The sequence below is a fragment of the Acinetobacter sp. 'aerobic (ED)' genome, from assembly GCF_904886855.1.
GTDB classification, from domain to species: Bacteria; Pseudomonadota; Gammaproteobacteria; order Pseudomonadales; family Moraxellaceae; genus Acinetobacter; species Acinetobacter courvalinii.
In genome coordinates this window covers 344,584-402,254 of record NZ_CAJHGI010000002.1, presented here as the reverse complement: position 1 = coordinate 402,254, position 57,671 = coordinate 344,584, and the positions used below count along the sequence as shown (strand labels likewise).

Sequence of the window (57,671 nt, the reverse complement as noted above, 5' to 3'; positions counted from 1 at the left end):
CGGTCGGGATTGGTACCACATTGGTGGCATTGATTACCGATAAAGTGTTTGAAAATCCATTGATGGTCGGCACGTCCTTATCGATTGTCGGGACGATCTCTTGTGTATTGGCCTTTATTTTATTGAAAAAAGGCTGTCAGGCATTTAGCGATAGTATGCAGCAGGAACATGCTTCTTGATCTGACCTGAGTGCAAGTACAAAGCCCATTCTTTTGTAATGGGCTTTGTACTTTGCTCGAGAAATCCATAACAAGGGAGTGAAGTGATGCACGCGACATTTAAACTGGATCATTTGCATTATCTGGATGAGTTTTTATTATTTCAGTCCAGTGATTACCAGACCATTAAAGATCAAATCAGTCATTATCTCTGCCCGCATCGTTTTGATGTTGAGACCCAACAGCCGCTGAACACGCGCCTGAATGGTTTTAGCTTTGGCAATGCGGCGCTGTACGATCTGAAATATAGTGCACCGGTCATCATCTGTATTGATGACAGTTCGAGTTTTTACCTGTTCAGGATCACCCTGGAAGGGCAATGTCAGGTCGGGGGCACAAATCAGCAACTGCTACAATCTGCAGGCATTATGTCGGTGACTCATCCGCATACCCGACAGCAGATTGTGACCAATCAGCATTGCCGCAATATTATTTTAAAATTACCCCAACAGGAGATCGAAACCCAGCTGTTTAAAATGCTGGGCCATACCAGTCAGGCGCCCGTCTGCTTCGATAGTGGTCTGTCCTGTACCGCAGAAGGGATGAGTGCCATTGTGGAAACGCTGAATTATCTTTGTCATGCCTATCATAATATCCATAACTGGAGCTTTATCTCAGCCAGTTTTACTCAATACCTGATCGAGCTGATTTTGCTTAAAATCCCCAATAATTATAGTGAGCAGCTGAATGCACAGCGTCAGCAGCTTGTGCCAGGCTATATCAAAAAAGCGCAGCAGTATATTCAGGACAATCTGCATCAAGCGATTTCGCTAGCGACGCTGAGTCAATATTGTGAGGTGTCGATCCGCAGTCTACAAAAGGGCTTTAGCCAATATCTACAGCAGACACCCGTTGAATATATTCGTGAGCAACGATTGGAACGGATACATTTGGCTTTGCAGCAGGCACAGACAGATGAAACCGTCACCGATATTTTACTGGATCATGGCATTCAGAGTTTTGGACATTTCTCTACCTTGTATAAAAAGCGCTTCGGCTGTCTGCCTTCACACACTTTAAAAATGACTCCTGTACAACTCAGTGAAATACGGTCGTAAATGGAATAATCACTGCGTATTTGGATAAGCCGGTTTAGGCTGACCGTTCTATGCTGAATGACAAATCAATTCAATCAGCAGGAATGCACATGAAAATTACAGTACTCGGTGGTGGACACGGATGTTATGCCGCAGCAGCAGAGATGGCAGAAAAAGGCCACGAGGTGGTGTTATGGCGTCGTGATCGTGAGGCTTTGCAACAGCTGGCAGCAACTGGTGAACTCAAGATTAAAGATTATCAGGGCGACCGTAGTGTGACGGTCGGTTTTGAGCGGAGTCAGATTAATCTGACCGATGATTTACAACACGCCATCCAGCATGCCGAGTTGGTCATTATTCCTTTGCCCGCAACCACACATCTAGATTTAGCGCAGCAAGCCGCACCTTTCTTTCAAGCAGGACAGGTGGTGTATTTACCGCCCGCAACCTTTGGTAGTTTTATTTTTGCCAAAGCCATGCGTGAGGCAGGTAACACTGCTCAAGTGGCTTTTGCCGAAACCGGCACCTTACCGTATCTGGTACGTAAGCACGGCGTCAATCAGATCGTGGTGAGTGGCTATGCAACCCGTTTACCAACGGGGGTATTCCCAAGCAGCTTGTCCGAGCATGCATTTCAAATTTTGAAACAGGCCTATCCAAGTGTTGAGCCGATTGAAGACAGTCTCAGCGGTGCCTTGATGAATGCCGGACCGATTATTCATCCACCGTTGATTTTGATGAACGCGGGGCCACTGGAACATTTCGAGACTTGGGATATCCATAATGAAGGCACGCAGTCTTCGATTCGCCGTGTCACCAATCAGCTCGATGCCGAACGTATGCAGGTTCGGGAAGCATTGGGTTATGCTGCACCGCATTTTCCTTTAGCCGATCATTACAATAAAGACGGTGAGGGAGATGAATGGATGTATGGCCGTGGCGCGCATGGAAAATTGACAGATAGCGGGGACTGGCGTGAGGACATTGACTTACAGACACATCGTTACATGCTGGAAGATACGCGTCTGGGGCTATCCTTTCTGGTTTCAGTGGGACGTTGGGCTGGTGTCGCGACACCTGTAGCGGAAGGGCTACTGAATATTGCGTCTGCGGTCACAGGCAAAGATTTGTATCAGGATGGGCGGACGTTTGAGAATCTGGGACTCGCCGATAAAAGCAAGGCTGAGTTGCAAGCGACTTTGCAGCAAGGAGTTTAGGATGAACCCAATTCAACAGGTTGCCGTACTCGGCGCTGGGCGAATGGGCAAAGCCATTGCAATTGCCTTTGCCTATGCGGGATTAAATGTGGCTTTAATCGATGCTCGACAACGCACCGAGGCTGAGTTTGAGCAATATCAGGCTCACATCCGAACAGACTTAAAACAAGAATTGCAGTTGCTGGAACGTATCCAGTTTATTCAATCTGAACAAAGCCTCTTTATTCTGGATCAGATTCAGATTTTAAGTCGCACCGCTGCAATCTCGGTCTTGGCACACTGTGATCTGGTGATGGAAGCTGTACCCGAGCTCAGGCAAGCCAAACAAGATATTTTTACTTGGCTGGATCAATATATTACACCGACTTGTATTGTTGCATCGACCACGTCAACCTTTCTGGTCACTGATATTGCGCAGATGATTTCTCATCCAGAACGGGTGGTGAATGCGCATTGGCTTAATCCTGCCTATCTGATTCCGCTGGTTGAGTTAAGCCGTTCCGAGCAAACTTCTGACAGGGTCGTTACACAACTGAAAAGCTTTCTACAGCTGATCGGTAAAGTACCTGTGGTGTGTCATGCCAAAGCCGGTTATATCGTGCCACGGATTCAGGCGCTAGCCATGAACGAAGCGGCGCGAATGGTGGAAGAAGGCGTGGCTTCGGCAGAAGATATTGATATCGCGATTCGGACGGGTTTTGGTTTGCGCTTTTCTGTACTGGGTTTATTAGAATTCATTGACTGGGGAGGTGGCGATATTCTGTATTACGCTTCCCAATATCTGGAAAAAGAGCTTGGTGAGCGTTATCGCGCGCCAGAAATTATTGCCGAGAACATGCGACAGCAACGCAATGGTCTACGTGAACAGCAAGGCTTTTATGATTATCAGCAGGTCGATATTGCGGCCTATAAACAACAGGTTTTACATACTTTTGTAGACCGGATTGCCGCAAATCAGCTGAAACCACCGTTTAATATTTTAAATCCGTAGTCGGCCTGGTTTGAACTTTTGCCCATCTCTGTAGCGACATGGGCTTTTGTTGTTGCCTTAACTTGAAGGCATCAGATCAAACAGCTTTTTTAATTGACCGTTGAGCTGGTGCAATTCAGCATCGTCAAACGCATTCAGAATCCCGGAGAGGGTGACCTGACTGATCTGGTTAATTTGTTCAACCATTTCTTTTCCTTTATCGGTCAGTTTCACCATCGAAATCCGTTCATCTGATTCAGATGAAAACACCTGCACAATACCGTCTTCTACCAGTCGGTAAACGGCTTTGGTTGCCGTGGTCAGCTTGAGCGTAGAGAGGTTGGCAATCTCGGTAATACTGGCTTGTTCAAGTGCATTGGTACTTAAAATGATTTTACGACGGGTATTGTCGATTCCTAATTTTTTAATTGATTTTTCAATAAGTTGTGTGTATTTACCATTCACCTGCGAGATCCAGAAAAAAGGATAGCTTTGTAAGCTGCTCGGTTCATTGTTGGGTAGAAATTGTTCTAAATGCGTAAGCATAGCCAAGTCATTACTTTTATAAAAATGGACATTCAGCATTATACAAAAATTAGAAACATTTTCTTGATTCTTCGTATCGAAAAATACTTGACAATTACATTACTTTTTCCGATATTTGTATTAAGTATAAAAATACATGGAAAAGTGAATGAATATTGTTGTACAAGAGGTACAAAAAGGTACAGGTGCTTTGAAAGTGATGGTCAAGGATTCCATCGATATTCAAGGCATGCAGACCATGGCAGGCAGTCGAGCTTTAATGCAAAGCCAAGCCGCACCTGCCAATGCCGAAGTGGTGGAGCGTATTCTGGCTGCAGATTGTCAAATTACCGCGAAAACCAATCTGCACGAACTGGCGTTTGGCATCACAGGGATTAACCATACCTTTGGTACAGCCATAAATCCGAAATATCCTGAACTGATTCCAGGTGGTTCTTCGAGTGGCTCTGCGGCAGCGATTGCGGCTGGTCTGGCAGATTTCACTTTAGGCACCGATACCGGCGGTTCGATTCGTATGCCTGCAGCATGTTGCGGTGTGTATGGTTTAAAACCGACCTTTGGCCGTGTCAGCCGTGCAGGCGTACATCCAGCAACAAGTTCATTAGATTGTGTTGGTCCTTTTGCAAATTCAGTCGACATGATTGAAAGCGCCATGCAAATCATTGATCCCACTTTTCATCAACACACCGAATTAACTCAGGCACCGAAACTGGCGTGGCTCAATGTCGCTGCTGATTCAGTCGTGATTGAGACGATCCAGCATTATCTGACCCAAGCCAATCTGACAGCATCAGCTGTGACTTTGAAAGGCTTTGCAGCGGCCTTCGATGCGGGCATGCAGATCATTAATTATGAAAACTGGCAGGCTTACGGTGAGTTGACCCAAACAGGTTTGCTCGGTGCAGACGTCAATGGACGTTTGCTGAAAGCCGCAGACACTACTTTGGCCCAAGTCAAACAGGCGGAGCAGGTGAGAGCAGATTTTACCGCCGAGCTTGATGCTTTACTGACGCAATACGATGCCTTGATTTTACCGACTTTACCGCAGCTGCCACCTAAGCTGGCTGATGCTGAAAATACCGTGGCTTTTTTAAATCTCACCGCTTTGGTTCGACCATTTAACCTGTCTGGTCATCCTGCGATTTCAGTACCGCTGCAAACAGAACAAGGTCAGCCCGTGGGGTTGCAGATCGTGGCAAAACGCAATGCCGATGAATATTTGTGTGCGGTTGCGAAATATATCGTGAAAGCTGCGCAATAAATCACAAGGAATAAGGGAATGAATCATTTAGCGACAAAGGAATTTGTAATGGATAGCAATACAACGCAATTAGAAGCCTTATGTCAGGAAATTCGTGAACGTGCCTGTAGCGGAGAGTTTGATAATCAGGCCTATGTCAGTCAGGACATCATCGAGAAACTCAAACAGATTGGCGTTTACCGTGCTTTGGTGCCAAAACGTTTTGGCGGCAATGAATGGTCACCCAAACAGTTTTGTGAATTGATCGAACAATTGTCCAAAGCCGATGGCTCAGTCGGTTGGGTCGCAAGTTTTGGCATGAGTCCTGCCTACTTGGGCAGTTTGCCAGAAGCAACGCTTGAGCAGTTGTATAAAGATAGTCCTGATATTGTGTTTGCAGGTGGCATTTTCCCTCCACAACCCGCTGAAATTACCGATGCAGGCGTGGTGGTGAGTGGACGCTGGAAATTTTCCAGTGGCTGTATGGGTGCGGATATTGTCGGGGTCGGCATTTCTCCGCAAAAGGACAATGAAGCACAAGGTTTACCGCGTATGGCGGTGATGCCAGCCAATAAAGCACAAATCGATATGACGTGGGATACTGTCGGTTTGAAAGGCACAGGTAGCCATGATCTGGTCGTCAAAGAGGTGCTGGTGGCGAAAGAGTGGACCTTTGTCCGTGGCGAGCCTTCAAAACTGCCTGAACCATTTTTTAAATATCCCTCTTTATCTTTAGCCACTCAGGTCTTAACCGTAGTCGGGATTGGTGTGGCAGCGGCAGCGATCGAAGAATTTCAAAAACTGGCACCCGGTAAATCCTCGATTACTGGCGGTGCGGAAATTGCCAACCGTCCTGTGACCCAATATGAATTTGCCCAAGCCGAAGCTGAGTTTAAGGCTGCACGCGTCTGGTTCTATGACACCATGCAAATCGTCTGGAATGAAGTGCTGGCAGGACGTACCCCAAGCGCAGAACAGATCAGTGATATGCGTTTGTCCTGCACCCATGTGGCCCGTGTCTGTGCCCGTGTCACCCGCAAAATCCAGATGCTGGCAGGCATGACCGCGATTTATACCCATAACCCATTTAGCCGCTTTGTCAACGACACCAATGTGGTGACGCAGCATGCCTTTATGGGCGATGCCACTTTGCAAAATGCAGGTCTGGTCAGCTTCGGTATGAAGCCAGCACCCGGTTATTTATAAGCCGGATTGATTAAAGAGAGTGATGGCAAGGATGAATGACATGGATACGCAAGTGGATTTAACGGTTTTGTTACAACGGCTACAACAGCTTGAAGCCCAAAATGCGATTCGTAACTGCATCAATCGTTATATGGAAATTTGTGATGCCTTGAATGCCGATACCGACTTGAATGAATTGATGGATTTATTTGATCAGGACAGCATCTGGGAAGGCATAGGCGAAAAATATGCCCAGTCTTTTGGTCGTTACGCTTCATGGCAAGCCATTTATGACATGTTCAAAAGCTATACCCAACAGCAGTCGCATTTTGTTATGAATGCGCATTTCGTCAGCTCAGAGCAAATCTATATCGAAGCAGATCAGGCCAATGCCAGCTGGTTGATGTTGCAAACCTCAACCTTCCGTGATGGGCGTAGCCATTTAAATGCCGCCAAACTCACGGTGCAATTTAAACAGCAACGCGATGGTCGCTGGAAGATCAAACATTTTCAGACTGAAAACATTTTTAGTCGCCCCGTATCTCACTGGGACAGTACAGCCGCATTGCCAGTACCGTCGCAGCAATAACCAATGGATAGACCGAAAAGGATCGTGGATATGAACAGTAATATTATTCCAATGCAAAATATTGAGATGGATTACAGTAGCTTGGTGCAAAGTGATCGTGCGCATACCTCACTGTATAAAGACGAAAAAATCTTTGAAGATGAGATGGAAAAGATTTATTACAGCACTTGGGTCTGGGTGGCACATGCCAGCGAGATTCCTGATGCAGGCAGCTATAAAACCATCAATATTGGTAAGCAACCTGTGGTGGTGGTGCGTGATCGCAAGAAAAAAGTGCATGTTCTGCTGAACCGTTGTCGTCATCGTGCTGCAACGGTCTGTGAACATAAAAAAGGTAAAACCAACAGTTTTGTGTGTCCGTATCATGGCTGGAGCTATGCACTGGATGGTTCATTACGTGGCGTACCGTCACCTGAAAGCTATGGCGAATGTCTGGATAAATCTGAATTTCCATTGATCAGTCTGCGTGTTGAAGAATACAACGGCATGATTTTCGCCACCTTTAAACAGGATATTGAACCTTTGGAAGATTTCCTCGGCGCTGCGAAAAAATGGATCGACCTGTTTATGAAACAAGGTGCAGGTTATCCGATCAAGGTGTTGGGTGAGCATCGTTTCCGTTTCCCGGGCAACTGGAAAATCCAGTTGGAAAATACGACCGATGCTTACCACTTCCCATTGGTACACAAGTCATTCTTAAGTTCAGTCGATGAAAAAACCGAAGAACTGTTTAACTTTGAAAATCAGCCGGGCTATGTCGAAGACCTCGGCAATGGTCACAGTGTGATGGTGATGATTCCTGAACTGGTTGATCTGGATGAAGAATTGATGGAACGTCCGATTCAGGAACGTTTTGAAGACCTGGCTCAAGCCTTACGTGATGAAGGACATGAAGAACTGGAAGTACGCCGTATTGTCCGCGCGGTAGGTGGTTCCGGATTTAATTTGAACATTTTCCCGAATATTGCCTGTTCGATGGCGTTTTTCCGAGTGATGCAACCCATTTCGGTTAATGAAACTGAAATTCATCACTCTGTGATTACCATGGATGGTGGTCCACAAATTGCCAATCAGTATCGTTTACGTCTGCATGAACATTTCCAAGGGCCGTTTGGTTTTGGTACACCTGATGATTCAGAAGCATGGGAACGTGTACAACATGGTGCCAATGCCGGTAATGATTTATGGATCATGCTGAATCGCGGTCTGCCAGGTGAAGTCAAAACCGAAGATGGCTTAAAGAGTGATGTCAGTGCTGAAACAGGGATGCGTGCTGCTTATCAGCAGTGGAAAAAGTTGATGACGGCTTAAGGAGAGCGCCATGAAAATCGATTTAAATTTACTCAATGAAGTGACTGCATTTGTCTGGGCTGAAGCCGATATGCTGGACCATTCTGAACATGATACTTGGCTGGACCTCTGGAATGAAAAAGGCGTGTACATCATCCCGATTGATCCGAAACTGACCGATTATGAAAATAATCTGAACTATGCCTATGACGATCATCACATGCGTAAATTACGCGTTGCCCGTCTGGAAAATGGTGAGGCGATTTCAGCTTCACCAAAAGCCAATACGGTACGTAGTGTGTCACGTGTTCGTATTCTTAAACATGAAGATGGTGAAATAGTCTTGCGTTGCGCACAAAACTTGCGTGAGTTCCGCAAAGAAAATCTGAAACATTATACCGCTGACGTGACTTTCCATCTGGTTCGTGATGCAGAACAAGGCTTTAAGATCAACCGCAAAATTATCAATTTAGTGAACTCGACCGATAGCTTGGCGGGTATCAGTTACATTCTCTAGGAGCAAAAAATGAAACAGGTTGTTTTAGTCACAGGTGCCGCTTCTGGTTTAGGGAATGTCATTGCCGAATATTTTGCAGGGCAGGGGCATCAGGTGATCCTGTCTGCCAGTACCTTGGAGAAGGCTGAACAGGCCAAGGCACGTAGTCCGCATGAAGAGAATCTGTTCCCGCTGAAACTGGATATTTCGGTTGAGGCTGATTTTCATGCCGCCGTGCAGTGGATTCAGCAAACATTCTCAAAGCTGGATGTGTTAATCAACAATGCCACCATGACCAAGGCAACGCCTGTTTTAGACATTAGCGCGGCGGATTTTGACATGATCACGCAAGTGAATCAGCGTGGTACGTTCCAGTCGTGCCAGATCATTGGCAAATATATGGCAGCGCAAGGTTATGGCCGTATCGTCAATATGGCGTCTCTGGCCGGTCAAAATGGTGGTACCGCAACTGGTGCACATTATGCAGCCACCAAAGGTGCCATTATCACCCTGACCAAAATCTTTGCCAAAGAGTTTGCAGCCAAAGGTGTGACGGTGAATGCGATTGCGCCTGGACCGATGGAATCACCGATTGTGCATAGCGTGGTCTCTGACGAGAAAATGGAACAGTTCATCCAGAATATCCCGGTCAAAGCACTCGGCAGCATGGCGTTTATTGCCGAGACCTGTGCTTTGTTGGCCAGTCCAAGTGCTGCCTTTGTCACTGGGGCGACATGGGATATTAACGGTGGATTATTTATGCGTTAAGCCTCAGGCGAGATGCATATCAGGGAGAGAAATCATGACGAAACTGTATAACGTGGTGGTAAAAAACCGTCATGTCGAAGGTGGGAATGTTGCAGTGATGGAATTTGAATCTGCAAATTCGAGCCTATTACCCAAAATTGAAGCGGGGGCGCATATTGATGTGCATCTCCCAAATGGCATGGTGCGTCAGTACTCATTATGTCAAAACCCGAATGATGTCGGTAAGTTTAGACTTGGGATTTTACGCGATCCGGAATCACGTGGCGGTTCAGTCTCGGCCTTTGATGATTTAAAGGATGGCATGCAGATTCAGGTCAGTGAACCGAAGAACCTGTTTCCTTTAGTCAAATCTAGACATGCGGTACTGATCGGTGGAGGTATCGGAATTACTCCCCTGATTACCATGGCCTATCAGTTGGCACAGGAAGGCACTTCTTTTGAATTGCATTACTGTGGTGCAAGCCCTGAACGCTGTGCTTTTGTCGATGAAATTAAACATGGCATCTTGGCGCCTTTCACGACCTTTCATTTTAAATCCGAAGGGGCCAGTCACCGTGAGTTTTTCCAATCTGCCATTCAAGACATTGATAAAGACAGCCATATCTATACCTGTGGCCCGAATGGTTTTATGGACTGGGTCATCAATTTAGCCCTGACACAGAACTTCCCTGAGCAGCAAATCCATAAGGAATATTTTCAGGTTGAGGTTGAAACAGGCGGCGATGCCTTTGAAGTGGTGGCGCAGCAAAGTGGCAAGATCATTATGGTCAATGCAGAAGAAACCATTTTGCAGGCTTTGGCACGTGAAGGTATCGAGATTGAAATGTCATGTGAGCAAGGTGTGTGTGGCACCTGTATGTGCGATGTGATCGAAGGTGAACCTGATCATCGCGACGTGTATTTTACCGATGAAGAAAAAGCCAGTAATGAGCAGATATTGGTGTGCTGTTCACGCTCTAAGTCAGCACGATTGGTACTGGATATTTAAGCGATTTAATCCGGATAAATCGGTAGCAAATATCGGCCAGAAACAGGATAAAAGATTCAGGAGAGAATAATGAATTCACTAAAATCAATGGATGAAATCACAATAGATCCAATGCGATTCAGACGTGCTTTGGGGAATTTTGCCACAGGTGTCACTATCATGACCGCGCAAAATGATCAGGGTGAAAAGGTAGGCGTAACGGCCAATAGTTTTAATTCAGTGTCTTTAGATCCAGCGCTGATCTTGTGGAGTATTGATAAGAACTCGTCCAGCTTCCCTGTATTTGAACAGGCTTCACATTTTGCCGTGAATATTTTATCGGGCTCGCAGATCGAGTTATCCAATAAATTTTCACGCCGTAATATCGATAAATACGAAGGTACCAGTTATCAGACTGGGGCAGGTCAGGCGCCGATTCTGGATCACTGTTCTGCGGTGTTTGAATGTGAGCGTCATCAGATTATTGAAGGCGGTGATCACTGGATTATTATCGGCAAAGTGGTGCGTTTCCGTGATGAAGGGCGTAGTCCATTGGTCTATCACCAAGGTGCTTATTCGGGCGTGATTCCGCACCCGTTATTGCAGTTAAAAGACTCAGTGGAAGCTGAAGATATCGGTGAAATGCATCAGGGCCATTTATATAGTAATGTCTGCTATCTGATGAGCCGTGCGTTCAAGTTTTACCAGACCGATTATATTCCCAAGCAGTTGGTGACGGGATTCCGTACCAGTGAAGCACGTTTACTGTTGGTGCTGGGTAGCGGAACTGCGTCGAATAAGGCAGATTTGCCACGTGATATTGCCATGCCGATGCGTGAAGTGGAGCAGGCTGCATCGATTTTGCAAAAGGATGGCTTGCTGATTGAAAGCGACGGATTTTTTAAACTGACTGAAAAAGGCAAGAAAACCGCCCATTATCTGTTTGATATTGCAGATAGCCATCAAAATGAGGTGTTTGAAAAATATTCTGATGAGCAAAAAGATATTTTTATTACCATGCTCAGGGATTTTGCTGGTGTAGCATAAACAGGATGAGGCTGATAAGTTGAACTGATTTATCAGCTTTCTGATATCAACTCTCTAAGCAATCAATAAAAAGAATGTGCAAGGACGTATATTTGACAGAAAAATTTAATGCGTGAATACCGTAGCAACAAGGACGTGAGCGGATGAACCAATATGTAAGTGACACACTGTTAAACTGGACGCATCATATTAAAAATGTATGCGGCAATTTTGAAACGGATTTTGATGGTACCCGTAATTTATTCATTGGTGAGGTGCAGTGTTTTTTATTGGGTGATACCGAGATTGCTTTCATTAAAAATAACGCCAATAAAATTGTCCGAAAGGCGGATGAAATCGATCGGGTCAATAATCGCTTCTGTTTTTTGATTTTGCAGAATTCGGGCAAAATGCTGCTCGAGTATAAAAATGAAACCTTAACCCTGAATGAGGGTGATATCGTTTTACTTGATCCTGTTGAAACCATTTCCATGTTTCCCCAGGGTTTGGTGAGTCAAATTTCGGTGCATCTATCGCGGGAAAAGTTACTGAATGAGCATATTAGTTCGGAATATTTTGGCAAGCTGATTACCCAAAATATGAGCGGGTTTTTACTCAAGAATATTCTGAAAAATATGTCGCCTGAAAATATTAAGCTCTGGTATGCGAGTGAAGATGGCAATGCCTTTGAAGATGCGCTGATTGCCCTAATCAAGCCGACTATTAATTATAAAAATATGAGTCATGCCGATAATCTTTTAGAAAAAGCTGAGCGCTATATTATTGAGAATTTAGCTAAACCTGATCTTTCTCCCAAGCTCATTGCCGCACATATTGGGGTCTCGCTACGGCATCTTTATCGATTATTTGTGCAGGAAAACCTATCGATTAATAAATATATACAGCTCAAACGTTTGGAAAGAGTCAAAACAGATCTGCTGGATAAAAGGAATAAACAAAGTTCGATCACCCAACTTGCCTTGAAATGGGGCTTTTGGGATGGCGCGCATTTCTCAAAAATCTTTAAAAAAACCTATGGCATCTCTCCGAAAGAATTTAGAGAAACGATGTTGGCTTAAGCATTTTTGATGTCATTTTTAGACAAGTTCGAGGTCATTCCTGAACAAGCTAGACCGATGCAACTGTGTTGAAATTAAATCAATAAGAGAAGGTTAGAACGATCAAAGAAAACCAAAATCGTAGGTTGATCTTACCTGTTTCACACATTGGAAAGTGCATTTTAACGGTCCATAAAAGATCGTTCAGGGATAGACAGAAAAGGATGAAGATGATGCTTAAACAACAGTTATTCAAAGAGATACAAAAAATATTAGCGCTTAACCTATCCATTGCTGCAAGTTTTTGGGGACTCAATACTCAAGCGTTTGCGCATGGTGGGCATGCTGAAATGGTACCGCTTTATCAAAACATGAGTGAGCAGGGCGCCAAAGTCGTTAAAGATGATTTTACCAATAGCTATACCATCAGCAAAGGTTCCATGCAGGTCAGAGCCAAACCTAATTCGGATCAGGTCTTGGTCAACGGGAAACCATTAAAACTGAGTGTTCCGTTACTCATTAAAGATGGCAAACCTGTTATTGGGAAAGACTTTTTCAATGAAGTGTTCCAATCTGGTTTAGATCAGACTTTTAAAGTTGAAAATACCTTTCATCCACTGAATAGCCTCAATACAGATGAAATCAAAAAGACCTTTGATGTGATTAATCGCTCAAAGTATGCCTATAAAAATATGCGTTTTGCCGAGTTAAAACTGAAAGAACCTGAAAAGGCTAAAGTCTGGGATTTCTTTATCAATCATAAAGAATATAAAGATGATCGGGTGGCGTCGTTCATTTTATTGAAAGGCAATCAGGCGATTGAAGGTGAAGTGAATCTGAATACACAGCAAGTCACAAAATGGAATGTCCTTAAAGATACGCACGGCATGGTGTTACTGGATAACTTCGAGACCGTACAACATGTGATTGAAGCAAGCAAAGAATATCAGGATGCTTTACGGAAACGTGGCATCACCGATGTCAAGAAAGTGATTACCAATCCATTAACTGTTGGCTATTTTGGCGGTAAAGATGGCTTGGATAAACAGCTGAATGTTTTAAAAGTGGTGTCTTATCTGGATACGGGAGATGGTAATTATTGGGCGCACCCGATTGAAAATCTGGTCGCTGTGGTGGATCTGGATAAAGAAAAAATTATTAAAATCGAAGAAGGGGCAATGATTCCTGTGCCAATGGTAGATCGTCCTTATGCCACTAAAAATACCAGACCGCCAAAGATTAAGCCATTGAACATCAGTGAACCTGAAGGTAAGAACTTTACCATTACTGGACAAACGGTACATTGGGGGAATTGGTGTTTCCATGTCGCACTAGACTCTCGTGTGGGTCTGCAACTTTCAACTGTGACTTATAAAGATAAAGGCGTAAAACGCAAGGTAATGTATGAAGGTAATCTGGGCGGTATGGTGGTTCCTTATGGTGACCCAGATATGGGATGGTACTTTAAATCTTATCTAGACTCAGGTGAGTATGGGATGGGAACACTCACATCAGCCATTCAACTGGGGACTGATGCACCAGAAAATGCGGTGTTACTGGATGCAGTGATTGCTGACTATAAAGGCCAGCCACAAGTGATTCCCAATGCCATCGCTATTTTTGAGCGCTATGCAGGGCCTGAATATAAACACCAGGAAATTTTTGGTGATCAGGACGCCAGCGAAGCGCGCCGTGAACTCGTGGTACGCTGGATTAGTACGGTGGGTAACTACGATTATATGTTCGATTGGATCTTTGCCCAAAATGGCGTGATTGGCATTAATGCAGGTGCAACGGGTATTGAAGCGGTCAAAGGGGTTAAATCACGCACTATGCATGACAGTACCGCCAAAGAAGACACTAAATATGGCACTCTGATTGACCATAATATTGTCGGAACCACCCATCAACACATCTATAACTTCCGTTTAGATATGGACGTAGATGGGGAAAACAACAGCTTTATGCATATGGATCCTGTGGTAAAGGCCAATGATCGAGGCGGTGTGCGTACAAGTACGATGCAAATTGACAGTAAAGTGATTAGCAATGAGCAAAACGCGGCTGAAAAATTTGATCCATCTACCATTCGCTTACTCACCAATTTCAATAAGGAGAATAAATTAGGCAATCCTGTTTCTTACCAATTGATTCCGTTTGCGGGTGGCACTCACCCAGTGGCGAAGGGTGCCAATTTTGCCCCGGATGAATGGCTATTTAAACGCCTTAACTTTATGGATAAACAAATTTGGGTGACGCAGTATAAGCCTGAGGAACGTTATCCAGAAGGTAAATATTCGAATCGTTCTACTCATGACACAGGTTTAGGTCAATTCATTAGCAACAATGACAATATTGAAAACAAAGACCTTGTGGTATGGATGACAACAGGAACCACCCATGTGGCACGTGCTGAAGAATGGCCGATCATGCCAACAGAGTGGGTTTATACTTTGATCAAACCGTGGAATTTCTTTGATAGTACCCCGACGTTGAATTTGGGTGAAGAAGAGCAAAATACGCAGCACGACCATCACTAAAAGTGCAGATCAGCCAGAAAGGGTAACCTGAGGTTACCCCGAGCTGAGCGTCCAGCAGTCCGCTGACAAAAAAGGAATTTTGTATGAAAACGCTACTTTCTCAAGTTATGAGAGGGACTCTCTTTGTCTCATTTTTTTCAACTGTGCATGCAAGTGAGCTAGAAATTAAACCGACTTTTGAAGCAACTTTTGGGGCTTTTAGTAGCGCTAAAAGCTATAACGGCGAAAACCTAGAGGATGAACGAATCAATTGGCAAGAAGGTCATCTTAAATATGGTGCGAAAGGACAATACACCTTTAACAACCATCAGCTCTATGCAAGCTTGAGCGGGATCAGCTCGGCAACATTTGGGGATGGTGACGCCGGCCAAAATAGTAATGGCAAAGAACGTAAAACCGATGTGAATGAATGGATCATTGGTTTTAAAGACGGCACCCATAAAGATGAGTTAACGACCTATGATTTAAGTATCGGTCGACAAAATATCATGATTGGTGACGGGTTCTTCATTGCGGGTGATGCGTTAAACCTCGGTAAAGTACCTGCGAATGGCACACTAGATCGAGGCGGGGCATATTATCTAGCAGCCCGTCGAAGCTTTGATTTTACAAGTCTGCTTCAATATAAACCGCAACAAGATACAACGCTAAAGCTAGCTTATTTAAAGTCCGACAATAAAGCACAATTTTCCCCTGAACTGTTTGTGACTGATCTGATCTATCAGCTTAAAGATAAGGGCGTTGGGTTTACCTATTTAAATGTATTAGACCTTGAAGATGCTGAACAGGTTTCAGGGCGCGAAGATCTTAAGAATTATGCTTTACGTCTGAATTATCAACCTTTGCCAGAGTTACAGGTTAAAACTGAGTTTGTGGTGCAAGATAAAAAAGAGGGTCATGAAAATGCTGGCTATTTGGCACTGAACTATAACTTTTTATCCTCAAAATATACGCCCTCATTAGGCTACCGCTTTAGCCATTTTTCAGACCAATACGACCCGATGTTTTATGGCAATACAGTCGGCTTTGGTACATGGTTTCAGGGCGAAGTTGCCGGGAACTATGCTGGTCCATTTAATAAAAATGCAGATATTCATCAAGTTTCTTACATGATGAACTTGAAAGAAAATTTTATGCTGGGTGCTTTGGCCTATAAGTTCAAAACAGTCAATACGTCTTTAACCAATGTGGATGGACATGAGCTGGATGTCTTTTCAGTCTGGTCGGTTAATAAAAAATTCAACGTTATTCCTTTAGTGGGACTTTATAAACCAAAACACGATATCCATAGTGGTGGTACTCAAAACTACGATGACAAAACTAATGTCTATGCGCAGTTGATTCTGCAATACATCTATTAAATCAGGGCAAAGCAGAGCATTTTTATTGGCGGTGCATTGATAGAAATAAAGTGAGGGTGAAATCAGATGAATCAACAATATGACTATATCGTGATTGGTGCTGGCTCAGCAGGTTGTGTGGTCGCAGCACGGCTATTAGAAGCCAAGGCAGGGCGTGTTCTTGTATTAGAGGCAGGAAGCCGAGATAGCAGTCTATTCCATACCATCCCTGCCACAGTAGTTAAAGTATTCCAGCAAAAATCATGGCAATACATGACTGTTCCGCAGAAATATTGTAATCATCGTGAAATGATCCTTGCACAAGGAAAAGTGTTGGGAGGTGGAAGCTCGGTTAATGGCATGATCTATTGCCGAGGCCAACGTCAGGATTATGATTTATGGGCCTCGGAATGGGGATGTAATCAATGGTCTTATCAGGATGTGCTGCCTTTTTTTAAGAAAGCAGAAAAAAATGAAAGTCTTGCTGATGAATATCATGGACAAGATGGCATTTTACCTGTCAGTGAAAACCGCTATCGCCATCCTTTAACGCTTGCTTGTATTAAAGCAGGTCAACAAATGGGCATGAATTACGTCAATGATATCAATGGCTGGGATCAGGCGGGAGTCGGGTTTTATCAAACGACCACTCAAAACGGTTCTCGGGCCAGTACCTCAAAAACTTATTTAAAGTCAGTCGAAAACCACCCAGACCTTACGGTTATTACGGATGCCTTGGTACATAAAATTGAAACTCAAGGGGATCAGGTGACTGGGGTGACTTATAGTGTTGGCGGAAAATCACCGATTACGGTACAGGCTCAAAAAGAAGTCATTCTCAGTGCTGGTGCAATTGGTAGTCCTAAGGTTTTATTACTTTCGGGAATTGGTCCAAAACAGCATTTAGATGAACTTGGAATAGAATGTATCCGAGACTTACCTGTAGGTGACAATTTTCACGATCATTTGCATATGTCGGTCAATGCGACAGTAACAACCCATAATAGTCTGCTCGGTGAAGACCAAGGTTTAGCCGCAGTACGACATTTTTTACAATGGTGTTTTACGCGTTCAGGATTGTTAACCACCAACATTCTAGAAGGTGGTGGTTTTATTGACACCAATAACAATGGTCGGCCTGATGTCCAATTTCATTTTTTACCTGTACTGGATAATTTCGATAATACCCCAGGTGAAAAAGCAGTTGCTCAGGCACATGGCCTGACCATTAAAGTCGGACATGTACAGCCAAAAGCACGTGGGACTTTACGTTTAAGCAGTAAAGATCCAAAAGATTTACCTGTCATTGACCCTAATTATTTAGGTCATCAAGAAGATATTGATGCCAATATCCGTGCGGTACAGGCCGGACTTCGCTTATTACAACAACCAGCATTGAAAGCAATTGTCAAAGAAGTGATTGAGCCTGCAAATATCGATCCTGATGATATTGAAGCGATTGATCAATGGATGCGCCAGAACATTAAAACGGTCTATCACCCTGCGGGTAGCTGCAAAATGGGCAATGCTCCGCAAGATTCAGTCACAGATCAGACCCTTAAAGTACATGGTTTTCATAACTTACGTGTTGTTGACTGTTCGATTTGCCCACAAGTTCCAAGCGGTAATACCAACGCCATTGCCATCATGATTGGTGAACGCGGTGCAGACTTTATTTTGAATCAGGCCGCCTAGTTGCTGCCATAACAAAATTTTAGAAATGAAAAGAGGAAAAGAAAATGAGTGAAGTTCAGATTTTAGAAAGTGTACAGCAATTTATGGCACGTCAACATGGACATTTTATTGATGGAAAATCAGTTGCTGCCGAGCTTTTAGATAAAGTGGATATTGTGAACCCATCGACTGAACAAGTGGTTGCCCAAATTAGTATTGGTAGTCAACAAGATGTAAATAGTGCGGTAAAAAGTGCTGAACATGCTTTTCAAAATGCTTGGGCTGAAACTACGCCGTATCAGCGTGGCGTTAAACTAAATAAGTTGGCAGATTTAATTGAGCAACATGGTGAAGAACTTGCACAGCTCGAGTCGTTGTCTACTGGAAAACTTATCAATATTTCAAGAAACCTTGAAGTCGCACAATCCGTTATTTTCTTAAGATATTTTGCTGGTTGGGCAACTAAAATTAATGGTCAAACCATGCAACCCTCTATTCCTTCTATGCAGGGTGAGAAATATACGGCCTTTACTTTAAGACAACCGATTGGTGTGGTTGCAGGGATTGTGCCTTGGAATTTTTCACTGATGATTGGTGTTTGGAAAATTGGTTCAGCGTTAACAACTGGCTGTACCATTGTGCTTAAACCAAGTGAGTTTGCCAGCTTATCTTTATTACGTTTAGCTGAACTTGCGATTGAGGCAGGTATCCCAGCTGGTGTAATTAATGTAGTGACAGGTAAGGGCGGTACAGGGCAATATTTAATTGAGTCGCCACTCGTTAAGAAAGTCTCGTTTACGGGTTCAGTACCAACAGGTATTGCGATTGGTAAACTTGCGATGAGCAGTGATTTAACCCGTGTAAGTCTGGAGTTAGGCGGTAAAAATGCCATAGCCGTTTTGGCAGATGCAAATATTGATGAGATTTTACCGACTTTGTTGCAAGCAACTTTTGTACATCAAGGCCAAGTTTGTGCATCCCCAGAGCGTTTTTTTGTACACCGTACAAAACATGATGAACTTGTCGAGAAACTCTCTAAAGCACTTTCTCAGTTTAAAATTGGATCGGCGATGGATGAGGGGAGTATGTTTGGCCCACTTGCTAACCAGCCACATTTTCATAAAGTAAAACATTATTTAGATCTGGCAAAAGCCAACAACCAGATTATTGCAGGGGGTGAGGCCCTAGATCAGACCGGGTATTTTGTACAGCCGACTTTAATTTCCTTTAAAAATACCGATGATCCTTTATTTTCTGAAGAAACTTTTGGTCCAGTGGTTGGGGTAATGCCATTCGACACGGATGAAGAGCTTATTCAGTTGATGAATCAGTCGCGCTTTGGTTTAACCGCAAGTATCTGGACCAATGACTTATCTAAAGCTTTGCGGTTAATTTCTAAAATTGAAGCAGGAACCTTATGGGTCAATATGCATACGTTCTTGGATCCATCTGTTCCATTTGGCGGGGTAAAAGCTTCAGGAATTGGTCGAGAGTTTTCAGATGCATTTATTGAAGATTACACCGAACTAAAATCAGTGATGATTCGCTATTAACTGAAAACGAGGTTTGTCATTAAATAACAAACCTCGTTTTTTAAGATCAGTTGAACTAAAAACTAATAATTTAACGTGATAGTTTGCTGGGTTGCTTGATCGATTTGCTTTTGACTCACCGCATCCTCTTTACATTTATAATTTTCAAATAAAGGCAGTTGATCTGCAAAGTGAGCATCCGGTTTTCCATTTGGATGGATAAAGCCACTTTGACCCGGGGCCAAAATTGAACACATGCTGACCTGATTTGGATTTAACACCACTCTAAAGGTCGCACTTCCCGTATTGCCATAGGTACTGAGTTGTTGTTCATGTGATGGATCAGCCCATGGTATACCGACCGAATTTTTGCTGGAAAAGCCCATGGTTGCCACTGGAATTTTCCAGTCATTCGGGTCAGTCGAATGATACTGTTTTGAAAGTTCGGTCAGTGCAGTTTCTAAGGCTTTCAGCACCACTTCATCTGCTGTTTGTCCTTTTAAGAAATCAACCGTCTGGGGAACACTGGCCTGTTTTCCTTGCAGCGCATTCCAGATTAATTTTGAAGCGCTGGCTGGCTGGGCACTACGCGGATCATGATTGACCGGATAAAGCGTATCGGTATAACGTTGATAAATACTTTCTGATAAGTTCGGTTTTAACACCAGCACAATCATCTGATTCAGCCATGCACGCATAATCGCTGGTGCTGCACCCTGATAATATTTTGCTTCACGATCAGGACGTAATTTTAAATCCCATTCTGCCAACAGTGGTGCGACTTTTTTCGCTTGGGCCGAGGCTTTTTCGCTTTGTGCAGCCCTGATCATAGAGGGAATAAAATAGCGTGCATTCAGATCCGACCAAGCACCTGTTTTATTGATGTCCCAAATCTCTTGCTGGCTTAACTTGGGTTTGCTTTCCAAAGGTTCAATCAGTTCATTGACACGATCAACATAAGAGAAATTCGAAGAGTCAGAACGTAAACCGGCATATGCTTTATTATTCCAGCTACTGATATACCCTTTTTCTGGATTATATTGTTTAGGGTTATGTGAGAAATCGTAGAAACCCTGCCATTCCATTGAACCATCGCCAAGTGCTGGAAGCTGAATATGCTGGTTTTCAGGACGGATCGGTAAACGGCCTAAAGCAGCCACTCCGATATTATTTTGGGTATCGGCATAAAACCAGGTGATTGAAGCTGCGACACGTTTGGCTTGGGCAAGAAACTCATTCCAGTTGCTGGCTTTGGCTGCATTGGCCCAGCCTAATAAGCTTTCAATTTCTACACCTTCCCAACTCCGTTTTTGAGCATAGGCGGTATGATTCTTTTCATCCCATGTACTGACAAAGCCTTGTTTACTTTGATAAACATCTAAAATATGGTCGGCCTGATTTTTCACTTTTATTTTTACTTGTTTGTGCTCAAATGGAATATAAGCACCCTTGTATAAATATTCTTTTGAATTACTTGGATTTAGAGTGAGTTGGTAAACATCATTAGTATCCAGTGAACCGACGGTCGAGCCCCATGCGATTTTGCCATTGGTACCAAATAAAATTGCCGGTAAACCCACAGGGGTAATTCCGGTTAAGTCATAGCCAGCGCCGTGTAGTCCAATTGCATAGGTGATGGCAGGGGTATACCAGCCTTGTTGTGGGCCATTATATAAAACAGTCTGGCCTTCAATGGTTTTATCTGCCTTCACCACCCAGGCATTGCTGGCCGTTGGAACACCATCAATCACGCTTTTACCCATGGCAATACGGGCTTGGGCTAAATATGTTTCGGCCGCATGAATGGAGATCGGTAACACCTTTTTCGATAGGGCTTGCTGTCGTGCTGAAAACTGTGGGGCTTGTTCGGACTGAATAATGGTTGGCGCTTGAGGATCATCTAGCCAACGTAATTGTTGATAGACTTTAAGACCCTCAGCTTGTCCTTTTTCTTTTTGCAGTTGGGTGAGTAAATCTAGATTTGAAACTTCAGAACTTGCTGAAAAAAAGCGGTTGAGGATGAGGCCAACCCAAACCATGGCGATATCTTCTGATGCCCAGAGGGAGGGTTTAAAGCCATAATCAACAAATTCTTTGGGCATGAGTGCTAGATCGGCTAGTACTTCTTTGACCCGTTGATTAAAACCTGCTGCATAGCCCTCAAAAATTGCACGGTCTTCAGGGGAGAGTTGTGCAATTTGTTGTCTGATATTTTCTGGATTAAAGCGACTATGGGTGGCGATATCATATTGCAGATAGTCGGGACCCAATACTTCAGCCACAGTGCCTAAACCTGTGCGCTTCGACATCTCCATCTGGAATAAACGATCAGTTGCAACCGCATAGCCATAGCCGTAAAACAGGCCAAAGCTATCTTTGGCATAAATATGAGGTGTACCAAAGCTATCTCGTTTGATAGTGATTAAATTTTTGGGCGGTGTCACTTCTGAATTCGAAGATGAATGACAGCCGATGAGAAAGACGCAACCTAGTGCCATGATTCCATTTTTCAGCACAGTCGGTTTATAAAAGGGGGAATGTGTGATCAATTTTAACGATCCTTATTGTTGCTATTGTTTAAATGTAATGTCGAGTCAATCTTCTGCTGGAAGCTGACGAGATATACCCATGAACATGCCTTGTTCATTAAATAAAATTATGATGATTTATCTATGTAATTTTCCATTACCTTGTGGGTATATCTTTATACTTTATAAGACAAGGCTTTTATCGGTTGATTGAAAGATTGATATGAAAAAAATCAAAACAAAAAACATTTAGGTCTGTTGAGCTGACTCAGATGATTTACGGATACAACAATAATTAGCGCAGTAATTTTTTAGCCAGCCGGTCCGGGTTGAGAAAAACAATATTGAGGATTCCCACCACAATCAGATACAAGCCAATAGAACTAAATCCCTGATTCATGCCTATCGTTAAATTTTCTATCATCTGTGGACTAAGCGGAACGCCTTTACCCGGGTTGATATAACCTGCGTGATCCATCAAATATCCAATCATGGTTGGGGAAATCATTCCGCCTATAGATGCGGTTGCCACCAGTGTTGCCATAACTGCGGCACGTTGCTGCGGGCATACACTATAACTGACGGTCATGGTCGCCAGCGGAAAGCACATCGAAAATCCGGCTGCTACCGTAATCAGGATCAGATTAAGATTTCCCGTTGAGAAAGGGAGCATATAAAAGGCACCACCTGAACATAACAGCAGTAAGCCAAAAATAACCCCAAAAGCGACATGAACACTTTGGCCTTTTTGTAGAAGTACCTTTGAAATATAGCCAGCAAGTGCCAAGGTGATGGCGCCTAAAATCCACGGAAAGCTGGAAATAAAGGCAATCATTTCAGGTGCGAATTGATGGGTTGATGCAATATATTTAACTGCCCAAGTGGTTAAAAAACCTAAAGACCAAAAACATCCTAAACCGGCAAGCAAGGCAGCAATAAACATTTGAGAAAAAAATACGTTGAAAATCGGGACAGGTTTTAATTGATCTACAAAATCTATGATGCTTTGGCGACTGGTCTCAGCTTCTTTGCTTTTAATAATAGAGGAAGCTGCTGAATTTTGAGCTTGATGAAAATGACTATAAGGGCCTTCTTTACAGATACAACGCCATAAAATACTCCAAATGATGCCGACAATACCGAGAAAGCCAAAGGCCCAACGCCAGCCCCAATGCGGATGTGCAATGATATAAGCTAAAATAGGTGCTGCAATAATGGGGCCAAGCATGGTTCCTGAAGCGACCAGACTGCTTGGGAAACCACGGGCACTGGGTTCAAACCAACCTTGGACATGCGTCAAGGATATGGAAGAAGCAGGGCCTTCTGCTGCACCGAGTACAATCCGAGTAATCAATAAGGTGGTTAAACCACCACCCAATAACATAGGGAACTGTAATAGTGCCCAACTTGCGCCCATGATCAACAGTAGCCAGCGGGTTTGAACTTTTTCTGCGAGAAAGCCCACCGCAATTCCTGAGATTGCAAATAAAAAGAAAAAGGCACTGCCGATAAAACCAAATTGAGTTGCAGTGAGTCCCAACTCAGCCATGACAGGTTCGGCAACAAGCGCTAAAACAGCTTTATCCGCGAAATTAATCATCTGAAACAGCACCAGCAGGGCGGTAATAAGCCAAGCCCGTTGCCTATTTGCAGAAGATAATAAGGATGCTGAAACCGTTTTATTTTGTGAATTGTTATTATGCATTGCATGATCCTTATGCAGAGACCCAAGACATATTGGTCAAAAAATAATGGCTTACCATTGATTTAAATAAATATATTTCTTTGACAAAGCTTATTCAGGCGGTGCGTGTTTTTAGTTCTACGATCAAGCGCTGCTTATGAAGCAGCGCTTGATTTCAATACGGTAGTGGTTATAAAGCTGAATACTGCCTGGTTAAATGCATCGGCCTGTTCAATATTGGAAATATGTGAGGCATTGATTTGTACAAGTTGGGCATCCGCAATCTGCTGTTGCATAAACTGTCCATCTGCAACGGTAGTAACGGGGTCTTGGGTTCCGGCAATGATCAAAACAGGGAGATGGATGTCTTTGAGTTGATCTCGGACATCCGCTTTAGCCAAAGCCTCACAACAATTGGCATAACCGTCTGCGCTGCCAGCACTTAAGTCGTTACACAGATTATTGACAATGGCAGGATGACTTTGGATAAAGGGATCTGTAAACCAGCGAGAAGCTGCTGTGGTGGCGATAGGACCTAAACCTTGCTTTCTAACTAGCTGGGCACGATCCAGCCAGGCCTGTTCCTGTCCAATTTTTGCTGCAGTATTGGCAATCACTACGTGGCTAAATCGTTCTGGATAATGAATTGCCAGCCATTGGCCTGTGATCCCACCCATGGAAATCCCACAAAAACTGGCTTTTTCTATTTTTAAATGGTCGAGCAGGCGGATGACATCTTCGCCCAGTTGTTGCAGGCTATATGGACCTGATGGGGTAGAAGAAGACCCATGACCACGGGTGTCATAACAGATCACATAAAAGCGTTGTTTAAAATAATTGAATTGCTGTTGCCACATCCCGTAGTTAGTACCTAAAGAATTGGAAAACACCAGTGCAGGGGCGTTAGGATCGCCAAAGGTTTCATAGTGAATTTGCGCATCGGCAGACTGAAAAACTGACATTATTCTTCCTTTATTTTAATCAATACGTTGAATAATCAAGGCAATCCCTTGACCGACACCAATACACATTGAACACAAGGCATATTGTCCCTTGATCTGCTCAAGCTGGTTTAAGGCCGTGGTTACCAGACGCGCACCAGAGGCACCTAAGGGATGACCCAAGGCAATTGCACCGCCATTCGGATTAACCCGTGCATCATCATCCGCCAAGCCTAAATCACGGGTTACCGCCAAAGCCTGTGCCGCAAAAGCTTCATTTAGTTCAATCACATCCATTTGTTCTAACGTGAGATTGGCCCGATTCAGTAATTTCTTGATTGCAGGCGCAGGTGCAAAGCCCATAATCCGTGGTTCAACCCCAACTGTGGTGGCTGCAATGATTTTGGCACGTGGTTTGAGTTGGTATTTTTCTACCGCTTCGTCCGAAGCAATCAACACAGCGGCTGCGCCGTCATTAATTCCAGAAGCATTACCTGCAGTCACAGTACCTTCGGCTTTGACCACACCTTTGAGTTTGGTTAATACTTCTAAAGTGGTTGATGCACGTGGATGCTCATCACGATCCACCACAATAGCATTACCTTTACGCTGAAGAATGCTGACAGTCACGATTTCATTGGTGAAGAAGCCTTTGGCTTGCGCCGTTGCAGTACGTTGTTGGCTGTTTAAAGCAAACTGGTCCTGATCGGCACGGTTAATGTTGAACTGTTCCGCCACGTTTTCTGCGGTTTGCGGCATGCTGTCCACGCCATACATGTCTTTCAGCTTAGGATTGATGAAACGCCAGCCCATGGTGGTGTCTTCAATCTTTTGACTACGGCCAAAGGCGCTATCGGATTTACCCATCACATAAGGTGCACGGCTCATGCTTTCTACGCCACCTGCAATAATCAGGTCGGCTTCATTGGCTTTAATGGCACGGGCAGCTATGGCAATGGCATCCAGTGATGAACCACACAAACGGTTTACCGTGGTGGCAGGCACCTGATACGGCACACCTGCCAATAAGGCTGACATACGTCCCACATTACGGTTATCTTCACCGGCTTGGTTGGCACAACCATAGATCACATCATCCACCTGTTGCCAATCAACAGTTGGGTTACGTTGCATGAGCGCCTGAATTGGAACTGCCCCCAGATCGTCGGCACGTACAGGAGCAAGACCGCCTGCATAACGACCAAATGGGGTACGGATGGCATCAATGATATAAGCGTTTTTCATTTTAAATCTTGTCCTTTACTTCAGGCCTTTCAGCCATTCTCCGTAGGTATCTCGCGGTGGCGGCATGGATGCCGCCCGTAGGACTGTGGTATATGGATATACCATCAGTCCTACAAAGGTTTTTGTTACTTTTGACCTTTCAAAAGTAAGGTATTGCCTATACAAACGGTTTTCGAAAATCACTTTCATTTATCGGCAGTGATGGTATTACTCGCTTTCATTCATAAGAGTTAGTCACGACGGAGTCTTAAGGTGCTTAATCCAATACACATCGCTAGTTCTCGTCACTTTTTTAAAAAGTGACCAAAAACCTTTGTTACTCAGACACAACTTCCTTGTTGTGCTGAGTAACGGGGCGACATCCCTGTCGCCAATCACCATAGCAACTCTCAATTTATCTTCGAATATGTGAAAATCTCGATCTGAGACTTTCCCATAAGCATTTCGCGGCGGCGGCATGGATGCCGCCCGTTAGACTGTGGTATATGGATATACCATCAGTCTAACAAAGGATTTTTGTTACTTTTTATCCTTAAAAAGTAAGGCAATGCCTATCCAAAAAGCCTCTGCTTGAACCCGTAATTATTGGCTGTGTAAACATTATCCTTGCGTCGCATCAATCAGTTTCGCACCCGTCAACGCCTGTAACTCCGCAAAGCTCAAACCTTCGACTTTCTCAATCACTTTTAAACCGTCTGTGGTCACATCAATCACACACAGGTCGGTATAAATACGGTCTACACATTTCAAGCCTGTTGCTGGATAGGAAAGCGCTTCAACAATCTTCGGCTCACCTTGCTTGGTGTTGTGATCGGTGGTGATAAACACTTTCTTGGCGCCGACAGCCAAATCCATGGCACCACCTACTGCAGGAATGGCATCTGCTGCACCAGTATGCCAGTTGGCCAGATCACCATTGGCTGCTACTTGGAAAGCACCGAGTACCGCAATATCCAGATGTCCACCACGCATCATGGCAAAGGAATCACCGTGATGGAAAAAGCTGCCACCCGTCAGCATGGTCACATATTCTTTACCAGCATTGATCAGCTCAGGATCTTCCTCACCTTTGGCAGGAGGCGGACCGAATGCGAGTAGGCCATTTTCCGAATGCAGGAACACATCTTTATCGGCTGGAAGATAATTAGAAATCTTGGTTGGAAGGCCGATGCCGAGATTGACATAAGCACCATCGGGAATATCTTGTGCCACACGTTCAGCGATCTGGTCACGGCTTAGTTTCTGATAGCTCATGTTTATGCTCCTATGCCATTGGCTGCATCGACAGCGACCACATGCTGGACAAAAATCCCGGGGGTAATAATATGTTCGGGATCAAGCTGACCGAGTTCAGCCAGTTCAGACACCTGCGCAATGGTGACATCTGCGGCCATTGCCATGATCGGGCCGAAGTTACGGGCAGATTTGTTATAGACCAGATTGCCCCAGCGATCGCCTTTGTGGGCCTTGATCAATGCGAAGTCAGCTTTAATCGGATATTCCAGTACATAGTCTTTGCCATCGATATGACGGACTTCTTTACCTTCAGCCAAAAGCGTACCAAAGCCGGTTGGGGTAAATACTGCACCAAGGCCCATGCCTGCGGCTTGAATACGACAGGCCAGATTGCCTTGCGGGACCAGTTCCAGTTCAATCTTGCCGGCACGATACAGTTCATCAAAGACCCATGAGTCTGACTGACGCGGGAAGGAACAGATGATTTTACGAACCGCACCTGTTTTAAGCAGTTTGGCCAAACCGTAATCGCCATTGCCTGCATTGTTATTGACGATGACCAGATCCTTGATGCCGAGTTCGATCAGTCCATCAATCAGTTCAGCGGGTTGTCCTGCGGTGCCAAAGCCACCGATCATGATGGTTGCACCATCCTTGATCTGTGCCAGTGCCTCAGTCAATGAGAGCGTACTTTTATCAATCATAAGGCCAACCTTTTATCCATGTTTTCAAATTTCTATACATACCGGCTTCGCTATAAACGGATATGCATAGAAATTTAAAAACCGTGAGCTAATGAATAGCTCACAGTCATTTTTTAGAGAATTAAGCACCAACGCGACGACGTTCTACCTCTGAACTTGGTGCACCGGCATGTTCCTTCACCAGTTCTACATTAAAGGTAATGTGTTTGAATGGTTTATTCACACCACGACGAGCAATTTCGGCTTCATCGGTTACGTCCACCGCAGTTGCGATGAGGCCTTCACGTGTTGCAAATGCGAAGTCATCCCATAGGTACTGATCGCCTTCGATATTGAACTGGGTGGTTAATTTGCGGTAACCCGGCGCAGACACAAAATAATGCACATGAGAAGGGCGGTTACCATGACGGCCTAACTGATTTAATAATGCCTGAGTGGTGCCTTCTGGTGGGCAGCCATAACCGACAGGCATCGTGGTTTGCGCGACATAGTGACCGTTGGCATCAGACAAAATGGTACGGCGCAAGTTAAAGTCTGATTGTGACTTATCAAAGAATGAATAATTGCCTAAGCTGTTGGCATGCCACACTTCAACTTTAGCACCTTCGATAATATTACCTTCAGGATCAGTGACCGTTCCTTCGATGAATAAGGTGTCGACTTTATCCGATTCAGAACCATCATCCATACGGGCAAAACCGACAGATTCAGGCGCACCTGCAACATAGAGCGGACCTTCAATGGTGCGTGGTGTGCCACCGGTAATGCCTGCCTTGGCATCGGCTTCATCGGCACGTAAATCCAGATAATGTTCAAGACCCAGACCTGCTGCCAATAAACCGAGCTCATTGGCCTGACCTGCATCGGTAAAATACTCAAGACCTTTCCATAGTTCGCTTTGTGAGATGTCCAGATCTTCAATCGCCTGAAAAAGGTCACCGAGCAGACGAACCACAATTTGTTGTACACGTGGATTGACTTCACCTGTCGCGGTATCCACATTCATTTTTTTAACCAGTGCATCGATTTCTTGACGGTTCATACATATTCTCCTGAAGTATGATAATTTTTGGTGGCTTGCCGACTTGCTGTTTTTACTGCTTGCTTGGCTTGCCACATTCCTTGTTTAAATTCTGTTTTTCACTTTACCGGCTATGCGCGTTTAGCTGTCATCTTCACGAATGGCAGAGGGATGACGGTTCAAGGCCATCACTTCGATATTCATGTAGGGATATAAAGGCAATCCCTGCAAAATATTGTGTAATTCCTCATTACTTTCCACATCAAAAATACTGATGTTGGAGTATTGTCCCGTGATGCGCCAGATATGACGCCATTTGCCCTGACGTTGTAAATCTTGAGAATAAGCCTTTTCTACGGCTTTAATTTGATTGGCTTGTTCAACTGGCATATCCAGCGGGATGTTTACATCCATTCGTACGTGGAAAAGCATGTCAACTCCTTGAATTATTGACGACGAAGGTTGTCGATTTTGTCTTGATCCAGCTCAATGCCGAGGCCAGGACCTGTTGGAAGCTTGAGCTCAAAATTGCCATATTGAAGCGGTGTTTTTAAAATTTCTTCCGTGAGTAACAGTGGGCCAAACAGTTCAGTTCCTGCTGCAAGATTACTAAAAGTAGAGAATGCATGTGCAGAAGCAATCGTCCCTACAGGTCCTTCCAGCATGGTGCCACCATACAGGTCGATCCCTGCTAGATTGGCGACTTTGGCAACATCACAGGCTTCAATCAGACCGCCAGATTGGGCAATTTTGACTGCAAACACTGAGGCTGCATTGGTTTTTGCCAGTTGATAGGCGCTTTGCGGACCGGTTAATGATTCATCGGCCATAATGGCAATATCAAACTTACGGGTCAGACGTTGCATGGCATCAATATTGTGAATTGCACACGGTTGCTCGATCAGATCAACACCGCCATCCTGAAGCATTTGAATCCCTTTAATGGCATTGAGTTCAGACCAGGCACGATTGACATCGACACGGATTGAAACGTCCTTGCCTAAGGCTTTTTTAATGGCCAGCACATGTTCAACATCTTGCTCAAGCGGACGTGAACCAATTTTTAATTTGAAAATATTATGGCGTTTGAGTGCCACCATTTTTTCTGCTTCAGCAATATCTTTTTCGGTATTGCCCGAAGCCAGTACCCACAGCACAGGTACGCTATCACGTAAGCGTCCACCCAGGACTTCACTGAGCGGCAAACCCAGACGTTGTGCCTGAATATCTAATAGGGCTGTCTGGATGGCACATTTGGCAAAACGGTTCCCATTAATATTTTGCTGGATGGTTTTTAGGGTTTGAGCCACATTAAAACCGTCCAGTGTTTTTAATAATGGCGAAAAGTACTGTTCAATATTGGTTTTGACACTTTCAGGACTTTCTTCCCCATATCCTAACCCTCCAATGGTCGTTGCTTCGCCCCAACCAGTAAAACCATCTGCTGTGGTGATTTTAATCAGTACCAAGGTTTGGGTTTGCATGGTTGCAACCGCCATCTTATGCGGACGGATGGTTGGAATCTCGACAAGTAAGGTTTCTATGGATTTATACATCTTTGGTATTTCTTCAATCTTTGCCTATTTACATACCCTAAATTAATGTAATATTTAGAACTAGGCTGAATTTGGTATTTTTAGATACTTAAAAGGTATATTAAATGGAATTAAGACATCTTCGTTATTTCGTGACGGTGGTCGAGGAACAGAGCATTACCAAAGCGGCGGAAAAGTTATGTATTGCGCAGCCCCCTTTGAGTCGTCAGATTCAAAAGCTGGAAGAGGAACTGGGCATTTTGTTATTTGAACGTGGTTCGCGACCTGTGAAAACCACCGAAGCGGGGCAGTTCTTTTATCAGCATGCAGTGCAGATTTTGACCCATACCGCCCAAGCGGCTTCCATGGCAAAACGCATTAGCACAGTCAATAAGATCGTGCGTATTGGTTATGTCAGCTCCTTACTGTATGCGCTATTACCGCAGGTGATTTATTTATTTCGCCAAAATCATCCCGAGATTCAGGTCGAACTGATTGAACATGGCACCAAAGACCAGATTGAAGCGTTAAAACTGGGTAAAATTGATTTGGGTTTTGGACGCCTCAGAATTAGTGATCCTGCGATAAAACGGATTTTATTGCGTAAAGAAAAGCTCAAATTAGCCATCCATAAAAATCATCATTTAACCCGGTTTATCGATCAGGGGATTTACCTGTCGCAGATTATTGATGAGCCTATTTTTTCTTATCCCGCCACACAAAAACCGAATTTCTCTACGTTGATCCAGTCAATTTTTACTGACTTGGGCTTGGTACCCAAAGATATGGTCGAAGTACGTGAAATTCATATGGCCTTAGGGCTGGTGTCTTCTGGCGAGGGTATTTGTCTTATTCCTGAGAGTGCCAGCGATATTGGCATGAAAAATCTGGTCTATATTCCGATTCTGGATTTGGAAGCCTATACCCCGATTTCACTGGCGGTGCGCAATATGGATCAGAGTCCGTATCTGCCGCAGATACTGGAATGTATTAAACAGGTATTTGAAGAAGAGGGAATACCGATACAACTGGATGGTGATTAAGGCAGATCCGAAAATTAATTATGTTTAAGCGGTCCTAAAGACCGCTTTATTAATGCGATACGATGGTCTACAGCTAAAACCAGACTTAAAAGGTATAACTATATACTTCGTTATCTATGGAAAATTACATTAATTATTCAAATAATAAATCCAGCCTGAATCTTTCTCTAAAGATATTTGCTTGAATTTCCGGATATTTAAAAGAAATGGAACTCAGGTCGGCAGGACTAGGCAAGTTGTGAAACTTTATTTGCAGCAACAAGAATTTTAAAAACTCAGGAAAGGATTTCCCATGTTAATACCGAATAGGCTGTATAAAGCCCAGCGCGTGGCGTTATATACGTTTTTTGGCTGTCTGAATGTCAATGCGGCTTATGCCGACTTTTTAAAGGACAGTGAAAAGAGTATTTATTTACGAAATTTCTATGTCGAACGTGATTTTGAAGGCACCAATCAAGATCTGGGTAGTTGGTCACAAGGCTTATCGGGGCGGTTTGAGTCAGGCTATACCGATACACCGCTTCAAGTCGGTCTGGATTTAGGTTTTCAATATGCATTGCGTTTGAATGACCATAATGATGAACGGCTGGATACTGTGTTTAAATATGATCAGCATGAACGGCGGCAGGAACGTGATTACTTAAAATTGGGCGCGACCTTAAAATTGAAATATCACAATACCGAACTGAAAGTGGGGGAACTTTTTCCTAAAACACCGGTACTGTTTATTGATGACTCACGGCAACTGGTTACGACTTATGCCGGTGCAATGCTGGAAAGTAAAGAGATCAAGAATTTAAAAGTATCTGCGGGCCGTTTTACCCATGTGAATGCCCGTGATGATGACGAGTATCGAAAATTCACATTAGGCAACTCGACTGATCCGGCGAAAAGAAGTGATGGACTCAATTTTCTAGGTCTGGACTATAATTTCACGCCAAATTTATCCGGGGCTTACTGGTTTGGACAACTGCAAGATATTTATCAACAACACTATATCAATGCGGCCTATACAAAGCAGATTAAAAACAGCAAGTTAAAAGTGGATGCCCGCTATTTTAACTATAAAGAAGATGGTGACGCCTATTTCGGCGATATTGATACGCAATCAATCGGGCTGCAAGCCAGTGTACAGAATGGCCCGCATACCATTCTGACCGGTCTGCAAAAGCATATGGGAGAGGACAATATTCCACTGTTAAACGGTTATGTACCACAAGCCTATTTACAGAGCTGGTCTGCGCTGGCCTTTTATAAAGCCAAAGAATTGACCTGGCATGTTTTATATAGTTATGACTTTAAAGAGCAGGGTATACCCGGATTAAAACTGACGCTACGCTATTTAAATGGTAGTGAAATCTATCGGGAAGGTTTCAAGGACAATAAAGAAACCGAGAAAAATGTCATCATCAATTACAGCATCCCTGAAGGAAAACTCAAAGGTCTCGGCTTCGAATGGCGACATATTCGTGCTGATATTAAATATGGTGCAGGCAACAATCCTGGAACAGATTTTGTTGAAAATCGCATCATGACCACCTACACACATAAGTTTTAATGATCTGTTGCCCACCTGAGCAAGAGCATTGCTATTCAGGTGGGGATGTTGCAGTGCTACAGGATTTAAGGCAGATTTTGCGATTGCAACATTTCCTGGCCGACAATCATTTTGGCAAATTGATTGGCAATTCGACCAGAACGATTGCCTTGTTGGGTGGCATATTGAATGGCCTTTAACTGTAAGCTGTCCCAGTTTTCCTGTTGTTGCCAGTGGTATTCATTTAACCAGAACTGCACGGTTTTCAGGTATTCGGGCTGACTGAAGCCATAGAAATTGATTTGCAGACCAAAACGGTCAGCCAGAGAAATCTTTTGTTCCAGACTATCACCCGGACGCAACTCACCATTTTCGCTCTGATTGATCTCGGTATTGTCCTTGTTATATTCCGCGACCATGTGTTTACGGTTCGAGGTGGCATAAATCAGGGTATTGTTTGAACTGGTGGCCAGCGAGCCATCCAATACGGTTTTCAGGGTTGCATAACTGCTATCGCCTGCTTCAAAGGCCAGATCATCACAGAAAATAATATAGCGTTCATCGCGCTCATTGAGCAGATTGATAATCTTGGGAAGATCTTCGAGATATTTTTTTTCCAGCTCAATCACACGTAAGCCGTACTGGTGATATTCATTTAAACAGGCTTTCACAATTGATGATTTTCCCGTCCCTCGTGAACCGGTCAACAGCACATTATTGGCCAATAATCCTTTGGCAAAGGCCTCTGTATTCAGCTTTACTTTGGCCAATTGGTTGTCAATATTACAAAGATTGTCAAACGAGAGCAGTTGGGGTTTACGGATTGGAATCAGGTGACCTTTATTGTTTTCTCTTTCCCATCGGAATGCGATGGCCTGATCCAGTACTTCCAGTGAGATTTCCTGATGGTTGGCAATTTTCTCAATCGCCTGGGTCAGTTTTTGAATTTCACCGATAAGACTGAAAATCGTCTGATTTAATTCCATAAGTTTTACCCTGAGAGATGACACGGTGTGCATTTGAAAATTTAAACATAGGATGATAGTATCATTGGATGTTTTTGAGTGCCAGTAGAAATTTTAATGATCGAACAGATCCAGAAAAGATCGCTTGTTGACGAAGTGATTGCGGTTGTCCGTCAGAATATCCAGACCGAACTTTGGAAGGTCAATGATAAAATTCCGACAGAACCTGAACTGGTTCAAGGGCTGGGTGTGGGACGCAATACCATTCGAGAAGCCATTAAAATATTGGAATATCTCGGCATTCTGGAAGTTAAACAAGGCCATGGAACCTTTGTTCGCAGCAAACACGATTTCTCCAGTATGATTCACTCGATTCAACAGTCAGCGTTGTATGAGCATCTCGAAGTCAGATGTGTTCTGGAAATTGAAATTGCAAAACTTGCAGCCAGAAACCGCGATGCAACTGACCTGCTGAATATTCTGGCATGCCTCAATACACGGGCTGCAACGGATGCCAGTGATGTGGCTGAGTTTATGCTGAACGATAAAAAGCTGCATTTGGCTATTGCACAGGCCACCCATAATCAGGCGCTGTATGCCACCTATGAATATTTTCTCAACTCCAGCTATCAATACACCTTTGAACTGGTGACCAATAGCCAGTTACCCGATCCGGATCAAACTATTCATGCTCAACTGGTCGATGCCATACAGGCACAGTCCGAGTCGCAGGCGGCTGAAATTGCTAAAGCCATGCTTGATCCTTTATTGCTGTCGCTACAGACCAGTGATTATTCAGTCCGCTGAGTCAATCGAAACAGTTATGCAAGATTTTATTATTGTATCCCGGCATTTTGGCAAATCGTATTTTTTAAATCAGCGGCAACAAGCTGGCATGACCGCCTATTTCTGGTCCTTGGAGCAAACTCAACTGGCACGTTTTAACAGCTATGCCTTGGCCTATCAATTTTATTTTCCTTCACGACATCTGTTAATTCACAGTGAAATTGTGCAGCTCGGGGCAAATGATGAGCCCTAAAATCGCTGTATGTGGACAAGCTTCTGAAGCATGGCCACGGGTGCAATATATCGCCCCAGATCATCAAAAGGTCTATGTGGTGGGCGATATTCACGGTTGCTATACGCTATTGATGCATCAACTCAAGCAACTGCAGTTTGATTTTGAAAAAGATCTGCTGATTGGCGTAGGAGATTTGATCGATAAAGGCCCGGAAAGCTTGCAATGCTTACAGTTATTGCAACAACACTGGTTCAGGATGGTACGTGGCAATCACGAGCAGTTATGTATTCAGGGGAGTCAGCATCCTTATTTTAAAAAGCTGCATCAAAAATATGGTGGAGAATGGTTCTACCAGTTAAAACCACAACAGCAGGCCTGGATTATCGCGCGTCTCAAACAATTGCCTGTGTTGATCCAGTTGAATCTAGCTCATAAAACAGTGGGCATCGCACATGGCGATATTGGCGTAGATGATTGGAACCTGCTTAAGCAAACCCTTGAGTTAAGCGATCATGCCGATCAGGCCAGTTATGCCCCTGTGTTATGGGGACGGTCAAGAATCAGGGACGAGCAAAAATATGGCACGGTCCGCAATATTGATGAGATTTATCTGGGACATACCATTGTTGCAGAGGTACTGCAAAAACATAATTGCTTCTTTATTGATACAGGCGCTTATCAAAGCCAGCAGTTGACGATCCTGCAGGTCAGTCCTTAAATCCCGAACTGACATATAACGCCTATATTGTTAGTTTCAATCACTCTTTTTTCTATTTTGATCAACATACTGCTTCAACCTTAGGATTAAAATGAGATTAATTCTCATTATTATTGTTATTTTTGTTGATTTTGATTATGATGCCTTGTTTTTTTAAGGCTGATTTAAGCTTGGTCAGGTTTGCCCTTGGCATTACCGGATCAAATACCATGCTCATGAGATGGGGTGTTGCATAGGTTATCGGCTAAATCATCCGTATTTTCATGGCTCTATATAAAGGTGAACATCATTTCCGTTGATGTCATTTTGTCCGGTGTTGTTTATGTCTATTGAAGCGTCTGTACCCTTGGTGAGCAGCACAAGGGTGGTAAAAAAGAAGGTTGCACCGTCCTCATTGATTCGATATCGATTGATGATTTTTTCACGGTTTGTACTCGCAATTTTTGGGGGCTATTACTTTACTGCGATTGCGGCAATGCTCATCGGTTGCTTATTTTCATCTGAGCCATCCAGAGCGAATGCAGTTTTTAGTGCAACCATGCTGGCTTTTGTGGTGCATTGCATCCTGTTTATCTGGATATTCATGGTCAACTCGACTTTGAAAGTCTGGTTGGGCGTTATTATTCCTAGTCTGATCATGACCATCATGTATGGCTTGTTAAAAGGGTAAGGGCATGCGTGTTGATGGTAAAAATGAAGGCCCACGCCAATCGATGTCATGGTTACATACCTGGACCAGTCTGTTGTTGGGATGGTTGCTGTACGCGGTTTTTCTAACGGGGACACTCAGTTTTTTTCAAAATGAAATCACGGTATGGATGAAACCGGAACTGCATCAATCAGTAAATACAACTTCGCAGCAACAACAATTAACTTATGCCTTGCAATATTTAAATCAGAAAGGCCAAGCTGCCGAGAGCTGGAATATCCGGTTTGCCAATGAAAGACAGCCTGCGATCATGCTGAATGTCCGCAAGCCGGGTGAGGGACGCCGCCGTGGCGGCGAAATCTATCTGGATGCGCAAACGGGACAGGAAATTAAAGCCAGAGAAACCCGTGGTGGTGGTTTCTTATATCGCTTCCATTTTGAACTGTACGGTATGCCGCGCATCTGGGGGCGCTGGATTGTTGGTATTGCAACCTTGTTCATGTTTGTTGCGATTATCAGTGGCATCATTACCCATAAAAAAATCTTCAAGGATTTCTTTACTTTCCGTCCAGCCAAAGGTCAGCGTTCATGGCTGGATGCCCACAATGCAACCGCCGTGTTTGCCTTGCCTTTTCATCTGATGATTACCTTTAGCGGGCTGTTGTTATTGATGCATCTGTTTATGCCATGGGCAATGAACACGCACTATGGCAATGTCCGGAACTTCTACCAGATTTTAAATGAACCTGTAGCGCAAACTCCTGAACAGGTACGTTTACTGGCAGAGCAAAAGCAGAAACAGGCCGTAGAAGAAAGACGTGGCAATCGAGGTGGTGGCCGTGGTGGCGAAGCTGAACAAGACGTGCCCAAGCTTGCAGCAGCACCCATGGTCAACTTGGTGGCATTAAGCCAGCAGGTTCAACACGGTTGGGGGGATAATCCGATTGCCTCGGTTCGGGTGAATCAACCGAATACGGTGAAAGCGGATGTACAATTTAATGCAACCCATGCCACGACCTTGCTGGATCGGGAAAGTGTACCGTCACTCAAGTTCAATGGGCTAACAGGACAACTGATCGACGAAGCCCAGCCTGTAAATTCGGCATCCAAAGCTATTTATACCTTAGTGACATGGCTGCATATGGCTCGGGGTGTCGATTCGGTCTTACGCTGGTTATTATTTCTATCAGGCGTCTTAGGCACGATGATGATCGCTTCCGGATTGATTTTGTGGGTGGTAAAACGTATTCCAGAGGTACAAAAACTAGGTTATAAACCCTTTGGCCATCGTGTGGTTGAGGTCCTGAATATTACGGCGATTACAGGGCTACCGATTGCCTGCGCAGCGTATTTCTTTGCCAATCGTGTTATACCCGCACAATTGGCAGAGCGTTCTCCGCTGGAAATTAATGTGTTCTTTAGTGTCTGGTTATTGTGCTTGATGCATGCGGCTATTCGGGCACATCGTCCAGCATGGCTAGAACAACTGGCCTTAGCGGCTGCAATGTTCCTGTTTATACCGGTGTTAAACGTTTTTACTGGTGGACAGGCCTTATGGATGAGTATTTTTCATGGACAATGGATGATTGCCAGTTTTGATCTGGTCTGCATTATTTTAGGTCTGATTTTTATCTACTCTTATTACAAATTAAAGTGTTATCAAGGTCTACCCGTTAAGCAGAAAAAACAGCCTAAGTCACACACGGCACAGGAGCAGGCATGATGGCAGCATGGATGTTGTGGTGTGTTGCCGTGGTGGCGCTATCGAGTCTGGCGTGTGGAATGAATAAACATCAGCGCGATATCTTTAGCTCTCCGGTTTCAGCACAAATGAGTCGGGCTTTTGAAATTGCAGGCTGGGTCATTCTACTCATTTCTGCGTTGGTCATGATTTATGTGAAAGGTGCTTCAATCGGTTTATCCGAATGGTTGGGATGTATCAGCTTTGCGGCTTTGGCAGTGGGACTTGCATTGACCTACCAGCCTAAAAAGCTTTTGCAGACCAATCTGATCGTGACCGTTTTATTCGGACTGCTGTTAATCGTGAGTTTGATTTAAGCTTTGGCAGCATCGTAGTTAAATAAAAAGAGCAAACAGATGTTTGCTCTTTTTATGTCTGGACTAAAGGATCTCTTTACGGGGGGATATCCTGGTTAAAAGTTAGCGACCTCGGTGTGCTTGCCTGATCCATGGCAGCAAGATAGCTTGGCTATTGCTGAGACAACCAAGAGGCGGGACAGAAATTTGTTTAACTGCCCGCATGCAGAATTACGGTTATTGATGATTTTATTTTTGGATTTATTGCCGCAATCATTACGATTTCTTTGTGTATTATTCTTGAGCAGGCCGCAATTCCAGTTTCGGTGTCATCTCAATGCGTTTGTGTAAAATTTAGTAGTTAATCAAGCAAATAGCGATCTGATCTGTAGAATAAAAAACAGCCATTTTATTCAAGAATTAATTTAAACATAAAACAACTCAGATCTTTATTTTTCCTCTTCATCCCAATCTGAGATAAAGGAGCAAACATGATTGTACTATTAATATTGCTTGGTCTACTGATACAACTCTTTGTGATTTGGGCTCTCTTTTATTTTGAAGCCAGTCGAACTGTCGGTAGTGTGCTGGCAATTGTCACTGCGATTTTGTGTAGTGTGCTGATTACCCCATGGAGTCTGTTACTGGGTGTACCTATTATCATCGCCAGTATTATTCTGCTGATTACGCCATTGCGTGATGCTTTGATTAGCCGACCTGCTTTTAAAGTGCTGTCCAATGCCATGCCGAGTATGAGTACCACTGAACGAGAGGCTCTGGATGCCGGTACCAGCTGGTGGGAAAAAGAACTGTTTATGGGGGCGCCGGATTGGGAAAAGTTTGATCAATATCCTTATCCCGTATTATCGGCAGAAGAACAGGCTTTTTTAGATAACGAAGTACAACAGCTGTGCTCAATGTTGGATGAGTGGCAGATTCATCATCAGGACAAGGACCTACCGCCAGAGGTGTGGCAATTTATCAAGGACAATGGCTTCTTGGGGCTGATCATTCCAAAATCATTTGGTGGCAAACAATTTACCCCCTTTGCGCAAAGTCGCATCATGAGCAAAATTGCTTCGCGTTCACTGACTGCTGCGGTGAGCTGTATGGTACCCAATTCGCTTGGGCCAGGGGAGTTGCTGCTGCACTATGGTACAGAGGAGCAAAAACAACGTTATTTACCCGGGCTTGCCAACGGTACCGAAGTCCCTTGCTTTGGCTTGACCAGCCCTGAGGCGGGTTCAGATGCTGGGGCAATCCCGGATACCGGTGTGGTGTGTCATGGGCAATATCAAGGTCAACAAGTGTTAGGCCTGAAAATGAATTTCTCCAAGCGCTGGATTACCCTGGCTCCGATTGCAACCGTGATCGGTCTGGCCTTTAAGTTATATGATCCGGAAGGTTTGCTGGGCGATAAAAACAAGGTGGAATATGGCATTACCTGTGCCTTGATTCCGGCTGACCATGAGGGCATTCAGATTGGGCCCCGCCATAATCCGGGTGCACCTTTTATGAATGGTACGGTTGAAGGTCGTGATGTATTTATTCCTTTGGACTGGATTATTGGCGGTCAGCAAAATGCGGGTAAAGGCTGGCGGATGCTAATGGAATGTCTAGGTGTAGGACGTGGTATTTCACTGCCTGCCTTGGCAACAGCAGCAGGGGAAATGAGTTATCTGCTGGTCGGTGCATTTGCCAGTGTCCGTCAACAGTTTAAAATTTCGGTTGGGCATTTTGAAGGGGTACAAGAGGCGACCAGTGATATCGCCAGTGATGCTTATATGCTGGAATCATTCCGTTATCTGGTGACCTGTGGTTTGAACCAAGGCGGAACCCCAGCAGTGATGACTGCCATGGCCAAATACTATGCCACTGAAACCATGCGTAAAGTGGTTAATCATGGCATGGACGTGGTGGGTGGCCGGGCGATTCAGTTAGGCCCACGTAACTTCCTTGCACTGACTTATCAATCCATTCCCGTTGCCATTACTGTGGAAGGCGCCAATATTCTGACCCGTTCTCTGATGATTTTTGGTCAGGGCTCAATGCGTTGCCATCCTTATCTGTTTGAAGAATTGCAACTGTTACAAGCTGAAGATAAAGCGGCCGCTTTTAAGGAATTTTCGCCATTATTGTTTAAACATCTGGCCTATACCTTCAATCGTGCAGCCAAAGCACTGGCATTTTCGATTACAGGCGGCTCAGATGAGGGCTCTAAAAATGCCGATAATTTTTCTAAAGCCTATTATAGTAAAATCAACCGTTTCAGTGCCGATTTTGCCTTAACCGCCGATATGGCGCTGGGAATTCTGGCGGGCGATTTAAAGCGTAAGGAAATGCTGTCTGGACGTCTGGCCGATATTCATGCGCATTTATTTATTGCGACGGCAATCCTGAAATATTATGAACAGGGTCAACGCACGGAAGCAGAACAGAAACATGCTGAATTAGCCCTGAATAAAGCCCTGTATCAGGTGCAAGAAGCCTTCTTTGGCTTCTATGATAATTTTCCGATGCCGCTTGCCGCTGCTATGGTGAAACTGATCTGTTTCCCATTTGGCCGTCCTATTGCAGCGCCGTCAGATCAGTTGAAGCAAGAGGTCGCGCAATTGATGATGCAGGAACATGCATTCCGGGAGCAGTTGAAGCAACATGTCTATTACAATACGGATGCCAACGATGTGATGGGACGGATGGAGTCTACATTCCAAAGCCTGTTACAGCTACAGCCGTTGTGGAACAAGTTTAAAAAAGCCGAATCCAAAGATCAGTTTAGCGGTCTCACCTTTGAAGCGCATATTGCCAATGCAATCGAGACAGGTTTTATCACTACAGCTGAGGCGGAGTCACTTTTAGACTACAATGCCAAACGTTATGACAGTATGTTGACGGATATTTTTGATGAGCATTTAGTCGATGACCTGCCGTTGGAAAATCCTCATCTTCGCAACTTATGATTGAATCGTGTAAGTACAGCTTGAAGCAGTCCTGAATGTATCTGAGATGAAGCGTCATCTACGCCTCTTTTGCTTATGTTCAGGGCTGTTTTCATAACAGTCTCGAGTTTTTAAGCTCATCTGTTATATTTTTTTTGGAAATTTCTGTGTCTTTTATTGTTGTGTAGCGTGTTGCACTATAACAGTATGAGTTGAGCAAAACCAAAGGTGACACCATGAGTTTTTTGAAAAAAAAGAATAATGCCAGTTTTGTATTTTTCATTATTACACTATATGCCTTTTTGGGCTTTGGTATTGGCTATGTAATCTGGGAATATCTGTTATAGGCTCATAGGCTTGAGCGCTGTCCAGTTTTTACATGCAGAGCTGGCTGATTCAGTTCCCAGTTTAAGAAGTCATGTTTCTATTCTTGTGATCCAGTTAAACCATCGAACCAGTCCTTCGATGGTTTTTTATATCTTTGATTGGCTGTTCTAAAATAAAAACGAAATGTTTTAACACGATGGCTGTGTTGTTGCCGGATATTTGGCATATTAGAAGCAGATGCGCAAGAACAGGAAAACTGGTTGGGTGCGCGATGCGGATTAATCAGTCTGGAGCTTGAGAAAATGGGGCGATATGAGCAACTATTGGTCAAATTGGTGCTGCTTGGCTTTATTCTTTTCAGCTTGTCGGCCTGTCAGTTGGTGAAATTGCAGCAACGAAGTTTAAGCGCCTCCTTAACCGATAAAACCCAGACCATTCTGACCCGATCCCAGTTGAGTGATGCCACACAAAATAGCTTGCTGCTGTCCGGAGTTCCGGTCGAAGCATGTTTAAGTCAGCCTGAGCAATGCGTACAGACATTACAACAGAAACTGGGCGACAGTCCTGAACAGCGTTATGCCGCAGCCAGTGAGATTTATCTGGCACGGGCCCTGCAACTCGGTCAGGAGAAAAATTGCCAGATTGCATTGGCTCAAACGTCGCATTCAGCACAGCAAAACCGCTGTCTCGATGAAGTCTTAAGTTTGCTTGATCAAAGTGTTCGCTTTAGCTTTGCGTATTTATTTGCAACGCCCTCTACGCTACAGAAACGTATTTTTGATCAACGCCAGACCCAGGTTCGGCTTTTTTACAATGTTGCTCTGTCACGTTTGATCACTAAGGCCTATTTACGGCATAGATTTACCCGCTTTCCTCAGCAGTTACAGATTAACCAGCGACATTATCAGTTCAATTTTGATCATTATCCGGAACTGGCGAACACCGATATCCAGTTATTGCAGTCTAGCTACAATATGCGGTTCTCCGGATTTTACAGTGTTAACCGACGCGATGGTCTGGGCTCGGAATTTGTTCTGGTGGCCAAAAATCAGCAGTCTTCAAGCCCTGATTATATTTATGATCCTGAAAGCTATTATGCCGGTAAAGAAAATCCTTATATTCATGCGGCCAGATATCTGTCGGTCACCGCCGTAGCACAGCCTGCGCCCAATACTTCTGTCGAACAGTTACTTGATGCGGCTCCCTTGCAGATCCAGCTGATCGATCCGTTCCGTTATGACCAGCTTCAGGTGGCACAGCAGGACTATTTACTTACCGCCAATTATTCAGCGCCTTATGGTCTGTGGCTGGCTGAAAACAATCTGGGCGGAACCGGCTATAAAACCCTGATCGATCGCAAAGAGCAATTCAGCATGCCACATCTGTTCATGCTGGAACCCTATAATCCGGATAAAAAAATCATTATTTTTATTCATGGGCTGGCCAGTAGTCCAGAAGCCTGGATCGCCTTGACCAATGATATCTTGGGAGATGACAGCTTACGTCAGCACTATCAGGTCTGGCAGGTTTTTTATTCCACCAACATGCCGATTCTTGAAAGTCGTGCCCAGATTTATGCTTTGTTAACACAGGCTTTTGCCATGCATGATCCGCATGATGCTGCCATGCAGGATGCGGTACTGATCGGACACAGTATGGGGGGCATTATCAGCCGTTTGCTGATGGGGCAGGGCGACATACGCCAGCAGGCCGTCGAGGCAATCCAGAATGATCAGGCGCATGACTTTATTTTTTCTGCTGCGGTGAGCAAGCGTTTTATGTTCCGTCCGATTGAAAACATTAACCGGGTGATTTTTATTGCTACCCCGCATCAAGGAACAGCCTATGCAGATCGCTGGTTTACCTTGGCTTTGCGCAAGATAATTCATTTACCGGCCAAGTTCTTAACGGCGGCTGAGCTGGCGGTGGCAGACCACAACATCAATATTCATCAAATGAAGAAAAATCTGGCAGCCGGCATTATCGAAAACGGTCCCAGTGATTTAAGTTATCAGTCCAAATTTATGAACATGACTCAGGCCATCCAGCCGGTGCATGGGCTGGCTTATCACTCCATCATTGGCAATATCACCCGGCATCAGGAGCCAGATAAAATGACTGATGGTATCGTGCCGTATAGCAGTTCGCATCTGTCAGGTGCCATCTCGGAAAAAGTCATTCAGGGCGGGCATTCGATTCAGGAACAGCCCGAAGCGATTCTTGAGTTAAGACGGATTTTAAAACAGCATATGCAATTGCATCCGTTGGTGCCACCCACACAGGCTGTTAAGGATTAACGGTCTTGGTATTTTTCAACTAAAGGGGCGGTTGATCGAGTAACCATTGAATGGAGGCATCAAACAGTTTGAGGCCATCTTCTGAAAGATTGGTAAATGTCTCATTATTGAGAAAGAACATCAGCCGTTTTGCTGGTGCCAGCGATTCATAGTCCATGGTTGCACCTTTTTCATAGCCCCAGATGGCCACTTTTTCTGGTTGCCCATATATCATTGCAATAATGGTCGCGCCTAATCCCGGCTTGCCCCAGCTCATGGGTGCCTGTGCTTGATAAACGTTGCGAGTTCCCGCAGGAAGATGCGCAGAGAGGGAATGCGGTGCATTGACCAGCCACAGGTAACGTTCTTTTTCGACTTCGCCAAAATCGGTATCAATCCTCTTGCCGGTCATGGCCAGATCATCGAGATAATCATTTTCCCAAGTCATCAGTGGAATCGGGAGTTGGCGCCAGCCTGCTTTTAAATTTTTGGACGCAACAGTTGAAGAAAGGATGACCAGATCAGGCTGGTTTAAGTCGCTTGGCGAAACCGATTGATCCAGCATCTCGACATGGTAACCTTTGCTTTGCAAGTATTTCTGAATGGCAATATCGGTACTCGCTGACGCACTGTTCAGTTGTGAGATCAGCACAATTCGGGTTTGAGCATACGCAGTAGAGCTCAATAGCAGGCCAAGCAACACAATGACAGAAAGAAACGTTTTCATCTTGATCTCAAACAAGGGCAGTGAACCCATCACTGCCTTGACTCCATAATTAGAATTTAAAAGTAGCACGCAATAGTGCTTGGCGAGCGTCACCTTGTGATACTGCCAGATTATTGACGCTGGCTGTATAGTAGGTTTTATCGAAGATATTATTTAAATTAAACTGGAAGTTCACTGCCTGTTTGGCAATGGTGGTGTCATAGCTGATAAAGGCATTAGCCAGTGCATATTCAGGCAGGTCAAAGGTATTCTCTGAGTTACCGGCACGTTTACCGAAATAATTACCGCTCAAGCCCAAACGTAAATGACCATTGTAGAGTTCGCCATAGTTATAAGCCAATGCCAGAGATGCTGTATCTCGTGCGACATTATTTAAGCGGTTACCTTGCAGACCGGTTTCATCTTCAGTGACTTTGGCATCGGTATAGGCATAGGTCAGGGTGGCGTCGAGTTGATCGGTTAGACGGCCTGTGAGGTCGAGTTCAACGCCTTTGGAACGGACTGCACCTGTGGTGTGTAGTTCTACTTCTTTGCTGGATGGGTTGGTGATTTTGGCAAGCACATTACGCTTTTTAATATCATACAGCGCAAAGTTGGCCTTAATACGGTCATTAAACTCATATTTTGCACCAACTTCATAAGACTTGGCTTGTTCAGGTTGCACATCCGAGTCAATCACGGCATTGCCCCCTAAAGGCGCAATCGAGGAGTTCGGTTTGAGTGACTCGGTATAACTGCCATACAATGAAAGCTGGTCGTTCCATTGATAGACCAGGCCTGCATGCGGCAGCCAGGCATCATCATTGGTATTGGTATTTTCCTTAAACGGTCTGCCGCGGCCAGCATTTTGTTGATAATGCAAGTAACGTCCACCGAGTACGGCAATCCATTTTTCATTTAAGTGAATCGCATCCTGCAGATAAAAACCATAGGTATGCAATTTATCAGTTTGATCACTATCGTCATTGCTGATCTGACGAGATGCTTCCACAGCGCCAAAATCCGGATTTAAATAATCTAAAGTTGAGTTAGCTCCACGGACCATATTAGGACGGAAATATTTGCGGTACTCAATGTCTGAACCGATTTGAATATCATGTTTTAAACCGAGCAGATTGGCTGAGCCATTGAGATAGGCTTGGGCATTACTATCTACACTCTCTGCATTTAAGGTCGCATCGGTACGACGCTTCACCGTATGATTCTTGGTATCTAACGAGGTGACGCGTAACTGGTTGGCATCATAAGTTTCATAATTGTAGGTATAGCCGAAATGAGCTGACCAAGTGTCATTAATTTGATGATCAACCAGCAATTGTGCCAGATGATCTTCACCTTTCATCTGGTTAAAGGCCTCATCCAGACGCTGATATTTTGAGATCGGCAACGCTTTTTTAGTGTTGAGGTCAAAAATGGTGGAGCGATCAAAAGGGACATCAAAATGACGATATTGATAGCTGAGATTGACCTTGGTCTGGCCATTATCCCATGCCACCGACGGCGCAATTAAGGTCTGTTTGAGATTGCCAAAATTACGCCAATAGTCTGCGTCAGAATGATCGACAATAAAACGATAGGCAAAGTTACTGTCATTAATTGCGCCTGTTGTATCCAGACTTGCACCCACACCATTTTTACCGGCCGCAAAGCTTGAACCATAAATGGCTATTTCGGTTTTCTGGGTTATTTCAGGTTTTTTAGTCACTACATTGACCACACCGCCGGGGTCCATAAGGCCGTAAAGTAGGGAGGCTGGGCCTTTTAACACTTCAACCTGTTCAACTGCCGCATTCATGGTACGACCTTGTACAATCGGCATACCATTCACGGTAATTGAACCATCACGGTTGTCACCAAAACCTCGTTTCATCACCGTATCTTGGGTGCCGCCCAAGGTGTTGCCTTGGGTAATACCGCTGACTTGGGTCAGTGCATTATCCAGATTCGCAGGCAGATAATCTTTGACATATTGTTTGGAAACCACATTGACCGTTTGAGGCGTTTCCAGATTGTTGTGCTTACCTCTTAAGGTCGATGCGGTTTGGGTTCCGATATAGCTCGAGTTAGATTCCGCTTGTACTTTGATGGTGTCTAGCTGCGTGATTTCTGGCGTTGTCATGTCTGCCCAGCTCAGCACAGGAAGACAAGAAAGAAGCAATGAACCGCTATACTTTAAAATTTCAATCGTGATGAGATTTTTACGCGGAGAAAATGCAGACATAAGAATACCTGAGCGATAACGAAAAGCGGGTAGAGACTGGAAAGAAACGACTTTCAATTAAATGACAATGTTGGCCAATACAGCGATAAAAGCGTGCTCAGTATATTTAAATAGGAATCATTTACAAGAACTTGTTGGAAAGATATGCCCTTGGAAAATTAACAGATTGATAATACATGAGTTATTTTTAGATTTTTATTCGGTCGTGTATCGACAATAGAACTAGATAATAAAATGATTTAATTTATTGAAATTCATCATAAATTTATATATTTAGAAAGGATGCGGTAAAAAATAAATGAATCGTATTCATACTGTTATATTGAAATAAATCATTTTATTCATACTGACTTGTTCGGTAGGCTACAGTGATCAAATAGGATAAGTTACATAAAGCATCGCCATTTTTAAAAATAATGATATCGAGTGAACGCATGGAAGAATTAGGCTTTTCGATCATTGATCCGCATATTCATCAATGGGATCCTTATCACACACCGCATTCTGCTGCTGTATTGGTAAAAACTTTAGGCAAATATCCCGCTGTTATGGATCGCGTAGTGCGTTTGGTCAAACCCAAGCCTTTATTAGAGACTTTAGGGATAACCCGATACGCATTGAATCCCTATTTACCCATGCATTATCAACAGGATAGTGCTTTATTTCCTGTAGAGAGCGTAGTGCATGTCGAAGCGAACTGGCATCATCACGCAGGCTTTGGAGTGGTGGAAGAAACCAACTGGATCAAGCAATTAGAGTTTAATCGTCACGGTTTAAAGCTGGGTGCCATCATTGCCGCGGCTGATCCCAGAGACCGAAAGTTCAAAGACATTCTTAAAGCGCATCAGCAGGCCAGCCCACTATTTCGGGGCATTCGTAAAATGGCGGCCTGGCATGAGGATAGTGGGATTTATCGATGGTCTGATCGGCCGTATCTTTATCGTGACAAGAAATTCTTAAAAGGTTTTGAACAACTGGCCAACATGGATCTATCTTTTGATGCATGGGGATATTCCACACAGTTAGCAGAAATCACCAGTCTGGCGAAACAATTTCCTGACACCCGGATTGTGGTCGATCATCTGGCGACACCCGCTGGCTTGTTTGGGACCGTGGGTAAGAAAACGGGAATTACAGCATCGCAGCGTGAGACCATTTTTAAACAGTGGCAGCATGATATTGCTGTTCTGGCTGAACAGAAAAATGTCTATGCCAAAATTTCAGGCTTAATGATGCCGGTATTGGGACATCGCTTCTATCAACACAAACGCACCGCGACAGCTGCTGAAATCGTCAATTTACTGACTCCCATGATTCAACATGCCGTTCAGGTCTTTGGCGTCAACCGCATTATGTATGCGTCTAATTTCCCAATGGACAAAGTCAATGCAACACTCAGTGATCTGGTTCAGGCTTATGTCCAGATACTTCGTCCTTATGGTGAACAGGCAATGTATGCCATGTTTAGACAAAACGCAGCCCATTTTTATCAACTTCATCTAGAGTCTAGCCATGAAAAATTTTAATCAGAAAGTCGCAGCCATTACCGGTGCAGGTTCGGGGATTGGTCGAGAACTTGCAATTTTACTGGCACAGCAAGGTGCACATTTGGCTTTGAGTGATGTCAATGAACAGGGCCTGCAAGAGACCAAGGCCTTGTTACTGCAATATCCTGTCAATGTCACCCTGACCCAACTCGATGTTTCTGATCAGGACGCAGTCCGTGAATGGGCAGAACAGAGTTTTAAGACACACGGCAAGATCAACCTGATTTTTAATAATGCCGGTGTAGCACTGGCAAGTACCGTCGAAGGGATGGATTATGAGGAACTGGACTGGATCTTAAAAATTAACTTTTGGGGTGTGGTTTATGGTACCAAAGAATTTTTGCCTTATTTAAAGCAAAGTGGCGAAGGGCACATTGTGAATATTTCCAGCCTATTTGGTTTGACGGCTCAACCGACCCAAAGTGCCTATAATGCAACGAAATTCGCGGTTCGTGGTTTTACCGAGTCATTACGCCAAGAGCTCAAGCTGCAACAGAATGGGGTGAGCTCGACCTGTGTGCATCCTGGCGGAATCCGCACCAATATTGCCAATAGTGCACGTATGAGTGACAGTATTCGGGCTTTGGGCATGAATCCAGCTAAAGCCAGTCAAGCCTTTAACAAAGTGTTGAAAACACCACCTGAACAAGCTGCCAAAATTATTCTTGAAGCTGTGCAAGCAGATAAAGCACGGGTACTGATTGGAAATGATGCCAAAATCATTGATCTGATCCAGCGGATTACCCCGAGTCATTATTCACATGCATTGAGTTTCTTTAGCAAGAAGTCCAAGAAAAAACGGGCTTAAAAGTCGGAATGATAGGGATTAAAGTGAAACTGATATCCAATAGGAATCAGGTGACTTTGTTGTTGGGACTGGCATAAAAGAAGATTTAAAGAAAGCTCTTTTATGCCGCTCCAGCTTAATTCAGACTCTCTACAATATGGATCATCACATCAGCATCATGTTAAATTTTGATTAAAAAAAGTTCTTATGTGGACTTATAAAACGCAATTAATATTCTTTATTATCTAGTAACCTTTATCACGGTTAGTATGCTGTGGTTTCGGATAACTAAAACATTTGTCGCTGAAATTTGCTCGGGCGAAATCATCCTTGATCTTTGCAATGTTTTCACGTTTACAGTTTTCATCATTAACCTCAGGTATCTTTTCTGAACAAGCTGAGACAAAGAAAGTAAAAAGAAGAATAACGCCTAATTTTTTCATATAATACAAAACCTTTATATTTTAACTGTCTATTCGTTTCCGGGGGGAGTGAAATTGATTTTTTGGGGTATCACCATCTTTGTTTAATTTTATGGATGAAGGCATTGCCCATTGTAAACAAGGAGGATATATGGTGAGCAATGCTTTCACTTAAGATCATATAAAACTGAACTTTATTTGCAAGAGATAGGGAGATATTGTCCCATATAGTATGCTTTTAAATACTTTGAGGGTTATGAAGGATGCTCATGCTATTTGCATAACAGTACATAGCTTTCAGTAACTAGGACCCAGTAATTAAAACAACAGATTTACAGATCAGCTGTGCTTTCAGTGATTTAATTCAGAAGAAAGTTGCACATCATCCTTGTTAAAACGATTTCACAACAATTCTATGCTCCACTTAGAAGAAAAATAATTCAAAATGTTACGTGGTTGTTCAGAAAACGATCCAAAATAGGTACTACTATTTATTTCCTAAATGTTTAGCCACTTTACATACCGTCAGATTATTCGGTTTTAAGCGCTGATTGGTGTAAATTATTCACTTCGCCAAAATTCTTTTTGCATAAGAATTTAAGCAACGAAATTTTATATATTTGACGGATAATCTCAAGAGTAAGGTATGCCTGCGAACCCGAGTAAAATCAAAAAACCTTTATATATTCCCTATGCGGGGAATGCTCTTTTAGAACTTCCGCTGTTAAATAAAGGCTCTGCTTTCTCTGAAGAAGAAAGAGAAAATTTTAATTTACATGGTCTGGTTCCATACAATATTGAAAACATTGAAGAGCAAACCCAACGCTCTTATCAACAGTACCTTTCATTTGACAGTGACCTAAATAAGCATATTTATTTACGAAATATCCAAGACACCAATGAAACCCTGTTCTATAGCTTATTGAGTCAGCATTTGGATGAAATGCTACCAATTATCTATACCCCGACGGTGGGCGAAGCCTGCCAGCGTTTCTCTGATATTTATCGTCGTCACCGTGGTATCTTCATTTCTTACCCAGAACGTAAGTACATTGACCAGATTATTCACAACGTGAATAAGAAAAATGTCAAAGTCATCGTGATTACCGACGGCGAACGCATTCTGGGACTAGGCGATCAGGGCATTGGCGGTATGGGGATTCCCATCGGTAAATTATCACTGTATACCGCATGTGGGGGGATCAGTCCTGCCTATACCTTGCCGATTACCATTGATGTCGGAACCAACAACGAAGAATTGCTAAACGATCCAATCTATATGGGCTGGAAACAACCCCGTATTCGTGGTGAGCAATACTATGAATTCGTTGAGCAGATTATTACAGCAGTGCGTCAGCGCTGGCCAGATGTACTGATCCAGTTTGAAGACTTTGCGCAAATGAATGCCATGCCGTTATTAACCCAGTATCGAGACAAGATCTGCTGTTTTAATGACGATATTCAAGGCACGGCTGCTGTAACAGCGGCAACCCTGATTGCGGCTTCTCGTTCACAAGGCAAACAGCTTAAAGATCAAACCATTACTTTTGTTGGTGCGGGTTCAGCAGGTTGCGGTATCGCAGAGCAGATCGTTCGTCAAATGATGGATGAAGGGCTCAGTGATCATGAAGCACGATCACGTATCTTTATGGTGGATCGTTTTGGTCTGATGACTGACCAACAGCCAAATTTACTCGATTTCCAGCAAAAACTGGCGACACCAACCAGTGCCATCAGTGACTGGGAATATACCGGTGAATATGTCGGTTTACTGGATGTAGTGAAAAATGCCAAACCGAGTATCCTGATTGGTGTTTCTGGTCAGGCGGGCTTGTTCAGTGAAGAAGTGATTAAAACCTTAGCGAAATATTATAAACATCCGATCGTTCTGCCACTATCGAACCCGACCTCACAAGTGGAAGCACAACCTAAAGATATTATCGAATGGACAGATGGCGCGGCGATTGTTGCCACAGGTAGTCCATTTGCGCCTGTTTATTATCAGGGCAAGGCCTATAGCATTGCACAATGTAATAACTCCTATATCTTCCCGGGAATTGGTCTGGGTGTCATTGCATGTGGCGCAACGCATATCAGTGACTCTATGCTGATGGCTGCTAGCACGGCTTTGGCAGATTGTTCGCCGCGCCTGAAAAACCCGGCAGCGGACTTATTGCCGAATATTAATGATATTCAGCAAGTGTCCAAGTTTATTGCCTTTAAAGTGGCAAAAGCAGCGATGGCCGATGGCTTGGCCGTTCCGATGAGTAATGATGTGTTGAAAACAGTGATTGATGATAATTTCTGGACACCAGAATATCGCAGTTACCGTCGTGTCACTGCATAAGCGATAAGTGATTTTTTAAAGGGTGCATAATCATTTCGATTGTGCGCCCTTATTCATGTCTGCAATATTTGACTTGATCAGGTTTTATAGGTCGACAGTAAAATACTGGTTTCACTATTGTAAATACCTGAAATATTTCGGATTCTCTCCAAAGCTTTATCAAAATTTTCCAGACTGTCAGATTGTAACTCGACCAAAATATCCCATTTACCATTAGTGGTATGCAGCCGTTCTACCGCAGATTCGAGACGCAATTCGCGGATCACGGCTTGGGCTTTGGTCCCTTCCACCATAATATTCATCCATGCCCGAATGATATTCTTCTCTGCACTGGGGCGGAAGCGCACCGTGTAACCGGTTATAACACCAGTCGATTCCATATATTCAATTCGTTTCTGTACGGTTGCGCGTGACACCCGTGTTTTGGCCGCCAGATCGGTAATGGACATCCGTGCATTGTCTTTGAGTAATCCTAATATAATATGATCGATATTGTTCATTTTGATATTTACTATTAGCAAATTGATAAAAAATAATTCATTTTAATCATTATAACGAATTTTGTGAATCAATTTGATTCTTAATAATAATCTTATACAAAACCCCAAGCATTTTTGATTCAGTGAAAAGAAGCACAATGCCGATTAGGGAGGATGGGGTAGGACGCCCTGAAAAAAAGGGAATCTGTGAATAACAGGGACAAATGATTAATTAAGGAATAGATGATGTCTTTATCATATGCGGCTCAAAACGGTAGTGCTTGGCAAACCTTTCTCACTCAAGTTGATCGGGTAGCCCCTTATCTGGATGCCGACCTCAGCAACTTTATCAACACACTGAAAACCCCAAAACGTACCTTGATTGTTGATGTTCCAATCGTGATGGACGATGGTTCAATCCGTCATTTTGAAGGCTATCGTGTCCAGCATAATTTGTCACGTGGCCCGGGTAAAGGCGGTATTCGTTATCACCAAGATGTTGAATTAAATGAAGTCATGGCATTGTCTGCATGGATGACCATTAAAACTGCCGTATTGAATCTGCCATTCGGTGGCGCGAAAGGCGGTATCCGTGTGAATCCAAAAGAATTGTCGACGCGTGAACTCGAGCGTTTAACGCGCCGTTTTACCAGTGAAATTAGCCCAATTATCGGTCCACAAATTGATATTCCTGCGCCAGATGTCGGTACCAATGCCAACATTATGGGCTGGATGATGGACACTTATTCAAGTATCAAAGGTCATACGGTTACAGGTGTGGTTACAGGAAAGCCCGTTCATTTAGGCGGTTCGCTGGGCCGTGTTCGTGCCACAGGTCGCGGTGTATTCGTAACCGGTATGCAGGTGGCAGAACGCATCAAGTTGCCAGTCGAAGGTAGTAAAGTGGCTGTACAGGGCTTTGGTAACGTGGGTAATGAAGCGGCTTATCTGTTCAGCCATGCCGGCGCAAAAATTGTGACCGTACAAGACCATACCGGCACCATCTTCAATGCAGAAGGTCTGGATGTGAAAGCACTGCAAAAACATGTGGTGGAAACGGGCGGCGTGAAAGACTTTGCCGATTCAACTGTGATTTCGGATGAAGAATTCTGGACAGTTGATATGGATATTCTGATTCCAGCAGCACTGGAAGGCCAGATCACGGTTGAACGTGCACAAAAACTCAAAGCCAAAATCGTGCTTGAAGGCGCCAATGGTCCGACTTATCCAGAAGCGGATGATGTTTTCGTGAGCCGTAATATTACCGTTGTTCCAGATGTAATCTGCAACGCGGGTGGTGTAACCGTCAGTTATTTTGAATGGGTTCAGGATATGGCGAGCTACTTCTGGAGCGAAGACGAGATCAATGAACGTCTGGACAAATTGATGATCCAGGCCATTGCAGATGTTTGGAACACGGCAGCACAGAAAGAATGCAGCTTGCGTACCGCAGCTTATATTCTGGCGTGTGAACGTATTCTGAAAGCACGTAAAGAACGCGGGATTTTCCCGGGCTAATCAGTCCCTCAAACAATAAGCGTAAAGGGCTTGTTGAGCATTCAACAGGCCTGAAGATTAAAAACAGGAAGTGAGTAAATAAAATGAGCGAAGTCGCAATTACACGTAGCAATTTTAATGATTGGATGGTGCCAGTTTTTGCCCCGGCAAATTTCATTTTAGTACGTGGTGAAGGTTCTCGTCTGTGGGATCAAAACGATAAAGAATATATTGATTTCGCAGGCGGGATCGCGGTAAACGCTTTGGGTCATGCACATCCTGTGGCAGTCAATGCCTTAACTGAACAAGCGCAAAAGTTATGGCATATTGGCAATGGTTATACCAACGAGCCAGTATTACGTCTTGCAAAGCAACTGGTTGACAGTACCTTTGCCGACAAAGTCTTTTTCTGTAACTCAGGTGCAGAAGCCAATGAGGCGGCATTGAAACTGGCACGTAAAGTCGGTTTGCTCAGCGGCAATGCAAACAAGAACCAGATTGTTGCGTTTAAAAATGCCTTCCACGGCCGTACTTTATTTACCGTAACGGCGGGTGGTCAGCCAAAATATTCTCAAGACTTTGCACCATTACCAGGTGGCATTGAACATACAGCATTTAATGACCTTGAAGCAGCCAAAGCAGCGATCACTGAAAATACCTGTGCCGTGATTGTTGAACCGATTCAGGGTGAAGGCGGTGTGCTGCCAGCAGATATCGAATTCCTGAAAGGCTTACGCGCGCTGTGTGATGAAAAAGGTGCAGTACTGATTTTTGATGAAGTCCAAACAGGGGTTGGCCGTACCGGTTCGCTTTATGCTTATATGAATACGGGTGTAACGCCTGACATTTTGACCACAGCAAAAGCATTGGGCGGTGGTTTCCCGATTGGTGCCATGATCACCACAGATCATTATGCCAACATGTATGCCGTGGGTGATCACGGTACCACCTATGGCGGCAACCCATTGGCCTGTGCCGTGGCAGGTGCGGTATTTGAATTTATCAATACACCAGAAGTGTTAGACGGCGTAAAACAGCGTCATCAATATTTCATTGAAGCCTTAAATAAAATCAATGCGCAATATGGCCTGTTCAAAGAGATTCGCGGTCAAGGTTTATTAATTGGCTGTGTGCTGAAAGATGAACATGCTGGTAAAGCCAAAAATATTGTGACTTTAGCCGGTGAAGAAGGCTTATTGGCTTTGGTTGCAGGGGCTGATGTAGTTCGTTTCACACCATCATTGATCATTCCTCAACAGGATATTGATGAAGGTCTAAACCGTTTTGTTCGTGCATTAGCACGCCTCTAAGTCTGCTGTGAGCATCTAACCATGATGATTGTTAGACATGCAGCGCATCGGGACTTAGATGATATTTATCGTTTAGCGCAACGAGCGGGGGAGTCAGGCATTGGCCTGACCTCCTTACCACAAAATAGAGACATTCTGGCTGAACGTATTACACGCACCACGCGCACTTTAGCGGGTCTGACCGAAAAGTGTGAGGCAAGTTATCTGTTTGTACTGGAAGACACCAGCATTCGCAAAATTGTGGGTGTGAGTGCAATTGAAGTTGCAGTCGGGCTCAATGAACCCTTTTACAACTTTCGTGTGGCAAAACAGGTGCATGCGTCTAAAGCCTTAAATGTGTATAAGACTCTGGATACCTTGTTTTTAAGCAATGACCATACGGGTTGCAGTGAGCTCTGCACCTTATTCCTTGATCCTGAATATCGTAAAAACCAGAACGGTAAATTTTTATCCAAGGTCCGTTTTCTGTTTATTGCAGCCTTCCGTTCTTTTTTTGAAGAGCGACTGATTGCAGAAATGCGTGGTTTTTCCGACCAGAATGGGCGGTCACCCTTTTGGGATTCACTCGGTTATCTGTTTTTCAATATGGATTTTGCCGCAGCGGATTATCTCAGCGGTGTCGGGCAAAAAGCCTTTATCGCGGAGTTAATGCCGAGATTTCCAGTCTATGTGGACTTGCTGTCTTCAGAGGCACGTGAGGTGATTGCAGAAGTGCATCCCCATACACTGCCAGCAGCCAAAGTGTTGATGTCTGAAGGTCTTAAATATCAGGGTCATGTCGATATTTTTGATGCGGGACCAACACTGGAAGCTAATACGGCCGAGTTACGGGCGGTGAAAGAAAGTCGGTTGCTTAAAGTCAGACTCACTGAGCAGGTCGAAAGTACCGAGACGCATTTTCTGGTTGCCAATGACCAATATAAAGATTACGCCGTGCTGCTGATCAATAACAAAGTCGATGATAGCGAGACTTTGCATTTAACCGCAGCACAAGCACAGGCACTGAATATTGCTGAACACGATGAAGTACGGGTTTTAGCATTAGAAAAAATGGAGAACAACTAATGTCACAAGGTGCATTATTAATTGATGGTGCTTGGGTACAAGGACACGGAAGCGCATTTCAAAAAACCAATCCGGTCAGCAATCAGCAAATTTGGTCGGGGCATGAAGCCAGTCAGGCCGATGTTGAACAGGCATGCCATGCCGCACGTCAGGCATTTCCAGCTTGGGCACGCTTAGCACTAGAAGAACGTATTGCAATTATTGAGCGCTTTGCGGGCTTATTGGAACAAAATAAAACCCAGCTGGCTGAAGTGATTAGTCAGGAAACCAGCAAACCGCTTTGGGAAACCTTGACCGAAGTACAGTCGATGATCGGTAAAGTGGCGATTTCGATTCGTGCTTATCATCAACGTACAGGATTCAGCGAAACTGAAATGCCAGATGGCGTGGCGTCGTTACGTCATCGTCCTCATGGTGTTCTGGCTGTATTTGGTCCCTATAACTTCCCAGGTCACTTACCGAATGGCCATATTGTTCCTGCATTGATTGCAGGTAATACCGTGGTGTTTAAACCAAGTGAACTCACCCCTTGGACTGCTGAAGAAACTGCAAAATTATGGCAACAGGCCGGTTTACCCAAAGGTGTGCTGAATATCGTACAAGGCGGACGCAGCACCGGTGAAGCACTTGCGGCGGCTGAGCAGATTGACGGTTTACTGTTTACAGGCAGTGCCAATACCGGTTATCACCTGCACAAACAAATGGCGGGTGCGCCTGAAAAAATCCTGGCGCTGGAAATGGGCGGTAATAATGCCCTGATCATTGATGAAGCAACCGATATTGATGCGGTGGTGAATTTAGCCATTCAATCGGCTTTTGTTTCTGCGGGACAACGTTGTACCTGTGCACGCCGTATTATCGTTAAACAGGGTGCCAATGGTGATGCCTTCATTCAACGTTTTGTTGAAGTCGCTAAAAACCTGGTGGTGGGTGCATGGAATGCGGAACCGCAACCGTTTATGGGCGGTGTCATCTCTGCACATGCCGCGGAACAGATGTTGGTAGCACAAAGCAAACTGATTGCTTTGGGTGCAAAACCATTGTTAGAAATGACGCGTCCACAAGCAGACAGTTCATTGCTTACGGCGGGTATTTTAGACCTTACCCAAGTGACCGATATCCCTGATGATGAATACTTTGGCCCATTGACCACGATTTATCGTTATCACA

General features: G+C 44.1%; 50 protein-coding genes (2 of these 50 only partly in view). 35 read left to right on the top strand and 15 right to left on the bottom strand.

The genetic code is table 11. The features are described 5' to 3' along the window. From JO943_RS05385 to JO943_RS05370, 4 genes are all read left to right on the top strand, one after another. On the top strand, positions 1–179 hold the 3' end of the coding sequence (locus tag JO943_RS05385) for a spinster family MFS transporter (protein WP_005284157.1). 1,165 nt of this gene lie to the left of the window's left edge; only the last 179 of its 1,344 coding nucleotides appear in the window; the start codon falls outside the window, past its left edge; its stop codon occupies positions 177–179. 86 nt (positions 180–265) lie between these two features. Further along, a complete protein-coding gene (locus JO943_RS05380; protein WP_202740183.1) occupies positions 266–1,276 on the top strand; it encodes a helix-turn-helix domain-containing protein in 1,011 nt (336 codons plus the stop codon). An 89-nt stretch (positions 1,277–1,365) separates the two neighbouring features. Next, positions 1,366–2,472, top strand: a complete 1,107-nt coding sequence (locus tag JO943_RS05375) for an NAD/NADP-dependent octopine/nopaline dehydrogenase family protein (RefSeq protein ID WP_202740182.1) — start codon at positions 1,366–1,368, stop codon at positions 2,470–2,472. A gap of 1 nt (position 2,473) precedes the next feature. Then, positions 2,474–3,463: a 3-hydroxybutyryl-CoA dehydrogenase gene (locus tag JO943_RS05370; protein WP_202740181.1), complete on the top strand. Its 990-nt coding sequence runs from the start codon at positions 2,474–2,476 to the stop codon at positions 3,461–3,463. Between the two features lie 57 nt (positions 3,464–3,520). Here the strand turns inward: JO943_RS05370 and JO943_RS05365 are convergent, their stop codons facing one another. Next, a complete protein-coding gene (locus tag JO943_RS05365; RefSeq protein ID WP_032873109.1) occupies positions 3,521–3,988 on the bottom strand; it encodes a MarR family winged helix-turn-helix transcriptional regulator in 468 nt (155 codons plus the stop codon). Between the two features lie 148 nt (positions 3,989–4,136). Between JO943_RS05365 and JO943_RS05360 the strand changes: the two genes are divergently transcribed. From JO943_RS05360 to JO943_RS05300, 13 genes are all read left to right on the top strand, one after another. Continuing rightward, positions 4,137–5,249, top strand: a complete 1,113-nt coding sequence (locus JO943_RS05360; RefSeq protein WP_202740180.1) for an amidase — start codon at positions 4,137–4,139, stop codon at positions 5,247–5,249. An 18-nt stretch (positions 5,250–5,267) separates the two neighbouring features. Next, positions 5,268–6,434: an acyl-CoA dehydrogenase family protein gene (locus tag JO943_RS05355; protein ID WP_376746134.1), complete on the top strand. Its 1,167-nt coding sequence runs from the start codon at positions 5,268–5,270 to the stop codon at positions 6,432–6,434. Positions 6,435–6,474: 40 nt separating this feature from the next. Next, positions 6,475–7,002, top strand: a complete 528-nt coding sequence (locus tag JO943_RS05350) for a nuclear transport factor 2 family protein (RefSeq protein WP_005229176.1) — start codon at positions 6,475–6,477, stop codon at positions 7,000–7,002. 30 nt (positions 7,003–7,032) lie between these two features. After that, on the top strand, positions 7,033–8,313 hold the full coding sequence (locus JO943_RS05345; protein ID WP_005229177.1) for an aromatic ring-hydroxylating oxygenase subunit alpha: 1,281 nt from the start codon (positions 7,033–7,035) through the stop codon (positions 8,311–8,313). Positions 8,314–8,323: 10 nt separating this feature from the next. After that, complete coding sequence (locus JO943_RS05340; protein ID WP_005229178.1) at positions 8,324–8,809, top strand: aromatic-ring-hydroxylating dioxygenase subunit beta; 486 nt, start codon at positions 8,324–8,326, stop codon at positions 8,807–8,809. Between the two features lie 9 nt (positions 8,810–8,818). Next, positions 8,819–9,556, top strand: coding sequence for an SDR family NAD(P)-dependent oxidoreductase (locus tag JO943_RS05335; RefSeq protein WP_005229180.1), 738 nt, complete (start codon positions 8,819–8,821; stop codon positions 9,554–9,556). Between the two features lie 34 nt (positions 9,557–9,590). Then, the gene (locus JO943_RS05330; RefSeq protein WP_202740178.1) at positions 9,591–10,544 is read left to right on the top strand and encodes a PDR/VanB family oxidoreductase; all 954 of its coding nucleotides are present in this window, start codon (positions 9,591–9,593) and stop codon (positions 10,542–10,544) included. A 66-nt stretch (positions 10,545–10,610) separates the two neighbouring features. Beyond that, a complete protein-coding gene (locus JO943_RS05325; protein WP_202740280.1) occupies positions 10,611–11,570 on the top strand; it encodes a p-hydroxyphenylacetate 3-hydroxylase reductase component in 960 nt (319 codons plus the stop codon). Between the two features lie 143 nt (positions 11,571–11,713). Beyond that, positions 11,714–12,628, top strand: a complete 915-nt coding sequence (gene feaR, locus JO943_RS05320) for a transcriptional regulator FeaR (protein WP_202740177.1) — start codon at positions 11,714–11,716, stop codon at positions 12,626–12,628. Between the two features lie 203 nt (positions 12,629–12,831). Beyond that, the gene (gene tynA, locus JO943_RS05315; RefSeq protein WP_202740176.1) at positions 12,832–15,147 is read left to right on the top strand and encodes a primary-amine oxidase; all 2,316 of its coding nucleotides are present in this window, start codon (positions 12,832–12,834) and stop codon (positions 15,145–15,147) included. A gap of 143 nt (positions 15,148–15,290) precedes the next feature. Then, on the top strand, positions 15,291–16,508 hold the full coding sequence (locus JO943_RS05310; protein WP_202740279.1) for a hypothetical protein: 1,218 nt from the start codon (positions 15,291–15,293) through the stop codon (positions 16,506–16,508). A 66-nt stretch (positions 16,509–16,574) separates the two neighbouring features. After that, positions 16,575–18,182: a GMC family oxidoreductase gene (locus tag JO943_RS05305; protein ID WP_202740175.1), complete on the top strand. Its 1,608-nt coding sequence runs from the start codon at positions 16,575–16,577 to the stop codon at positions 18,180–18,182. 44 nt (positions 18,183–18,226) lie between these two features. Continuing rightward, positions 18,227–19,714, top strand: a complete 1,488-nt coding sequence (locus tag JO943_RS05300) for an NAD-dependent phenylacetaldehyde dehydrogenase (protein WP_202740174.1) — start codon at positions 18,227–18,229, stop codon at positions 19,712–19,714. A gap of 62 nt (positions 19,715–19,776) precedes the next feature. Here JO943_RS05300 and JO943_RS05295 read toward each other — a convergent pair whose 3' ends face one another. From JO943_RS05295 to JO943_RS05255, 9 genes are all read right to left on the bottom strand, one after another. Then, positions 19,777–22,191, bottom strand: coding sequence for a penicillin acylase family protein (locus JO943_RS05295; protein ID WP_202740173.1), 2,415 nt, complete (start codon positions 22,189–22,191; stop codon positions 19,777–19,779). Between the two features lie 325 nt (positions 22,192–22,516). After that, positions 22,517–23,926, bottom strand: a complete 1,410-nt coding sequence (locus JO943_RS05290; RefSeq protein ID WP_199975249.1) for an MFS transporter — start codon at positions 23,924–23,926, stop codon at positions 22,517–22,519. Between the two features lie 134 nt (positions 23,927–24,060). After that, on the bottom strand, positions 24,061–24,867 hold the full coding sequence (gene pcaD / locus JO943_RS05285) for a 3-oxoadipate enol-lactonase (protein ID WP_202740172.1): 807 nt from the start codon (positions 24,865–24,867) through the stop codon (positions 24,061–24,063). Positions 24,868–24,882: 15 nt separating this feature from the next. Then, a complete protein-coding gene (pcaF, locus tag JO943_RS05280) occupies positions 24,883–26,091 on the bottom strand; it encodes a 3-oxoadipyl-CoA thiolase (RefSeq protein WP_202740171.1) in 1,209 nt (402 codons plus the stop codon). Positions 26,092–26,691: 600 nt separating this feature from the next. Then, positions 26,692–27,345, bottom strand: a complete 654-nt coding sequence (locus JO943_RS05275; RefSeq protein ID WP_202740170.1) for a 3-oxoacid CoA-transferase subunit B — start codon at positions 27,343–27,345, stop codon at positions 26,692–26,694. Between the two features lie 2 nt (positions 27,346–27,347). Beyond that, positions 27,348–28,031, bottom strand: coding sequence for a 3-oxoacid CoA-transferase subunit A (locus JO943_RS05270; RefSeq protein ID WP_202740169.1), 684 nt, complete (start codon positions 28,029–28,031; stop codon positions 27,348–27,350). A gap of 121 nt (positions 28,032–28,152) precedes the next feature. After that, positions 28,153–29,073, bottom strand: coding sequence for a catechol 1,2-dioxygenase (gene catA / locus JO943_RS05265; protein ID WP_032867693.1), 921 nt, complete (start codon positions 29,071–29,073; stop codon positions 28,153–28,155). Between the two features lie 120 nt (positions 29,074–29,193). Further along, complete coding sequence (gene catC / locus JO943_RS05260) at positions 29,194–29,484, bottom strand: muconolactone Delta-isomerase (protein ID WP_005229200.1); 291 nt, start codon at positions 29,482–29,484, stop codon at positions 29,194–29,196. Between the two features lie 14 nt (positions 29,485–29,498). Further along, positions 29,499–30,608, bottom strand: a complete 1,110-nt coding sequence (locus tag JO943_RS05255; RefSeq protein ID WP_005284220.1) for a muconate/chloromuconate family cycloisomerase — start codon at positions 30,606–30,608, stop codon at positions 29,499–29,501. A gap of 104 nt (positions 30,609–30,712) precedes the next feature. Here JO943_RS05255 and catM point away from each other — a divergent pair, with 104 nt between their 5' ends. Next, positions 30,713–31,630 (top strand): cis,cis-muconate-binding transcription regulator CatM, encoded by a 918-nt coding sequence (catM, locus tag JO943_RS05250; RefSeq protein ID WP_005229202.1) that lies wholly within the window; start codon positions 30,713–30,715, stop codon positions 31,628–31,630. 292 nt (positions 31,631–31,922) lie between these two features. After that, a complete protein-coding gene (locus JO943_RS05245) occupies positions 31,923–33,188 on the top strand; it encodes an OprD family outer membrane porin (RefSeq protein WP_202740168.1) in 1,266 nt (421 codons plus the stop codon). Positions 33,189–33,253: 65 nt separating this feature from the next. On the opposite strand, the gene JO943_RS05240 is transcribed toward JO943_RS05245, so the two are convergent. Next, a complete protein-coding gene (locus tag JO943_RS05240; RefSeq protein WP_202740167.1) occupies positions 33,254–34,153 on the bottom strand; it encodes an ATP-binding protein in 900 nt (299 codons plus the stop codon). A gap of 96 nt (positions 34,154–34,249) precedes the next feature. Between JO943_RS05240 and JO943_RS05235 the strand changes: the two genes are divergently transcribed. From JO943_RS05235 to JO943_RS05195, 9 genes are all read left to right on the top strand, one after another. Further along, on the top strand, positions 34,250–34,939 hold the full coding sequence (locus JO943_RS05235) for a FadR/GntR family transcriptional regulator (RefSeq protein WP_202740278.1): 690 nt from the start codon (positions 34,250–34,252) through the stop codon (positions 34,937–34,939). A 16-nt stretch (positions 34,940–34,955) separates the two neighbouring features. Continuing rightward, complete coding sequence (locus JO943_RS05230) at positions 34,956–35,171, top strand: hypothetical protein (RefSeq protein WP_199949433.1); 216 nt, start codon at positions 34,956–34,958, stop codon at positions 35,169–35,171. After that, positions 35,158–35,871 (top strand): metallophosphoesterase, encoded by a 714-nt coding sequence (locus JO943_RS05225; RefSeq protein WP_202740166.1) that lies wholly within the window; start codon positions 35,158–35,160, stop codon positions 35,869–35,871. Before JO943_RS05230 ends, JO943_RS05225 begins: the two co-directional genes overlap by 14 nt. Positions 35,872–36,193: 322 nt before the next feature. Continuing rightward, positions 36,194–36,541, top strand: a complete 348-nt coding sequence (locus tag JO943_RS05220; RefSeq protein ID WP_202740165.1) for an iron transporter — start codon at positions 36,194–36,196, stop codon at positions 36,539–36,541. A gap of 4 nt (positions 36,542–36,545) precedes the next feature. Next, entirely contained in the window at positions 36,546–38,243 is a 1,698-nt protein-coding gene (locus JO943_RS05215; protein ID WP_202740164.1) for a PepSY-associated TM helix domain-containing protein, read from the top strand. After that, complete coding sequence (locus JO943_RS05210) at positions 38,243–38,578, top strand: DUF3325 domain-containing protein (protein WP_202740277.1); 336 nt, start codon at positions 38,243–38,245, stop codon at positions 38,576–38,578. Before JO943_RS05215 ends, JO943_RS05210 begins: the two co-directional genes overlap by 1 nt. 470 nt (positions 38,579–39,048) lie before the next feature. After that, positions 39,049–41,517, top strand: coding sequence for an acyl-CoA dehydrogenase (locus JO943_RS05205; protein ID WP_202740163.1), 2,469 nt, complete (start codon positions 39,049–39,051; stop codon positions 41,515–41,517). Positions 41,518–41,732: 215 nt separating this feature from the next. After that, positions 41,733–41,843, top strand: a complete 111-nt coding sequence (locus JO943_RS05200; protein WP_005229212.1) for a hypothetical protein — start codon at positions 41,733–41,735, stop codon at positions 41,841–41,843. A 282-nt stretch (positions 41,844–42,125) separates the two neighbouring features. Then, on the top strand, positions 42,126–44,120 hold the full coding sequence (locus JO943_RS05195; RefSeq protein WP_202740162.1) for an esterase/lipase family protein: 1,995 nt from the start codon (positions 42,126–42,128) through the stop codon (positions 44,118–44,120). 19 nt (positions 44,121–44,139) lie between these two features. On the opposite strand, the gene JO943_RS05190 is transcribed toward JO943_RS05195, so the two are convergent. Both JO943_RS05190 and JO943_RS05185 read right to left on the bottom strand, forming a co-directional pair. After that, positions 44,140–44,826, bottom strand: a complete 687-nt coding sequence (locus tag JO943_RS05190) for a hypothetical protein (protein WP_202740161.1) — start codon at positions 44,824–44,826, stop codon at positions 44,140–44,142. A 49-nt stretch (positions 44,827–44,875) separates the two neighbouring features. Then, on the bottom strand, positions 44,876–47,047 hold the full coding sequence (locus JO943_RS05185; protein ID WP_202740160.1) for a TonB-dependent siderophore receptor: 2,172 nt from the start codon (positions 47,045–47,047) through the stop codon (positions 44,876–44,878). Between the two features lie 434 nt (positions 47,048–47,481). Here JO943_RS05185 and JO943_RS05180 point away from each other — a divergent pair, with 434 nt between their 5' ends. Beyond that, a complete protein-coding gene (locus JO943_RS05180) occupies positions 47,482–48,573 on the top strand; it encodes an amidohydrolase family protein (protein WP_202740159.1) in 1,092 nt (363 codons plus the stop codon). Then, positions 48,560–49,402: an SDR family NAD(P)-dependent oxidoreductase gene (locus JO943_RS05175; RefSeq protein ID WP_005229217.1), complete on the top strand. Its 843-nt coding sequence runs from the start codon at positions 48,560–48,562 to the stop codon at positions 49,400–49,402. The genes JO943_RS05180 and JO943_RS05175 overlap by 14 nt, the downstream gene beginning before the upstream one ends. 224 nt (positions 49,403–49,626) lie before the next feature. On the opposite strand, the gene trbK is transcribed toward JO943_RS05175, so the two are convergent. Further along, on the bottom strand, positions 49,627–49,824 hold the full coding sequence (gene trbK, locus JO943_RS05170; protein WP_005229218.1) for an entry exclusion lipoprotein TrbK: 198 nt from the start codon (positions 49,822–49,824) through the stop codon (positions 49,627–49,629). 625 nt (positions 49,825–50,449) lie between these two features. On the opposite strand from trbK, the gene JO943_RS05165 reads away from it, so the two are divergent. Then, positions 50,450–52,150, top strand: a complete 1,701-nt coding sequence (locus JO943_RS05165; RefSeq protein ID WP_009514823.1) for an NAD-dependent malic enzyme — start codon at positions 50,450–50,452, stop codon at positions 52,148–52,150. A gap of 77 nt (positions 52,151–52,227) precedes the next feature. Here JO943_RS05165 and JO943_RS05160 read toward each other — a convergent pair whose 3' ends face one another. After that, a complete protein-coding gene (locus tag JO943_RS05160) occupies positions 52,228–52,650 on the bottom strand; it encodes an Lrp/AsnC family transcriptional regulator (protein ID WP_004771166.1) in 423 nt (140 codons plus the stop codon). 222 nt (positions 52,651–52,872) lie between these two features. Between JO943_RS05160 and JO943_RS05155 the strand changes: the two genes are divergently transcribed. The 4 genes from JO943_RS05155 to astD all read left to right on the top strand — a co-directional run. After that, the gene (locus tag JO943_RS05155) at positions 52,873–54,147 is read left to right on the top strand and encodes a Glu/Leu/Phe/Val family dehydrogenase (RefSeq protein WP_199974954.1); all 1,275 of its coding nucleotides are present in this window, start codon (positions 52,873–52,875) and stop codon (positions 54,145–54,147) included. Positions 54,148–54,230: 83 nt separating this feature from the next. After that, a complete protein-coding gene (locus JO943_RS05150; protein WP_005229221.1) occupies positions 54,231–55,436 on the top strand; it encodes an aspartate aminotransferase family protein in 1,206 nt (401 codons plus the stop codon). A 21-nt stretch (positions 55,437–55,457) separates the two neighbouring features. Next, positions 55,458–56,501 (top strand): arginine N-succinyltransferase, encoded by a 1,044-nt coding sequence (gene astA, locus JO943_RS05145; protein ID WP_005229222.1) that lies wholly within the window; start codon positions 55,458–55,460, stop codon positions 56,499–56,501. Beyond that, positions 56,501–57,671, top strand: partial view of a succinylglutamate-semialdehyde dehydrogenase gene (astD, locus tag JO943_RS05140; protein WP_202740158.1) — the 5' portion only. 299 nt of this gene lie beyond the right edge of the window; 1,171 of the gene's 1,470 nt are visible here — the first part of the coding sequence; it begins with the start codon at positions 56,501–56,503; its stop codon lies off the right edge, out of view. The genes astA and astD overlap by 1 nt, the downstream gene beginning before the upstream one ends.

Coding starts and splice junctions, on each gene's coding strand:
- JO943_RS05270 (WP_202740169.1), bottom strand. CDS start 28,031: ATGATTGATAAAAGTACGCTCTCATTGACTGAGGCACTGGCACAGATC.
- JO943_RS05200 (WP_005229212.1), top strand. CDS start 41,733: ATGAGTTTTTTGAAAAAAAAGAATAATGCCAGTTTTGTATTTTTCATT.
- JO943_RS05235 (WP_202740278.1), top strand. CDS start 34,250: ATGATCGAACAGATCCAGAAAAGATCGCTTGTTGACGAAGTGATTGCG.
- JO943_RS05220 (WP_202740165.1), top strand. CDS start 36,194: ATGTCTATTGAAGCGTCTGTACCCTTGGTGAGCAGCACAAGGGTGGTA.
- JO943_RS05240 (WP_202740167.1), bottom strand. CDS start 34,153: ATGGAATTAAATCAGACGATTTTCAGTCTTATCGGTGAAATTCAAAAA.
- JO943_RS05335 (WP_005229180.1), top strand. CDS start 8,819: ATGAAACAGGTTGTTTTAGTCACAGGTGCCGCTTCTGGTTTAGGGAAT.
- JO943_RS05350 (WP_005229176.1), top strand. CDS start 6,475: ATGGATACGCAAGTGGATTTAACGGTTTTGTTACAACGGCTACAACAG.
- JO943_RS05225 (WP_202740166.1), top strand. CDS start 35,158: ATGATGAGCCCTAAAATCGCTGTATGTGGACAAGCTTCTGAAGCATGG.
- catM (WP_005229202.1), top strand. CDS start 30,713: ATGGAATTAAGACATCTTCGTTATTTCGTGACGGTGGTCGAGGAACAG.
- JO943_RS05340 (WP_005229178.1), top strand. CDS start 8,324: ATGAAAATCGATTTAAATTTACTCAATGAAGTGACTGCATTTGTCTGG.
- JO943_RS05345 (WP_005229177.1), top strand. CDS start 7,033: ATGAACAGTAATATTATTCCAATGCAAAATATTGAGATGGATTACAGT.
- JO943_RS05275 (WP_202740170.1), bottom strand. CDS start 27,345: ATGAGCTATCAGAAACTAAGCCGTGACCAGATCGCTGAACGTGTGGCA.
- JO943_RS05230 (WP_199949433.1), top strand. CDS start 34,956: ATGCAAGATTTTATTATTGTATCCCGGCATTTTGGCAAATCGTATTTT.
- JO943_RS05185 (WP_202740160.1), bottom strand. CDS start 47,047: ATGTCTGCATTTTCTCCGCGTAAAAATCTCATCACGATTGAAATTTTA.
- JO943_RS05195 (WP_202740162.1), top strand. CDS start 42,126: ATGGGGCGATATGAGCAACTATTGGTCAAATTGGTGCTGCTTGGCTTT.
- JO943_RS05290 (WP_199975249.1), bottom strand. CDS start 23,926: ATGCATAATAACAATTCACAAAATAAAACGGTTTCAGCATCCTTATTA.
- JO943_RS05370 (WP_202740181.1), top strand. CDS start 2,474: ATGAACCCAATTCAACAGGTTGCCGTACTCGGCGCTGGGCGAATGGGC.
- JO943_RS05180 (WP_202740159.1), top strand. CDS start 47,482: ATGGAAGAATTAGGCTTTTCGATCATTGATCCGCATATTCATCAATGG.
- JO943_RS05245 (WP_202740168.1), top strand. CDS start 31,923: ATGTTAATACCGAATAGGCTGTATAAAGCCCAGCGCGTGGCGTTATAT.
- JO943_RS05210 (WP_202740277.1), top strand. CDS start 38,243: ATGGCAGCATGGATGTTGTGGTGTGTTGCCGTGGTGGCGCTATCGAGT.
- JO943_RS05360 (WP_202740180.1), top strand. CDS start 4,137: ATGAATATTGTTGTACAAGAGGTACAAAAAGGTACAGGTGCTTTGAAA.
- JO943_RS05365 (WP_032873109.1), bottom strand. CDS start 3,988: ATGCTTACGCATTTAGAACAATTTCTACCCAACAATGAACCGAGCAGC.
- catC (WP_005229200.1), bottom strand. CDS start 29,484: ATGCTTTTCCACGTACGAATGGATGTAAACATCCCGCTGGATATGCCA.
- pcaD (WP_202740172.1), bottom strand. CDS start 24,867: ATGTCAGTTTTTCAGTCTGCCGATGCGCAAATTCACTATGAAACCTTT.
- JO943_RS05150 (WP_005229221.1), top strand. CDS start 54,231: ATGAGCGAAGTCGCAATTACACGTAGCAATTTTAATGATTGGATGGTG.
- JO943_RS05190 (WP_202740161.1), bottom strand. CDS start 44,826: ATGAAAACGTTTCTTTCTGTCATTGTGTTGCTTGGCCTGCTATTGAGC.
- JO943_RS05205 (WP_202740163.1), top strand. CDS start 39,049: ATGATTGTACTATTAATATTGCTTGGTCTACTGATACAACTCTTTGTG.
- JO943_RS05215 (WP_202740164.1), top strand. CDS start 36,546: ATGCGTGTTGATGGTAAAAATGAAGGCCCACGCCAATCGATGTCATGG.
- tynA (WP_202740176.1), top strand. CDS start 12,832: ATGAAGATGATGCTTAAACAACAGTTATTCAAAGAGATACAAAAAATA.
- catA (WP_032867693.1), bottom strand. CDS start 29,073: ATGAACCGTCAAGAAATCGATGCACTGGTTAAAAAAATGAATGTGGAT.
- trbK (WP_005229218.1), bottom strand. CDS start 49,824: ATGAAAAAATTAGGCGTTATTCTTCTTTTTACTTTCTTTGTCTCAGCT.
- JO943_RS05380 (WP_202740183.1), top strand. CDS start 266: ATGCACGCGACATTTAAACTGGATCATTTGCATTATCTGGATGAGTTT.
- JO943_RS05155 (WP_199974954.1), top strand. CDS start 52,873: ATGATGTCTTTATCATATGCGGCTCAAAACGGTAGTGCTTGGCAAACC.
- JO943_RS05375 (WP_202740182.1), top strand. CDS start 1,366: ATGAAAATTACAGTACTCGGTGGTGGACACGGATGTTATGCCGCAGCA.
- JO943_RS05165 (WP_009514823.1), top strand. CDS start 50,450: ATGCCTGCGAACCCGAGTAAAATCAAAAAACCTTTATATATTCCCTAT.
- JO943_RS05160 (WP_004771166.1), bottom strand. CDS start 52,650: ATGAACAATATCGATCATATTATATTAGGATTACTCAAAGACAATGCA.
- JO943_RS05175 (WP_005229217.1), top strand. CDS start 48,560: ATGAAAAATTTTAATCAGAAAGTCGCAGCCATTACCGGTGCAGGTTCG.
- JO943_RS05330 (WP_202740178.1), top strand. CDS start 9,591: ATGACGAAACTGTATAACGTGGTGGTAAAAAACCGTCATGTCGAAGGT.
- JO943_RS05305 (WP_202740175.1), top strand. CDS start 16,575: ATGAATCAACAATATGACTATATCGTGATTGGTGCTGGCTCAGCAGGT.
- JO943_RS05300 (WP_202740174.1), top strand. CDS start 18,227: ATGAGTGAAGTTCAGATTTTAGAAAGTGTACAGCAATTTATGGCACGT.
- JO943_RS05255 (WP_005284220.1), bottom strand. CDS start 30,608: ATGTATAAATCCATAGAAACCTTACTTGTCGAGATTCCAACCATCCGT.
- JO943_RS05295 (WP_202740173.1), bottom strand. CDS start 22,191: ATGGCACTAGGTTGCGTCTTTCTCATCGGCTGTCATTCATCTTCGAAT.
- JO943_RS05355 (WP_376746134.1), top strand. CDS start 5,268: ATGAATCATTTAGCGACAAAGGAATTTGTAATGGATAGCAATACAACG.
- astA (WP_005229222.1), top strand. CDS start 55,458: ATGATGATTGTTAGACATGCAGCGCATCGGGACTTAGATGATATTTAT.
- pcaF (WP_202740171.1), bottom strand. CDS start 26,091: ATGAAAAACGCTTATATCATTGATGCCATCCGTACCCCATTTGGTCGT.
- feaR (WP_202740177.1), top strand. CDS start 11,714: ATGAACCAATATGTAAGTGACACACTGTTAAACTGGACGCATCATATT.